Source organism: Paenibacillus tyrphae, assembly GCF_000722545.1.
Taxonomy (GTDB): Bacteria; Bacillota; Bacilli; order Paenibacillales; family NBRC-103111; genus Paenibacillus_G; species Paenibacillus_G tyrfis.
This window is the reverse complement of sequence record NZ_JNVM01000059.1, coordinates 1-47,005: the sequence shown is the minus strand read 5'-3', so window position 1 is coordinate 47,005 and position 47,005 is coordinate 1. Positions and strand designations below refer to the sequence as shown.

The following is a 47,005-nucleotide window of genomic DNA, read 5'->3' as shown; positions in this document are numbered from 1 at the left end:
CTCAAGGTTATGCGCGCTGGACAATACGTCTGTTGACTCGCCGGGTGATCGAACTGAATATTCTGGATTCCGTCGAGAGACGATTCGCACGACGTTAAAAAAACGAAACTTAAGCCTCATCTAAAGAAACAATGGTGTATTCCGGCCAAATCCAGCAGTGAATTTGTCGCGCGGATGGAGGACATTCTGGAGACCTATGCGCTCCCCTACGATCCTGAAATTCCGCTCATCTGCAGAAGCCGAAATTTGTAAATCGTATTTGAAACAAATCCCTGTATTTGTTGAGTTTCATTCAGCAAAGTCAACTACAGGCTCAACAATGGGGGTTGATGATATCACAGTGTCTGAAACTGAAACAAAGACGCCTGCTGAGATACTAGAATATAGCTATGAAACCATTCGTAGAGAATAGTGAGATTTTTTCTAGGTTAAAAGCTGGATCGCCTCAGTTTTTTGAAAAAATAGTAGTTGAATTGCTCGTCAAGATGGGATATGGCGGTTCTCGTTCGGATGCAGGGCAAGTAGTTGGTCAGAGCGGAGACGAGGGCATTGATGGAATTATCAAGGAAGACCGCCTCGGATTAGATGTTATATACATTCAGGCGAAGCGTTGGGAAGGTGTAGTAGGAAGGCCTAAAATCCAGAAATTTGTTGGAGCGCTACAGGGTCAAAAGGCAAGAAAAGGAGTATTCATAACGACATCGACATTCTCTAAGGAACGAAGGATTACGTCACTTTAATTGATAATAAAGTTGTATTAATAGATGGAGTGCAGCTATCAGAGTTAATGATCGATTACAATCTTGGTGTTTCCACTAGTGCAGTGTACGAATTGAAAAAGATTGATACAGATTATTTTGATGTGGAATAAATTTTGAAATATACAAGTTAGATTTATCAGGTGTAATCATTGGAGGAACTAATATGAGAGATAGCTTAAGCTTCTTAGTTGTAGGAGATTCAGAATCCGGGAAATCTTCGTTTATTCGCACATTCTGCGAGGAAAGTGCTGCGAATTTATTGAATATTAGCGGAGAAGGCCAGACTACAAGATGCAATGGATTTTATAACTTTACTTATAAAGAGAACGATGAGAATAAGGTTACTGTTAGCTTTTATAACAAGGAAGAGTTTACTGAGAAACAATGCTCAAAAATAATGAAGAAATATGGTTTGTCCCCTAGATCGGCTGATTTAGGTATTACGAATGATTATATTATAAAACAAAATGTGAAATTAGTCTCAAGTGAAAAAGATAGTATGTGGAAATCAGAAAAATATGATATTTTAAGAAAAATATGCAATAAAGATTTAATAAATGATGAGTTTATTAATCTTACTGAATTTGGATTGCCAGAAAATATGGGTAACTTAATAGCTCAGGATGATATTGAAAACATAGTAGATTTTGAGCAATTTCTCCTGCTAATTACGAAAAAAGTTGAGGATATATATGAGGAAATCACCAGAAAAACAAATTTGTTTATCGAGTTATTCAAATTATCCGAAACGGACACATATGAAAATAATTCAAAAGAAGAAATTTCTCAACTAAAATTTAACTTGAATGACAACACAAGTTTGCTTCTTACATACTGCATAAAAAAAGCAACCATGTGTGAATTTTTAGAAGGTACAGATATTATTTCATTATCAGGGATAGTGAAAAGTATTGCCGTGGAACTGAGATTGAATAAAGATTATGCTCAAATCTGTAGTAGTGTAGGCATAAAGAAGATAAAACTCGTGGACACGTATGGATTAGACCATGCTGGAGATTTAATGGGAAATATTATAGTAGAAAATATTAAAGAACGTTTAGCTGGGATACTTAATGATGAATTCCGAGACATAGATTCCGTTATTTTTATAACCCCAATGGTTGGAAAAGCCCCTAGTACGAACGAACGCTTTAAAGCTTTAATCGAAGCGAAACGGAGTATCATTCCGCAAATTGTTTATACAAAATATGACCTTTACGCAAAAAGTCAAGTCAGAAGAAAATTATGCCTGCTAGATAATGAGGAGTTAAAAAGTGTAAAAAGGAACTTTATTAAAAATAACTCAAATAAAATAAAAGATGATTTTTACGATATTCTTAAAGACTATTATAGCGCAGATGTTGCTGGATATAGAAAAGAATGTATTTTTAATAATATTTCTTACTTCATGGGTACATACGAAATTGAAGATAGTGAAAATAGAAGAGTTGCTCAAGGAAATAATATAAAATATTTCAAAAATATCCTTGTTTCAATTCTTAAGAATGATAACTACGGTGTAGCATCTGACAACATAGACAGAGAAGAATTGTCACAACAGCTTACACAATGTTTTATTTTAAACAAAAATAGGATTCAAGATAAGTTAAATACAATGATTCTTAAAGCTCAAGAGAATTTAAATAGAAACTTTAGTATTTCACATGGTAGGACTCAAGAGGCATTTTGGAGAAGAGTAGGCTCTAATATGTTTGGCTTTTCTGGGAGTCTTAATCTTAGGAATTTACTAGTTACGTCATATACTGAGTATTTAGCAAAAGATTCAGGAGATGATCATAAGGAAGATAATTTGGGTAATCTTGTGGTAAATGAATATTTTAAAGCTAGAAAGCTAAATGTCTTTTTGAGAGAGTGTATAAATAAGTTCGGTTATTATTATTTTTGTACAGGTTGTCTACCCTGTGACGCTTTAGAACCCAATAAATGCGATATGTCCAGATCATGTAATACTACTGGTAGAGAAATGAGATTAAGACGAAAACACAGTTGTTGGCAATTTAATGAAGGTAGTTATACGGGAAGTCGGCATCAAAGTAAATACTGTACAAATAGTGGGATTTATGGAATTGGATTGATTGATATGGAATATGGAAAAGCGAATAAATGTTGGGGAAGTTGTTATTGGATGAAGTTTTTTAAGAACTTTAATGATACAAGAATAGTTGAATTTAATTGCGGTGACATTTATGAGGATTTTGTAAATATATTCATTGAATTTTGTGTAAAGCAATACACTAAGTCTATTCAATCTGTACACAACTTTAATTATTTAATGAACTACAATGCTACTGTATTTGATGAGTCTAAAGAAGAAGAGCTTAAAACAAAGTTCAAAGAAGTCACAGAGAGCAAGAAAGATTTTATCGTGTTGACAGAAGGAGAAACCGATAGAATTCATATTGAAACGGCTTGGAAAAAATTATTGAAAACGGATCTTCCATTTGATATGTATCCGATAAACGGAGCTAATAATTTCAAACAGTTCTTAATATCATACCCTGTAGATATGCTTCGTGATAAAATAATAATATGTATTCTTGACCACGATGAAAAAGGAATAAAAGTAGCGAAAGAATTTAAAAAATCAATGCAAGAAATCGATGGGGTCTATTTAAGAATGTATCATAATGACCATGATAAAAATAGACAATATTATATTCTCTTATTACCGCATATTAATAAAAAGTTTGAAGAGTATGAAAATGGAGAAATCGAGTTTTTATACAGCAGAGAATTACTTGAAGAATATAAAATTTTAAGAAAGATGAGTATAGGTAGAATTAATACTCTCGAGTATGTAGTAAATAACAAAAAGTACATTAATGAAGAAGACTATGATACTCTAAATGATTTGTTTTACTTTGAAGTAATAAGTGAATCCTCGTGTAAGACTATGTTTGCACGTAGTATTGAGGAGAGAGAGGACTTAGATGAAGAAACGTTTATAGGCTTCAAACCACTGTTCGATTTAATTAATAGTATTATTAAGTGTCATGCGACTTAAAAGTGTCTAATACAACATAAACTTTGTTAACAGTCACCATATTTTCCTAAATCTCCTGTCTGTTTTTAGTAGACATGCTGTAGACTAAAGCTTTAAAGCAGGGTATTCAACTATAAATTGAACTAACACAAATTAACAAATAAAAAGCCGCGAAACCTTACAGGATAAGTTTTTTGAAATTTGTTAAAATGTTAGGGGACAAGATAAAATATCGAGGACAACAGTTCGACTCCCCTCGTCTCCATAAGATAAACCCGCTTAAAATGAGGTGTCCCTGAGAGTTAAATCAAAGCGTTGCCGCCGCGGCAAGCATATGCTTTAATAAACTCGCGGCAAACATTTGCTTTAATTAGCAAAACCATTCTTTAAACTCGGGGCCGTTTAGGATTCGACGGGGATAGTTCGAGCATGAGTAGCGAGTAGTGGGGATGCGACCACTTCATCAACGCTAAAGCCAATTAAATGGCAAACAACAACAACCTGCTCTTTTAGCAGCCTAAGAAACTGCTGGAGCGCTCCTACCTTCCATCGCCCATGTGGCGGGATAGGGGCTCCAAACAGGCATAGATAAGCTCTGTTTGTAGGTCCTGTTGTATGCGGTGTATTGACATCAAAAACATCCTCAACAGTCAACGAGTCCAGTTCTGGACCATGCTTGTACGGTTTGCAGAATGTGGGATTGCATAATATCAAATGTTTCGATGCATTTACGTAGTTGATTTTCTTCGGACACAAACTGTTCGTATACTTTCAATATTTCGCTCTTTTTGATCACCTCCCGAGGACAAAACGGCTTTCTTGTCTCTCAGGTGTCCATTGGATAGGCGAATTAAAGGGACTTGTATGGGACAAGAGTCGCTTTTCCAGCCGCAGAGACAATGGTTGTCAATAGACCCCTTAACTTTCAATGGATGCTACAACGACATGAAAGGTATAGAAACCCTGAAAGTTCTAATAGCGTATTGCTTATTAGTACCAGGAATATTGTAGAAATTAATGGAGGGCTTAATGATGATAATGAAATGTGATGGGTGTGGAAAAGCGATTAAAGATGATTTTACCTAGTGTCCATATTGCTCTAAGCCTTTGGATGATAAGGACTTCAGTTCAAGTCCGGTTCTGAGAGAGCCTGAGGGTGTGATTCCCTCGGGCTACTCACCCTTGTATCGAATCGTTCCACAGCGTTCTGAAGAAAGAGCTCGTATATTTAGAGAAGTTCAAGACCCGCAAAGAAGCCAGAGAGCGGATTTTTGAATATATTGCTTGCTTCTATAATGGAAAACGAATCCATTCCTCCATCGGGTATTTTACACCCAATCAATACGAACGCATGTACCTGCCTGCTGCGTAATTCTCTCGATTCTATATGTCCAATCTATTGACAGTGGTCCAAAGTTTGAAATCTCAGTAGTGATTTCTGTTGTATGGGGCATCATTACCATACAACAATACTTTACGAGTTCACCAGTGATGGCGCTATTCTTTATGTTAACAGTAGGAGTGGCCTATTATAGCTATAGTTCCTTTGAGAACTAGAAGTTTACGTGATAAAGGAATGGTTGCTAAGGAAAGTTCGGTAGTTTTAGGAGAGATTGATGGAGAAGTTTATACAATAAAGAAATATGCAATTTGTCCAATTTGCAGGGGAAAAGTATATATCGATAAGTTCCCAGACTCGAAGACCAAAAGACATTTCGGAAGATGCCAAAATAATCAAGATCACCTCTATACGTATGATCATACTATCGATAAGGGAGAACTCATTAAAATGAATTATCATGATTAAGGCGGGCTTGGAGGCTACTTTAGAAGTAGTCTCTTTTGCATGCGTTGCCGAAGCCTCCGCCGCGACGCAAAGTTAGAGCGAGCGGAGCAAAAGTATAATAAGCTCGCTGTATGTGAATTAGGTGGGTTTCAGGAAAAAGGATTTGATGATGTCAAGATGGTAAGCCCTTTTGAGAATAACAAAACAAAGGCAACTAACTTATTAAGTAAAGAATTCTTATAACATGTAGTGGGTGATGAAATAGCATAAAGAGAGAATACTCTGAAACATTTCATTGTTTGGTATAGCTCGTGAACAGGAAGTGATATCCAGAGCCATAACACAAGTCAATGAAGGATTTTGTATAATGGCTCTTATTTTAAAGATGTTCTATAACACATATTATTTGGAATTTTAAGTTTAAGACCTTGATCTTGTTAGCATGAAGGGCCTAGCCTCAAATACTCGCCCCTCAAACCATATCTTCGTTCGAAAGTGATTTTCATATTGCGATATCACTGTACTATATTCAATCACACCAATAAATGTAAGAATACTACTGTAATTTCTATTAAAGTTCACAGACTCAAGTTTAGTAATGAAATATTAAAGCTTTGACAACATAAAATCAAGTGTACTTAACTCAAATGCAGCTAGATCATCTATTAACAAAAAGATTTTTTTGGTATAATCTGTTTCTTTGGATAAATTGTGTTTTATTACCAAATTGCGAAGAGTTAGTGCCTTTCTTTCAATTAGTGAATACATTTCATATAATTTAAGTGAATCTTTAATGTATTCATTCTGTTCCATGTAATTTATCCTACTTACCATGATTTTCTTATGATCATACAATACATGAAATGGTCTAATATCAATATTTTTAATGAGAGCCCGGTATTCAACAAATTCCTTAAGGGCTGTATAGATATTTAAACCATAAGAACCATTAAGAATGTTGCGGTTCATATAAAATTTTTCGGAGGTATTTCGTGAAAGGTAATAATCCCCAATAATGTCTTTGACACAATTAATATCAAAATAAAATTTGCCTTTAGGATTAAATTGATACATGAAGATATACTCCATATAATCGAAAACAGAAAAACTTTCTATTAATTTGGGACTAAATAGGGCTTGTATTAATTCAGAGTTAAGAACTTTAATAGTCTTAAAACCCTCTGAATCAAAAAAACCTGCCGCGTTAAAAATCCCTTCGGATTTATCATAACCGAATAATAGAATAGAGTGGAGGTGAGTTTGCTTTTGAAAAGCCCAAGCTTTTGAGATATAGAACTTATCTACAAAAAGCCATACATAAAAGCCCCTATCTATCATTGAACAAATAAATTCTAAACAATCATGCCTATTAAAACCAACAGTCTCTCTTAATAATCTTTGTGTTCTTATTAATGGGGTGATGAAGTATGCTTGATGAGAGGTATAGAAATCAAGCCAACCACCTACAAAATCGTTTATATTCTCACCACTTAGATCTGAATGAGCATATAACTGAATATAATTACTATATAACCAAGCTTCAATTTCTTTATTCATTGTTAATCCTGCTAAGAACTGAGCGTGTTTTGGATAAGACGTGATAATGGGTGTTTCAATTGGCAATCTCTTCACTAAGCTCATTTTGCTTTTAGCATTCCTTCCTCGATAAAAATGAAAGAATAATTCTGTTGCAGATATGTACCTGTATGAACTGAACGTTGAATCCTAGCAATTTTTTTAAGTGTGAAGCTGGGACTTTATAGGGTTAAAACCTTGTCGTAGACGATCTTATAGAAAGAGCGATCCAATTTGAATTGCGAAGATGTTTTTTAGGGATTTTTTATGATAGTGTGGTAGATTTTACATTAAAGGCGCTCCTCTCTTTTTGGGAAATGTTGTTTTCATAAATACCATTCTACCAAAGATTTGGATAACTTATTTATTTTTTTGATTAAAATACTTTTGATAAAAGTAGTTCATTTATAAATTAAATTTATTATTTATGCGACATATATTTACAGTATAATAAGAGAGATTAAAGTCCAAAATGTGGAAGGGCAATTATGACTGTGGAAAAATGTCGAATTAAGTGTGTATTCCCTATTAGTGTGTTGAAAGCAAGCGATTGGATGTTGAGGCATAAAGCATCCTTTGGTGCAAAAAAATTGTCATTTTCGATATTGTCTCAATTTTGTACGACTCTTATAAATTAGTTTCAAAATAAAAAGACTTCTTATAAAAATTTCGATTGGTGTGATTCGGTGGGAGGCAAAATTACTGTAATTAAGCAACAAGAGTTGATAATGCCTTATGAAGATATATCATGGAATTGTGATGATCAAAGTTGTATCTATCTAGAAACAATGAACCCTGTTGAGGTGAAGTGTCTAAAGTTTCGTCATAGATTAATTAACAACTATGTTTTAATTGGTAAGAAATTCAGTCTGTACAACTATTCGGCTAGTATTGTATATGTTCGAGGTTTTATTATCAGAATGGAAAACAGTATAAAGCGATCTCTTATTATAAGAGAGAGTCTGGATGATAGTTATATTTCAGAACTTATATCAGAATTATTTCGTCCACAGTCGATTATGAATGATATTGTATCAAAGCTAGAGGTGAATTTTCCTAAGTATTATAGAAAACTATGCAAAGAAGAAAGCAGTGCAAGTGGTAAAAAAGCTCATCAAGAAACTCTTGCTGGAAATATTGATTCAAGATTACTTATTATTAATCGGTATATAAGGAGTAACTATGAAAAGCCTCTTACCTTGCAACAGTTATCAGAGATTATTCAATGTAATCCAATTTATTTGAGTAACACTTACTCAAGGGTGTTCAAAATTTCGCCTATGAAATATTGTTTGGATCTAAAGATGAAAAAAGCTAAAGAACTGGTTTTACAAACCTCTTCTAACATTAATGTTATAGCAAAAAATTTAGGTTACGTATCAAGTTCTCAGTTTGCGAATTTATTCAAGAAGTACTATAACGTTACACCCACAGAGATGCGGGCAAAAATAATAAAATTTGAGGGGATTTAACATAATACACTGTAAGAACGCAAATAAAATAGCTGATCTGGTCGTTAGGTTGTTAGAATTAGATGGAGTTCAACTGGATTTTGAACAATCTCTTTTCGCGTTAGGTCTAAATTCATTAAAGACAATTATTTTATTAGTCGAATTGGAAGAGGCTTTTGATATTACTTACGATGATGGAGAACTAATATATGAAAACTTCTCAAGTTTACGTAAGATTACGACTACAATAAATGAAAAGCTAAAGTATAGAGAAATCTCAAATGGCGAAGTGAAGCAATATGCAAAATAAGCGGGCGTTATGTGCTATGAAATTACCAGAAGAAGTCACACACTCTCAATATGTCAAATTACTTAAAAAAATCAATGCTAAAAAAGAAAGAATCACCTAATTCAAGATGATCGAAGATTAATAGAGATCCGTATTCGCTGATATCTTATCTATATAAGTTGAACTAAAGACTCCCGTTGTTTCTGGAAGCGATTTCAAGATCTTTGACGTCGAATAAGTAAGAATAAGAATCACTATTCGGGCGGTGAAAAGTATCATGGAATCCAACAGGGAAGCATTACAGGAAGTAGAACAGCGTCTAAAGCACGAAAAAAGTCGTCAAATGATTGAGCGGTATCAAACCATTCGACTTTACTTACTCGGTCAAGACTACAGCCAAATTGCAACCTCAATTGGAAGATCAGAAATCAGAATATACCGTCAAAGAATATGCTCGCACCTATTGAAAACACGGACTTGATGGTTTAATCATGAAGTTTTCGACCGGAGCGAACGTTTAACGAAGGAACAACAATCTCAATTGAAGCAAACGATTATCGACTCATTACCTCAGTGAAGTCGGCTTCCCCACTAAGTTTAACTGGACACTGGAGATCATCGCATTGTACACCTATCGCGAGTTTGGACGAGATTAATCTATTCATGGCGTTTCTAAGATGATGTATCGGCTGGGGCTTAGCTATACCAAGCCGACCTATACGCTGGCGGCGGTTGAAAAAGAAAAGTAAAAAGAGTTTGTCGAAACCACATTTCCAGAGTAAAAAAATTACGAAGACGGCGAAATTGATCACAGTTTGTTTGAAGATGAAAGCATGATTCGAGATTAAAAAGCCCTTCAATACACGTGGTTGGCAAAAGGAAAGCAGCGAATCATTAAGACTACAGGCAAGCATAGAGGCGTGAAACTGCTCGCAACGCTAGACTATGTGACGGGTCATATCGTAGGCAGGAAGATGAGAAGTACACAACTGAAACCTTCCTCGCCTTTCTACGGAAAGTTGTCGATGTTTATCCTACAGGAAAAATCGCTTTGATACTGGATAATTTCCGTATTTCATCATGCAAAATTACTGAAGCGGTTTCTGAACGAAATGAAAGGAAGACTTAAACTAGTTTTTTCTGCCGCCCTACAGCCCTGAACTCAATCTCGTCGAAGGGCTTAGGAAATGGCTGAAGCCGATGTCAATAACAATTTCTTTTACCGTACGGTGGCGGAGATTCGTCAAATCGTCCATATCTTCATGGAACACATCATAATAAATCCAATGACTATTATTGATCGGCTTTGCATTAGATTTTAGTTGCCATCAATAGTTCAATTTATATAGAACAATGATTTGTAGATATGGACAAATGAGTAATTCTCAACTTTCCATAACCAGCAATGCATTTAAAAAACCGTATCTAACTAATATGTTACATTTACAAATTAACACTTCTCACTCTGGAATCTGATTGTTTAAGCGGTATCCTCCGTGCCAGTGGGAGTAGATATTGAATAGCTAGAGAAATCGATTATAGAACGCTTGGAAGTTGCTTTTTACGAAAAAGAATATTGTGACATCATGAATCAACCTAATGATTATTTTTACGATCTGTGGATGTTAAAGGAAAGCTTTACTAAGACCATTGGATACGGATTTTCATATCAATTATCTAATTTTTATATTTCTAAGAACAATAGCAAGCACGAAGTTATTACATCTAATACTTAAAGTTTTAAACAATTCTAAATTGATGCTAAATATAAATGTTCAATTTGTGTATAGGGCGGAAAAGAATTACTTCCACTGGATGTAGAGTTAATTGATTTCTAGGAACTTATCGATGAGTTTCAGAGTTTTATTTAAGGTTACAATCTAACATTAAAAAGTGCCGATCTTGCATATATTATCTAGATTTACAGAATTTATTGCTTGTTGATGGTAGTAGAGATAAAATTGACATTAGTAAATCATATATTACACTTGCCGTTTCATGTATAGTACTGCGGGCTTAGGACTTAGTATACGAGGATGATATTTGTGAATTGGTACGCATTATTTGTACAAACCGGAAAGGAAGAAATAGTAAAGACCGAAATAAATAAACGATTCAATAGCAAGAGTATCATGTGCATTATACCAAAAAGGAAAGTCCCTGAGAAAAAAGGAGGGGTTTATTATGATAAAGTCAAGCTTTTATTCCCTGGGTATGTATTTGTTGAGACGTTAATGAATTTTGAAATCTACTACAAGATCAAGGAAATACAAAATATTATCAGATTATTAGACTATTTAAACCCTAAAGATAAATTTGCATCCCTCTCTTCTAACAGTGAGCAAATTGCTATTAATGATGAGACAGATTATTTTAAAAGAATTGATGACAAAGAAATGAATAAACTACTCAATATTGTTAACGAGGAAGGGATCATTGAGTATTCTCAAATAAGTTTTTTGAATAATAATATGTATGTAGTAAATTCAGGCCCATTAAAAGGACTTGAGGATAATATTAAAAAGGTAGATAAACATAAAAATCGAGTGAGAATTGTATTTGAATTTATGGAAATAAAGAAGACGTTTGATGTTGGTTTTGTCCCCTCTTTCTGTCGATTGGAAGAAGATTCGGAGAAATAAGTCTTCTTGAAATTATAAAAAGAACCGAGAATTTATTAATCGATGTTTCGGCACGTTAATTAAATCGAGGGGTAATGGAAATTAATTGTAAAGAATGCAGACGATGTCTGGATGACATGGCGAAGCTATGTCTTTTTGAAGAGCAATGCAAAAAAACCAATAATTTAACTATGGTATCCATATCTTCTACCCACTGTAGAATGATGTGGATTTTTGTTTATGAACAATTCTTTGAATATACAATAATACGGAAGGTATGAGAGTAATGGACTTTTATAAGGACGCTAATTATTCACTATCAGAGCCACAAAAAAGAATATGGTATGTTGAAAAGGTTTATCCGGATACCTCAATTAATAATATAGGTGGTTTCGTCAAGATAAAAGGTGAGATTAATTTCGAGCTTCTACAAGAGGCTATTCAAAAATTCATCCGACAAAACGAAGGTATTAGGTTAGAGTTGTATGAAAGTGATGGGGAGATAAGGCAGTACGTAAAAGAATATCTTCCCTTCAAAATACCGTTTTATGATTTTACTGCTTATGAAAATCCTAGTGAGGCAGCTTACTCTTGGTTACAGTCACAATTTCGAAAAGCATTTAAATTGCTGAAGACTGCATTATTCGAATTTATGCTAATAAAAATAAATGAAAATGAAAATGGATTCTTTGTGAAATTACATCATATCACTTCCGATGGTTGGACGATTCAACTTATGACCCAACAGATAACTTCAACTTACATGCAATTGAAATTAGGGACAGAGGGTGAAGTTGATGCAGGATACTCTTATATTGATTATTTGCAACAAGAACAAGAGTATTTAAAATCTCCTCGATTCGAAAAGGATAAAGCTTTTTGGAAAGAACGTTTTAGTAATCTACCTGAAATGTTTTTGCAAAAAAGTTCTGATAGTCTCCAAGGTGCAAGAAAGACTTTTATGCTGCATAAATCCCAGACTGACTTGATCAGAGACTTTGCTGAAAAGAATAACATATCTTTAAATACTTTATTTGTTTGTTTCATCATGATTTATTTGCATAAATCAATGCAGCAAAATGATATTATTATTGGAAATCCTGTTTTAAACCGTTCTACCAATAAACAGAAGAAAATAGCTGGAATGTTCACAAGTACTATGCCATTTCGTATGAATATTGACGAAAAATCCTGTTTATTGGATTTCATTCAAGAAGTTAATTCTGAGATTAGAAAGTACCTTTTCCATCAAAAATATCCTTATAATTTTATTATTGGTGATATTGATTTGTACGAAATGGGAAAGAGAAATTTGTTTCAAATTGTTTTGAATTATTATAATACAAGACTCGTGACGGAATTAGATGGCTTGGTAATTGAAAATGAGGAGTTTTATAATGGATACCAAACTTACTCTTTACAAATTGTTGTTAAAGACTGGTCTTCATCGGGTGAATTAGAGCTTCAGTTTGATTACAAGATTGATGATTATACAGAAGTTGAAATTGAACGCTTATTTCAGCAACTTGTGAATCTAATAAATAATTTACTGAATCATCAAACTAGTTATTTAGATGAAATACAATTAGTTTCGGACAATGAAATTGATAAATTGGTGTTTAAAAATAATAATACGGTAACTGAATATCCTAAGGATCAAACGATAGTGGAATTAATCGAAGCACAAGTTGAGAAGACACCCGATGCAATTGCAGTAAGCTTCAAGGATGATAAACTTAGTTATGATGAACTTAATAAGAGGTCAAATCAACTCGCAAGAATGCTAGTTAATAGGGGCTTAAAGAGTAACGATTTTGTGGGTATCATGGTGGAACACTCTCTAGAAATGATTCTTAGTATTCTGGCCGTATTGAAAGTAGGGGCAGTTTATGTTCCAATTGATCCGGATTATCCTGTCCATCGTATTAATTATATTATCAAGGATAGTAATACTAAATTTATTTTAACTAACTTTGATCTAATGGAAGGTTTACAATTTGATGGCGAGTTCATTCATTTAAATAGTCCACTTATTTATTCTGGTAATAATACTAACTTAGCTGTAGATGTATCCCGGAATGATCCCGTTTACATAATTTATACGTCGGGTTCTACGGGTAATCCTAAAGGAACAATTATTCACCAGCAGGGTCTTGTTAATTATATTTGGTGGGCAAAAGACATCTATCTAAAGAATACTAACGATGTGTTTGCACTATATTCATCAATCTCATTTGATTTAACAGTTACTTCCATTTTCGCCCCCTTGATAACTGGAAACGAAATTAAGATTTATAAAGAGAATGAAGATGAATTTGTTCTTCACCAAGTACTCCGGGAGAATGAAGTAACAGTAATTAAACTTACACCAGCTCATCTTTCTCTTATAAAAAACATGGACAACAGCCAATCCTCAGTGAAGAGATTCATTGTGGGTGGGGAAGATTTAAAATCCAATTTAGCGTTTGAAGTTTATCAAAGCTTTCATGGCGATATTGAAATTTATAACGAGTACGGTCCAACAGAAACTGTAGTAGGCTGTATGATTTATAAGTTTCATCCTAAGAAGGATGTACGTGCATCTGTTCCTATTGGCAAACCTATTCACAATGTACAAATTTATGTTTTGGATAAAAACTTAATGCCTGTGCCTGTTGGGGTTCAAGGGGAAATATATATTTCTGGAGATGGGGTAGCTATAGGCTATTTAAATAAGCCGGAATTGACTAGCAATCATTTTATAGATAATCCATTTATTAAAGGTAATAAAATGTATAAAACAGGTGATCTTGCTGTATATTTGGATGATTATAACTTGGAATATATCGGGAGAACTGACACACAGGTTAAAATTAAAGGATATCGAATTGAATTGAATGAGATCGAAAATCAACTTTTACAAATTCAAGGTGTAATTGATGCTGTTGTTATTGATCAATTGGGTATGAGTGGGGAGAAATATCTTTCGGCATACTTGGTGATGAAAGATGATGTTTCAATTCTAAATATAAAAGCGGTATTAACTGAAAGAATGCCTAGTTACATGATTCCGGTTTATTTTAAGCAGATTGATAAAATTCCTTTATCCGTAAATGGAAAAGTAGATCGGAAAGCATTACCTGATCCAACTTTAAGCGTTTCCGGTAGTGGAGTTCAAAATGGTAATGAAGTTGTGGAGGAAATACTCCTACAAGTTGTGAAAGAAATATTTACTAACGATGGAATAACGCTAGAGGATAACTTTTATCATTTGGGAGGTGACTCAATTAAAGCAATTCAAATTGTTTCTAAGCTTAACAATAATGATTTTAGGCTGAAAGTTAAGGATATCTTGAATTATCCTATATTCAAAGAATTATCTTATGTAATTTCAACAAAAGACGAGAAGCATGCACGGCAAGCTCAAGCTCAAGGCTCAGTAATACCTACACCAATAATAGAATGGTTTTTTATGCAACAGTTTTCCAATCCCAACCATTGGAATCAATCAGTATTATTAGATCTACATTATGATATTCCTACCGAAAATCTCAATACTGCACTGGCTAAGATCATTGCTCATCATGATTCCTTACGATTGCGATATGAAGTTGAAAACCATATGTTATACTATGCAAATAATAATGACATGGATTTTAAAATAGAAGTATATGATTTAAGTCCATATTCTGATGCGGAACAAGTAATGAGAATCAATGATATTGGCTTTCTAAGCAAATCCACAATGAATATCAAAAACTCATTATTGTTTAAAGCAGGCTTATTTAACCTGGGGAATCAAAGAAAAAAGCTTTTATTAACAGCTCATCATCTTGTAGTTGATGCAGTTTCTTGGCGTATTATTTTAGATGATCTAAAAGATTTACTAATGCAATTAGACCGGTCAATGGGGGCATTGAAACTTCCTTCCAAGACAGATTCATTTAAAGCATGGAGTGAAGCTTTGCAACATTATTCTAAAACTGCTTCATTTGACGATGACTTGGCCTATTGGGATCATAGAAAAGTTACAGAACCAATGGTGCAAAATTATTTTGTTAATGATGTGGAAGCAGCAATAGTTGATAATTATAATATGAAGTCTATGCATTTTGAATTAAGCACTGAAGAAACTCAGCAGCTACTTACTAAAGCAAATATGGCTTATACAACCCAAACCATGGACTTACTTGTAGCAGCTCTCTCAAAATCACTATATGAATTTACCAAAGTTAGCGAAGTGACAGTAGAACTGGAAGGCCATGGACGGGAGCAGATTCTTGATGATATTGATATCTTAAGAACTGTTGGTTGGTTTACTACGTTATATCCAATTACCCTAATGATTGAAGATTCATCTATTTCTGCTGGGATAAAATCAATAAAAGAACAATTAAGGAAGATTCCCAAAAAGGGAATCGGGTATGGTATAGTTACTTATTTAAATGGAAGAATAATGAAAAGAAACGAAAAATTAATCCGTTTTAATTATTTGGGTGAATTTGATAGTGGTAGTGGATCACCATACTTTACTATTTCTGAAATGGAGTCTGGATCTGAACAAAGTCTTGATAATCATCCAACATCTCTTTTTGACATTATGATACTCAAAGTTCATCAGAATATGCGGATTACCGTTTCTTATTCTTCCACACGTATTCATCAAGAGAAACTACAGGACTTTATGAATAGCTTTATGCATCAATTGAGACAAGTTATTGCTCATTGCTGTAACAAAGAGGGTTCGGAAGTTACGCCAGCTGACTTCGAAACTATATCGTTAAGTCAAGATGAACTTGATTTTTTGCTTTCATAGTAGACAAGAAAGATCTGACATAATCGTGAGGAGAATAATGAAAAAGAAAATCAAACTGTTTTGTCTACCGTATGCTGGAGCATCGGCATTCATTTATAATAAGTGGGTGAATAAGCTAAATGATGAGATACAACTGGTTCCCTATGAGCTTTCTGGACATGGCTTACGCTATCATGAACCCCATTATACCAGCTTCAGCGAAATAATCACTGAACTTGAGAGTTACATTAAACAGAATGTACATTATGGGGATTACTATGCACTCTTTGGTCATAGTATGGGCGGGACTATTGTTTATGAACTTACTCATCATTTACTTTCACAAGGGTTTTACAAACCTGAAATTGTATATATTTCGGGAAAAGGTCCGCCAGGAAAAAAACGTAGAGAGAGACTGTTACATTTGTTACCTGATGAGGAATTCAAAGAAGAAATTTTCAAGTTGGGAAACACACCAAGGGAAATACTTGACGATAATGTGTTTGAAAAGTATTATCTACCAACGTTAAGGAATGATTTTCGTTTGTTAGAAACTTACTTATTTGAAAAGAAAAAAGATATTCTAGATTGCCCGATTGCTATTTTATATGGAAACACAGATGAAAGAACAGCTGATAACATTCTTGATTGGTCTAAATATACCAAACAAGAGTGTTATTTTTTTGAATTTGATGGTGGACATTTTTTCATTCATGAACATTTTGAAAGCATAATAAAGATTTTAAATAGATCACTATACAGGGGAGGATAAATTTCTTATGAATACCAATGAAAAAATTAATAAAAATGAAGTAGAAGATATATTACATTTGACACCACTCCAAGAGGGAATGCTCTTTCATTATTTACATGAACCCGAAAGCGACCAATATTTCGAACAGCTTAGTTTACGATTAGTAGGAGTAATCAAAACGGATATTTTCGAGAAAGCATGGGCTATCGTTATCGGACAGAACGAGATGCTCAGAACTGTGTTTAGATGGAATAAGATTTCACATCCTGTTCAAATTATTTTGAAACATAAGAGCATATCTATTGATCACAAAGATCTAAGCCAATTAGACAGCACAGAGAAATTAACTCAATTAGAGAGTATCAAGAAAGGAGATAAAGCGAAAAAAATTGATCTGAGCACAGAACCATTTAGAATCATGTTGGTAAAACTAGCGGATAATGAAAACGAAATGATCATAAGCAATCATCATATTATTTACGATGGCTGGAGTAACGGCATTTTATTAAAGGAGTTTATGCTAAATTATTTTGCACTATATAACAATACGCAGATTCAAGTGTCTGAGAAGAGGAAGTTTAAGGATTTTGTGAAATGGATACATGGTAAAAATAAAGAATATCAAGCCGATTACTGGAAATCCTATTTATCAGATTTTGATATGAAATCCTCACTGCCGGTCGATTATGCTAAACCAAAGAATGAAGGCAGGCAAATTAGCAATTTAAGTTATACATTTAATACAAGTTTAGTTGAGAAGATGAACAAGTTAAGACAAACATATGAGCTTACCTTTTCGACACTTGTTTATACAGCTTGGGGGCTACTACTGCAAAAATATAATGATTCAGATGATGTCATTTTTGGAACTGCTGTCTCTGGAAGAACTCCAGATATCACAGGAATTGAAGAAATCGTTGGGTTGATGATTAATACATTACCACTAAGGGTAAAAAGCGAAGCTAATCAAAAAGTTTATCAATTATTGAAGAAGATTAACTCAGATTTACGTAGTAGGGTAGAGCATGAGGGTACTCCACTTTCTGATATAATTTCATACAGCAGCCTTCCTAAAGAAGCTGGTCTTTTTGATTCTATTATGGTTGTAGAAAATTATCCTATCGACGAGGACTTTATAAAAAATGGGGAACTTTTACGGGTTCAGTCTTTTGACATATTTGAAATGACTAATTTCGATCTGTCCCTTCAAGTTTTATTTTTTAACAATCGAATCGAATTAATCATTCAGTATAACATGCAAACAATGAATCAACAGACCATTGAGAACCTTGCTTGTCATTTTTTCAATATTCTTGAGGAGATGGCAAACGATCCTGAAAAAGAATTAACTAACATTAGTTTCTTATCGGAAAAAGAGTATCAATCGCTGTTGTCGAATTTTAATAATCAATTCATGGATACTAACGGACTAATAATGCCTCCGGATTCTAATACAATTCAATATCATTTGTTAAAAAGTATGAGCAGCAATAAAAATAAAATAGCTTTAGAATATGTAAATACGACAGTAAGCTATGGTGAGTTGGATACCAAATCAAATATGATTGCAAACAAGCTCTTATCGAATGGTTTGGAAAAAGGAACCTTCGTGGGGATTCTAACTGATGATAAGATTGAACTAATTACCAGCATTATTGGGATCTTGAAGGCAGGGGGCGTTTTTGTTCCCTTGGATACGAAATATCCGATAGAACGTTTAAAAACGATGATATCAACAACGGATACACGATACGTACTGGTCGATACCGAGTATGAGCATGTTTTAGTTGATGATAAAACAACCAACAACACTACAATAGCAAAAATCAACATAGACGAATTGTTTACTCAAAGAAGTGCATCGGAACTTCAGAGACCGGAGATTACTTATCATGAAGATGATGCCCTATATGTTTTCTTTACCTCGGGTTCTTCAGGAACCCCAAAGGCCGTTATTGGGAGAAATGGCAGTTTAATGCATTTTATCCACTGGGAGATCAAAAATTTCTCTCTGGATGACACGGTACGGGTTAGTCAATTTACATCTCCATGTCATAATCCACTACTAAGGGACATCTTTGTACCTCTGTGTGCTGGTGGAACGATTTGTATACCGGAAAGTAAAGAGAAGATGCTCGACTCTAATTATTTAATCCGTTGGGTAGAGGAATCTAATGTAAACCTAATCCATTGTACACCAAGTTTATTCAAATTATTAAGTTCAACGCTTATCAATAGTACGATGTTTCCGGCATTAAAATATATTTTACTCGCTGGGGAAAGGGCTACACCTAAAGACTTAGCAGCGTGGTATGAGGTGATAGGAGAAAGAATTCAGTTAGTCAGTTTGTATGGACAGACAGAAACAACGTTGGCCAAAATGTGTTATCTTATTCAGCCGAGTGATGTAAAGAAGGTTAATATTCCTATTGGCAAACCAATAAATGGAGCCCAAGTAGCCATTTTAGATAAAGATATGAATTTCTGCGCAATAGGATTCAAAGGTGAAATATACATCCGGACTCCTTACAGAAGCCTTGGATATTACAATAATACGGAATTAAATCAACGGAATTTTCTTGTAAACCCGTTTAGTAATGATCCACATGACATTATTTATAAGACAGGTGATGTTGGAAAAATATTACCGGATGGAAATATCGAATTTCTAGGCAGAGCAGACCGACAAATTAAAATTAGAGGGTTTCGGATTGAGTTGAATGAAGTGGAAAATACGTTACTGCTGCATCGATTGGTCAAAGAGGCAGCAGTAGTAGTAAAGGAAAATACCCAGAGTAATAACTACTTGTGTGCTTATATAGTCTTTAATACAGATCTGAAAAGTATAACCCAAAATAATGATATTAATGAAATTCGTACGTTTATTTCGCAAAAACTACCAGATTACATGATTCCACAATATTTTATCCCACTTGATCATTTGCCTATGAATTTAAATGGTAAGCTCGACTATAAGGCATTGCCAGAACCTGAGCAACAAGAATACATAGCACCCGTTGGAGAAATTGAAATCAAATTGGCAGCCTTATGGTGTGAAATTTTAGGCATAGAACGGGTTAGTCGCAGTGATAAGTTTTTAGAAAGTGGTGGGCATTCACTTAATATTATGTCTTTAATTTTCAAGGTACAGCAACAATTCAGTATTGAACTTCCACTCACTGAAGTATTTAAGAATATTACTATTAAGGAACTGGCTGATTTCATTACAAATTCCCAACCAGTAGTTAGCTATGATGAAATAAAACCATTACAAGAGCGGGATTACTATACCTTATCACCTACACAAAATGGAATGTTTGTATCAAACCAATTACATAGGAATCATACCTTTTATAACATTCCATACGTTGCCGAGATAGATGGGGAAGTTAACATTAAACGTTTAGAAGAGGCATTTAAATCCCTTATCTTAAGACATGAATCCTTAAGAACATCATTTCATTATGTAAACGGTCGACCGGTTCAAAAGATCGAATCGAAAGTTGAATTTCATATCGAAGTAGTCGAAACTGTAAATATCGATGTAGACAAATCGATCAAGGAGTTTGTTCGTCCTTTTGATCTGACGGTTGCACCTTTATTTAGAATAAAATTAATACTTACTCATGATAAACACTACTTGTTATTTGATATGCATCATATTATTTCTGATGGTGTATCGATGACAATCATAGTCAAGGACCTTATAAGTTTATATGGAGGGAACAAGCTTCCAGACTTAAAAGTTCAGTACAAAGATTATGTTGAATGGCTCCATCATGTAACAGGCTCCAATCTTGAGCAAGAGCAATATTGGCTAGAAGTATTTCGCAGTCCTGTACCAAAGTTAATGCTACAAACGGATTATCCGAGACCTTCCAATGTAACCTATGATGGGCGGGTAGTAAAATTTGTTCTAAATAATGAATTAAAGGATAGGCTGAGTAATCTTGCGGGGCAGTTGGGCTGCACAAGCTTTATGATTTTTCTAACTGCATACATTCTTTTGCTTCATAAATATACAAAACAAGAAGATATTGTGGTCGGCGTGCCCATTGCCGGAAGGACGAACCCCGAAACTGAAAACATTGTAGGCACCTTTATAAATCTACTGGCATTGAGAAATCATTTCTCACCTGAAGATAGCATTCTGGACTTACTGTTACGAGTGAAAGACCACTCTTTACAAGCATTTATGTATCAAAATTTCCCTTTTGAACAATTGGTTAATAAGCTGGCTATGCCATCTGATTTAAGCAGACACCCCATATTTGACACCATGTTTGTTATGCAAAATATGGAACCATTGGTGATGGAATTTGAAGAAATTACATTTAAAACCTATGAAATTGAACGAAATACAACAAAATATGACTTAAGCCTTCTTATTCTCGAGCAAAATCATAATTGGATTTTGGAGTTTGAATATTCTACAAAATTATTTAAAGATAAAACGATCCAACGACTAGGTGAACATTATCTAGAAATTTTAGAACAAATGGAAGCACCACAAGCAAAAATAAGTGATATCAAATTATTGGAGCATGAGCCTTTGCAAGTGACGAATCAATTTAAAACGGATACTTTTGCTTTTTAAAGAAGAAATGTGAATAGGAAGATGATATAAAGCATGAATTGAAGGAGCAACCCTACCCCAATTATAAATTTGAGAGAGGAACATAAAAAATGAATGAAGCCTTTTTAAATGGAAAATCATTTTGGCAAACGAAATTCCAGAATATTGATGCCTTTCATTTAAATAATACCGTTGTTCATACCGAGGATGTGGTACGTTCGACATATTCTACATCAATTACAAATAAAAACTTTACAAAGCTTCTTGAAATCTGTAAAAATTCAGATTCGTTATTATATACATATTTATTAGCAGTGATAAACGTCTCATTCGCAAAATACACCAATGATTCAATAGTGGTTGTCGGTTCCCCTGCAGTAAATGATACGGAAAATAATTTAATTATCCCAATATGCTCTTCATATTCTGCGTTGGATACATTTAAGGAGTACTTATTGAGCATAAAGGCAGACTTGGCAGATTCGAATACGTATCATACTTTACCGTTGGATGCATTTATCAGTGAACTGAAATTAAATACAATCCAACAAGCTTCTGATTTGTATGATTCTATTGTTTTGTTGGATAGTCTCCATGGCACAGCATGTATCGAGACTTCAGAAAAACCACTGATCATTTTACTTAATAAAAAGCAGAATGAGATTCAATTGACCTATATCTATAATGAAACATGGATAGGATTGATGCAAATAGAGGTTTTATCTAAGCTATTTCATTCGATTCTCACTACAGTTTTATTTAACATGGATATCAAGTTATGTGAGATTCATGCTGCCGATATGAATGAAGCTAACAAGATAATAACTTTGTTTAATGATACGGACTCTCCCTATCCCTCAAACAAAACATTACATGCTTTGTTTGAGGAACAAGTCAAGAAAACACCCGATCACATTGCTGCCACATTTCAAAATAATAGTTTAACCTATCACCAATTGAATGGATACGCAAACCGATTCGCAAGAAAGTTACAAGAAGCTGGTGTAGGTACTGGTACGATTGTACCCATTATGGCAGAGCGTTCCATAGAAATGCTCATAGGAATTCTGGGGATATTAAAAGCGGGTGGTGCTTATTTACCGATTGATTTAGCCATCCCTATAGGTCGATTCCAGTATATATTGGAAGATTGCGGAGCATCCATAGGAGTTGCATTTCATAATAAAGAAGCAACTGATACCATGATTACATGGATCTCCTTAGATGATGAGGAATGGTATACAAGAGATGATTCGAATCTGAATCATGTCAATCTTCCATCTGATTTGGCTTATGTCATTTATACCTCAGGTACAACGGGTAAACCTAAGGGGGTCATGATCGAGCATCGGAGCGTCCTGAATCGATTAAACTGGATGCAAAAAACGTTTCCATTATCGCAAGATGATGTCATACTTCAAAAGACACCATATACGTTTGATGTCTCGGTTTGGGAAATTTTCTGGTGGCAAATGGCAGGAGCCAGTGTTGTTTTACTTCCCCCACTAGGAGAAAGGGACTCCGGGTCCATCATTAAAGCAATAAAAGAAAACAATGTGTCAGTTATGCACTTTGTCCCATCTATGTTAAGTGCATTTTTACATTATGTTGGTAATGTGGAAAAAGAAATCTCATTTGAACAGATCAAGTATTTGTTTACAAGTGGGGAAGCATTGAACATTAAGCAAGTGGAACAAACAAGAAAAGTAATGGGAACAAACATCTTAAATTTATATGGACCTACTGAGGCGACAGTTGATGTCACTTATTATAAGTGTGATGATCTAGATGCTGATCATGTTCCAATTGGCAAACCTATTGATAACACAAAGATTTATATTGTTGACAAACATCACAATTTAATGCCCGTTGGAATCATCGGAGAAATCTGTATAGCCGGGGAAGGATTAGCAAGGGGATATTTAAATCAACCTGAGCTTACAGCAGAAAAGTTTGTGCCAAACCCTTATATTACTGGGAGTTTAATGTACAAAACTGGAGATTATGGAAGATGGTTACCTGACGGGAATGTTGAATATTTAGGCCGTATCGATGGCCAGGAAAAGATTAGAGGGTATAGGATTGAAGTAAGAGAAATCGAAATGACTCTTGAGCAATATCCGGGAATTCATAAAGCCGTTGTCCTTGTAAAGGGAGATACATCAAACGATAAGTATCTCGTAGCATTTGTGAGTAAAATTGATGACAATATTGAAGAAATCAAAAATTTTTTACGTCAATCATTACCAGAGTATATGATTCCGGCCTATATTGTAAACGTAGAAAGCATGCCAGTAACCTTAAATGGAAAACTGGACCGTCATGCACTGCTTACCAGGGACGATTATAAACAAAGCCATGTTACCCTAACAGAGTCGTCCAATGAAATTGAAGAGCAATTAAAGGCAATGTGGAAAGATATTCTAGGAACATGGCCAATAAGCAATAGTGATAATTTTTTTGAATTGGGCGGACATTCTTTAAAGGCTATGAATTTGCAGCTTCAAATTCATGATAAGTGGAGTGTCTTGATTCCATTACAAGATGTATTCAACTACCCGACGATCCATGGCTTAGCACAAAGGGTCAAATTAGCCAATCCTTCTATAAACAATGCCATCCAACCGGCCAAGGAGAACTCGTCATATCCTGTTTCTTCTGCCCAGAAAAGGTTACTCATTCTAAATCAGCTTGACCGTGGCGGTATTAGTTACCAAATGCCTTGCATTATTAATCTACAAGGAAACGCAGATCCTCACCGAATTGAGACGACGATTCAGTCTCTGATCACTAGGCACGAGCCTTTGCGTACTTCATTTGAAATACAGAATGATCAGATGGTCCAAATCGTCAATTCGAATGTCCGGTTTAAGCTTTCAACTAGTAATGCAAAAGAAAGTGAAATCGAGAGTTGTATAGAGCAATTCATTAGACCCTTTGATTTAAGACAAGCCCCTTTAATTCGAGCACAGCTAGTTGAAATTGAGGAAGAGCGTCATATATTAATGTTGGATATGCATCATATTATTTCGGACGGTGTGTCAATGACTATGCTGGTTCGAGAATTCACGGAACTTTATCGCGGGGTTGAACTTCCACCACTACTAGTACAGTATAAGGATTATTCAATATGGCAACTGCAGCAACTAGAATTCGATGCACTTAGAAAGCAGGAAAGCTACTGGCTGAATGTATTTGAGCATAGGGCTCCAGTCATGGAGTTACCGACTGATTTCCCAAGAGCTACTGTTCAAAGCTTTGAAGGGGATCGGATTCCATTTTCACTGTGTACAACTTTGACACAAAAACTAAAAGGGCTTGCTGAACAAACTGATAGTTCGTTGTACATGATTTTGCTCACTGCATACCATATCCTCCTACATAAATATACGGGACAAACAGATATAGTTGTAGGATCACCCATTGCTGGGAGGACACATTCTGATATTCAGAATATGCTTGGCATGTTTGTAAACACGCTCGCAATGCGAAGTACACCAGAGGGGAGTAAGCCATTTCTTACTTTTCTTAAAGAGGTTAGGGATTTTGCACTTGCTTCATATGAAAATCAAGATTACCCCTTTGAAGAACTCATTGATAAGTTGAAAGTGAGAAGAGATGTCAGCCGAAACCCTTTATTCGATACTATGTTTATTTTTCAAAATACGGATATATCCAAGTTGGACTTTGACGATTTGGTAGCCAGTCCATATCCCTATCACATGAAGATAGCAAAGTTTGATATCACGTTAGAAGCAGTGGAGATCGAAGAAGGGCTGTCATTTCATTTTGAGTACAGTACCAGTTTATTTAGACCCGAAACGATACAAAGGATGAGTGGACATTATCTTAACATACTTGAGGAGATAACGAGTCATCCAGAAAAAACAATATCTGAAATTGAAATCATAACGGAAGAAGAACTACAACAAATTGAAGAAGTTTTTAACAACACTTCAGTTGACTTTGCCGAGGATAAAACGATACATCAGCTTTTTGAGGAGCAAGTTCGCCACAATCCAAATAAAATAGCTATAACTTATGAATCATGCCAATTAACTTATCGTGAACTTAACGAACGCTCAAATCAAATGTCAAATTATTTACAGGCTACTAGACATGTCCAACCCGGAGAACTAATCGGAATTATGATGGAACGAACAGAGCGTATGCTCGTCGTTCTGCTCGGTATTCTTAAGGCTGGAGGGGCGTATGTTCCAATTGATCCTAGTTATCCTATAGAGAGAATTAACTATATTTTAAACGACAGCCAAATGAAAAGCATCATTCTCGAGGAGAAGTATGCTGAGCAGATCTATCATGCTAAGGATGTCATTGATTTTATAGTCTTGGAGAATGAACAAAATCACATTGAACAGTTTTCCATTGATAGCCCTGTGACTAGCAGTGGTGCTACCGACCTGGCTTATATTATCTACACTTCAGGGTCAACTGGTAATCCCAAAGGGGTGATGGTAAATCATTACAATGTGATTAACTTTTTTACGGGGATGGATCAACGTATTACATGCAGCAGTCACGATGTGTTCTTCTCCGTGACCACAATATCATTTGATATCTCCATTCTAGAGTTATTTTGGACTTTGAGTAGGGGAATGTCTATTGTTTTAAGAGCAAGTGATGAATATCAGATGAACTACGATAAGTATCTTATAGAGCAAAATATAGATGTTGATTTTAGCTTGTTCTTTTTCTCTAGCTATAATCCTAAGGATGATCATGATAAGTACAAATTACTATTTGAAAGTGCAAAATTTGCAGATGAACATGGTTTTGCCGCTATTTGGACGCCGGAACGACATTTTCACGAATTTGGGGGATTATACCCGAACCCTTCTGTTACGTCATCCGCTCTAGCAATGATTACCGAGAATATCCAGCTTCGTTCAGGGAGTATTGTTTCACCGCTACACGATTCCATTCGCATTGTCGAAGAATGGTCAGTCGTTGATAACATATCAAAGGGGCGTGTAGGGTTATCTTTTGCATCTGGATGGCATTCAGATGATTTTGTACTACAGCCTGAGCATTTTCAAAACCGGGTAGGATTCATGTTTCAACAAATACAAGAAGTACAAGACCTTTGGCACGGAAGACCCATATCCAAAATTAATGGTTTAGGTAAAGAAGTCGAAGTTCACACCTACCCTAGGCCGTTGCAGCAAGAACTACCGGTATGGGTAACAACTGCTGGAAGCAAGGAAACCTTTATTCAAGCCGGAAAAATTGGGGCCAACGTATTAACTCATATGCTCGGTCAAGATTTGTCTCGACTTCAAGAAAATATAATTGCCTATCGTAATGCATTAAGAGAAAATGGATACCCGGTCGACAAGGGCAAAGTTTCACTGATGCTTCACACTTTCATTGGCGAAGATTTAGAAGAGGTCAAAGTTAAGGTAAAGAAACCTTTTTGCGACTATTTGCGCTCCAGCATCAGCCTAGTGAGGAACTTGGCGGAGGACCTTCAAATAAATTCACATGATATTGACAATTCCGAAGAGATGGTCGATTCATTGATTGATATTGCTTTTGATAGATACTGGCAGAGTTCATCACTAATGGGTACAACGACAAGTTGTTTGGACATGGTCAAGAAGCTTAGCTTTATAGGCGTTAATGAAATTGCATGTCTGGTGGATTTTGGTCTTCCTGATTCGGATGTGATGAACAGTTTGCAACACTTGGCAGGGTTCAAAGACTCACTTTCGAAAGCTAATGTTCCATCAGAGAAGCCAGTTACGATGATGCAAACCACGCCCTCTAGATTGAATACCTTGCTGAAAGATGCACAATCCAAACGATTTATCGCATCTTTGCGCACCTTATTAATAGGTGGAGAACCATTGCCTGACGACTTAATTGAAAAAATTAGAGAAACGACTACTGCTGAAATCTACAATATGTATGGACCAACCGAAACGACCATTTGGTCTTCTGTACTTCAGGTCAAAGGAAGATCAAATCATAATAATATTGGATCTCCCATTGCAAATACCCAAATGTATATTCTTAATCAAGACCTTAATGTATTACCTGTTGGTGTCCTGGGTGAGATATACATTGGGGGAGAGGGGATAGTCCGCGGGTATTTACATAGAGAAGAATTGACTGCGGAAAGGTTTATAGAACGTCCACCTATGCTCAATATGACCGATGGAAAAATTTACAAAACTGGTGATTTGGGAAAACGCTTGCCTGATGGAACGATACAATTCCATGGAAGGAATGACTCCCAAGTCAAAATACGGGGACATCGAATTGAATTAGGTGAAATTGAAGCTGCCCTTCTGGCACATCCGGCTTTGGAAGAAGTTGCTGTGATCGACGAAGGCAGTGGGAATTCAAAGCGTTTAGTGGCTTTTTACGTTTCACATAAAGGATTTGAAATGAATGAACTGCGACAGTATTTAAGCAGTAAGCTCCCATTTTATATGGTGCCTTCGTTATTCATTCCATTATCCAAGATGCCACTAACACCGAATGGAAAAATTGATCGAGTTTCATTAAAGACATTTAAATATGAATTATCCATTGATACTGACATTCCCGAAGGACCAACAACCAAAAATGAAGAAGTTTTAGTCTCCGTTTGGCAAAGTGTACTTGGAGTACAAAAGATAAGCATCCATGATGATTTCTTTCAGCTCGGTGGTGACTCCATTAAAGCCATTCAAGTTTCATCACGGCTCCGACATTTCGAAATGGAGCTTGATATTCGAGATTTATTCAAGCATTCAACGATAGCAGTTCTTAGTCCATACATTAAAGAAACTAAAAGAGTTATCTCACAAGATCTTGTCGAAGGTAAAGTAATGTTGAGTCCGATCCAAAGCTGGTTTTTTAAGAATTATAGATCTGACTCAGAGAAGCATCACTATAATCATTCTGTGATGCTATTTAATAAGAACGGCTTCAATCAACATCATATTGAGGCCGTATTCGAAAAAATAGTGAAGCATCATGATGCACTTAGAATGTCATTCAAGCAAGAGAACTTTGAAGTGCTTCAATATAACAGAGCACTGGAAGGTGCTTTGTTTGGGTTGAAAGTATACGATTTTACCAAGGATACAAATCAGCTTCATTTACTGCAAACGGAAATGAATGACTTACAGAGCAAATTGAATCTTCAAGAGGGTCCGTTAGTACAGCTCGGATTATTTAGAATGGTCGAAGGGGATCACTTGTTGATCATTATTCATCATCTCGTTGTCGACGGCATATCGTGGAGGGTTCTGCTAGAAGATTTCAACACGGGGTATATACAAGCTTCTCGTGGGGAGCGGATTGAATTCCCACTGAAGACAAGCTCATTCCAAGACTGGTCAGCCTTCTTAAACAGTACTTTCTTCCATGATGAGCTGGACTATTGGCAGCAAATCGAACAGCAGCCATTCAGTACATTGCCGGTAGACTATCAGGTCTCCGTTAGTAAAATGAGAGACACGCATCGTTTAACTAAACGTCTAAGCAGTGAAAGTACCGAAAAGCTGATTAAGCAAGCGAATATAGCCTATGGCACCGATATTAATGATTTACTTTTAACCGCACTTGGCTTTGCATTAAAAGAATGGACGAATGAGTCGAGGTTTAAGATTGATCTGGAAAGCCATGGGAGGCTATCACATCAAATGGAAGTCTCCAGAACGGTGGGCTGGTTCACTTCCTTGTACCCATTCATGCTGGATATGTCGGGTGATGGAGATTTTTCCTATCACATTAAAAAAATTAAGGAAATGAGTAGAAGTATTCCTAATCTAGGGATAGGCTTTGGCATAATGAAGCATCTTTTAGTTGAAAATGAGAAGAGTGATAATGCAGATGTATTATTCAATTATTTAGGGCAGTTTGATCAGGATATCCAATCAGAGATTTTCGAAATATCTGCTGTTGAAACGAATAATAACATCAGCGGGCAGTTGAGCCGGGTCCATAAGCTGGAAATCAACGGCATGGTCAGTCATGGAAGGCTTACTTTTTCTGTGGATTACAATCGTTGCGAATTTAAAGAGGAGAATATTCAACGCTTTATTTCCAGCTTTATGAAGCATTTGGATGATATTGTAGGTCACTGTACAACCAAGAAGAGCGTAGAGTTAACATACAGCGATCTGTCGACTAAAGATGTTTCGAGGGAAGAAGTAGCACATTTACTTGGCGACGACAATATACAAGATATCTATGAGCTATCCCCTATGCAGAAGGGCATCCTGTTCCACGCTTCATTAAATGAGGAAACAGGCTCTTATTTTCAACAATTTATCTTGGATGTGTCCGGTAATATTCAAATGGAATACTTCGAAGAGAGTCTGCAGCAGTTGATAGCGCGGCATGATATTTTAAGAACGAAATTTGAATATCGCAGAAATAAGCGTCCATTACAAATCGTAATGAGGCACCGTTCCTCTAAAGTTTATTTTCAAGATATCTCACGGTACACCGAAAGTGAGAAAAAAAAGTATATTCATTCTTTTTTAACATCGGATAGAACCCGAGGTTTTGATGTTGAGAAGGATGAGCTAATAAGAGTGGCAGTACTTCAAACATCTGCTACAGTCTATCAGCTTGTCTTTAGCTATCATCATATTATTATGGATGGTTGGTGCATGGCGGTTATTTTCAGCGAATTATTTAAGATTTATAATTCATTGCTGACTAATGAAACCTTGGAATTACAAGCAGTCTATCCTTACAGTAGCTATATATCATGGTTGTATGAGCAAAATAGTGAGCAAGCCTCCTTGTATTGGAAAAAATACTTGAAAGGTTTTGAAAAGAAGAATCTGCAAAAGGAGATTTTACTGAATAAAAAAGGATATAGCGTTGCCGAGGAGTTCATTACATTGGGTGCAGACGGCACGGGTGCACTGAAGCAGATTGCTATTCAAAATAAGTCTACGATGCATACAGTTATTGCAGCGGTTTGGGGCTTATTGCTACAAAAAGTTAATGATACACAAGATGTTTTATTTGGAACCGTTGTATCTGGAAGGCCAGCAGAATTAGAAGGAATCGAACAAACTATAGGATTATTTATTAATACGATTCCAATCCGAGTTTCGAGTGAAAAAGAAATGCTCCTATCAGAATTACTAAAAAGGATTCAATTAGAGTCATTAGCATCTGAAAAATTCAGCTATTATCCACTGTATGAGATTCAACGAGATTACGCGCAGTTGGACCATATCTTATTATTCGAAAATTATCCTATCCAGGACGAGTTGCAAAATTTGGGCAGAGGTTTGCAGTGCGGGATTACTATCAATCATGTAGAAGTATTTGAACAAACCAATTATGATTTTAATTTACTCGTCGAAGCCAAGGACTCTGTTGTATTCCGGGCTAGATATAATGCCAAAGTATTTGAACGTCAGTATGTGCAAGACATGCTGAATTACTTCTTAATTTTATTAAATACAATTATCAGTGACCCAGCGCAGACAGTTAGCCAGATCCATACCGTACATTCGGAATTCCAAGGCAACATGATTGCCGGAAGGCTTGGTCAAGTGTCCAGCACATCTAGCGGAGGTGAGACGACTTCTTTATCAGATTCTATCCAAGTCGATTACATTGAACCGGAAGGTGCCATAGAAAAGCAGTTGGCACATATTTGGGAGGAGATATTTGGTATTAAAAACTTAAGTAGAACGACTAGCTTTTTTGACTTGGGTGGCCATTCCTTAAATATTATGGAACTGATCTCGAAAGTATACGCGGCATTTACGGTACAAATTTCATTGGCGGACGTCTTTAAACATAATAGCATCCAAGCCCTATCGGAACTCATTTGGAACAAACAGTCTGGCGACAAGTTTGTTCCGATTCTGCCTGCGGAAGAGAAACCATATTATACGCTGTCTTCGGCACAGTTCAGTCGATACATTACACATGCTTATAGCGGTGGGAATATTATTAATAATATTCCTAAGATCATCAAAATTGATGGTCCATTCAGCATCGAACATTGCAATGAAATACTAAAAACGTTAATCGACAGACATGAATCTTTAAGGACCTCATTTAAGTTAGTCAATGGAGAACCGGTACAGGTGATCCATCCAATGGTGGAATTTCAGATTACACAGCTCGAAAAGGTCCATGCTTCAATCGAGGCATGGTCGCAAACCTTTATCCAACCTTTTGATCTTTCGGTTGCCCCTCTGATCAGAGTAGGATTTACAAGAGTCAGTGATCTAGAGCATTACCTCATCTTTGACATGCATCATATTATTATTGATGGATTTTCTTTAAGTATCTTTATTAATGAGTTTATTGCTCTTTATGACGGAAAACCACTAAAGCCTATTACTTTCCAATATAGAGACTACAGTGAATGGCATAAACATCATTACTTACAATCAGCGGAATTCAAGAAGCATGAACAATATTGGCTGGATATGTATGCTGAGGAATGCGTTCCTTTGCAAATGCCTACGGATTATCCGCGGCTTTCGGATCAAAAATATCAAGGAAAAGAAATTCATTTCTCTATCAATAGCCTTGTCACAGCGAAGCTGAAAGAAAGGTTAACCGAAACATCGACTTCGCTTTATATGTTTTTAATGGCTGTTTATAATTTGTTCCTTCATAAATATACTGGGCAAGAAGATTTTACGGTAGGGACAGCAATTGCCGGAAGACATCATCCTGATGTTAGAAATATAATGGGTATTTTTGTGAATACACTGGCGATTAGAACGAGCCCGAGGCCTCATCTGGCGTTCTCTGAGTTCCTGCTAGGGGTGAAAGAGACTGTGCTGGATGCATACGAACATCAGGATTATCCGTTTGAGAAGCTGGTTGAAGCCCTCCTAATCACACGGAACGCGGGAAGGCATCCGTTGTTTGACACCATGTTTGTTATGCAAAATATTGAGTATCCTGAATTTTATGTTGATGACGTTAGATTTTCTTCCATTCATCTTCATACCAATACCTCTAACTTTGATTTTAAACTAGAGGCGTTTGAAATTGACAATGAAATTTCATTTACTCTGGAGTATAATACGGAGTTATTTAAACCAGTAACGATTGAGAAATGGGTGAAGCACTATCTTATGGTCGTTGAAGCGGTGGTAAACGATATAAACATGAAGTTGTCCGATGTTCAAATAATATCTTCGGAAGAAAAACGGGAAATTGAGTTGGATTTTAACGCTATTTTATAATGTTAAAGGATGTGGTATAGGCTATGTGTGGAATTTCGGGTATTTTTGATATGCGGGATGTAGGCCGGATCAACAAAAACATCATCACAGATATGATTGGAAAGCTAAACCATCGAGGACCCGATGGAGCCGATTTTTATCAAGACGAACAAGTTTCACTAGGTTTCGCCAGGTTAAGCATTATAGATTTGGAAACAGGCATGCAGCCAATTTATAACGAAGACAAATCGAAGGTATTAATTTGTAACGGGGAAATTTTCAATTATCTGGAACTACGGCAAGGCTTGATCCGCCGAGGACATGTATTTAGCACAAATTCTGATGTTGAAGTTATCATTCATTTGTATGAAGAGTACGGTAAAGACTTCATTCATCAGTTAAATGGACAGTTTGCTTTTGTTATCTATGATAAGAATAAGAAATCATTGTTTTGTGCCAGAGACCATTTGGGCATTGCACCCTTCTTCTACACGGTAGAAGAAGGATTTTTTATTTTCGCATCTGAAATTAAAGCCATTTTGGAACATCCTATCGTTAAACGTAAGATTGATTTGGTTGGATTGGATCAAATACTCACGTTTCCTGGAGTTATTGCACCACGCACCTTTTTCGAAAATATTTGGAGTCTGGAAAATGGGCATTTCATTGAAATTAAAGACAGTCGATTGAGAAAGGTAGAGTATTGGGATCTGATTTATCCTAAAATCGGTGAAATCGAATATATCCAGAGCGAAGACTACTACATCGGAAAACTGGATGATTTGCTGACAAAATCAGTGGAATATCGCTTAATGTCGGATGTCCCTCTAGCTTTCTATGTTAGTGGAGGCTTGGATTCATCCATTATAGCGTCTAAAATTAATACAATTAATCCTGCTATTAAGCATTCATTCTCCATTGCGTTTACGGATAAGAGCATTTCAGAGTCCAATTATCAACAGATGATGGCAAAACATATTCAATCTAAACACACGGAAGCATTATTTTCGCCAACAGATATTTCAACCAGACTGTTTCAAGCTATTCGGCACTCCGAAAGCGCATTAAAGGAAACCTACAATACAGCATCACTTGTCCTGTCCGAAGCCGTTAAAAAAAACCGCATAAAAGTAGTGTTAAGCGGCGAAGGGGCTGACGAGTTATTTGCCGGCTATGTTGGATATCGCTTTGACCGAATGAGAAATCAAAGTAACACCACCTCGGATAGCCATGAGGAGAACAGGCTTAGAAGTTGTCTTTGGGGGGATGAGAGCTTCATCTATGAAAAACAATATCATAAATTTGAGGCGATTAAGCGAGAATTATATTCCCAAGAAATTAATGAGATGTATGATGAGATCAATTGTTTGAATCACCCTGTAATTAATAAGGAACGGATTCGCAACGTCGATTTGGTCCATAAGCGTTCATATGTGGATTACAAACTGCGTTTGCCCGAGCATTTATTAGCAGATCACGGAGATAGAATGTGCTTTGCAAATTCCGTTGAAGGAAGATACCCTTTCCTGGATAAAAATATTGTTGATTTTGTTAGATTCATTCCTCCCAATTTGAAACTAAAGATGTTTGAAGAAAAGTATATCCTAAAACAAATAGCCAAAAAGGGGGTTCCCAACGAGATAATCAAGCGCCCAAAATACACCTTTGTTGCGCCGGGTAGTCCGGATCTACTGAGGCAAGATGTAGCGTTTATTCATGACTTGTTATCCTACGACACCATAAAAAAACAAGGCATTTTTAATCCGGACACGATCGAAAAACTAAAAAAACAATACCTGCAGCCAGACTTTAAGTTAAACCTACCTTATGATATCGATATGCTTATTGTACCTTTAACACTAGGAGTGTTTTTGGAAGAGTTTAAAATGGCCGGACTACATTAAAGGGGGTGAAATCGATTGAAAGTACTCAAAGTTAAGCCATACAACGACCTTTGGTTTGATTGCATAAACAATAATATTATTGGGATATTAGCTGCGTACGAACCAAGTTTCACTAGACTGCCAACCTTCTACAATGGAACATACTCCATTAACGTAAAAGCCGAAGACGTCCAGGCAGACACCAATGACCTCAGTCCGCATATTGACGTTCTTTTCGAGTGGCCAGATTTAACTCGCATATTCGAAGAGAAACAAGTTGAAGTTTCCGCAGATCATAGTATCGTAGAGGTCGTACGCAGATTTATCGATGATAATTATTATGTGTTTATGTATATTGACCGGTACTACTTTCCTGATACTCCAAACTATAATAAAGAATCGTTTATTCACCCTACATTAATCTATGGGTATACTAATAATAACTTCAAATTGCTAGAAGACTGTGTCAAAGTTGGAAACATGGACTACTATGAGATCGAAAATTCGATGTTTACGCAAGCCTTCTTATCATCGTTAAGGAAAGCAGGTACTACGATTGTTCACTGTATCCGTTTGAAAGAGGAATGGCCTACATGGGACATGAACATAAGCAGGGATCTGGCTATCACATTGTTACAAAATGTACTGCATACCCAAGAAATGTCCGAGTCCAGCGGCACGACTATTCAAGGGATTGGCGCATTAGCAAAGTATGCGGAACTGTTCGAACGAGAAAGCAAACATATTGCAGTCCACCCGGACAAGTTTATGTGGTTTTATCAACAATTAAGAAGAGGCATCGTTCTTCAAAAACGAAATATATTAATTCTTCAAAATCTTCACGAACAAGGAATACTAAACGCTGATTCGTACCATATACTTTCGAAAATGTATCAAGAACATCAAGATTGTTGGACCTTTGTTACGAATAAAATTGGGTTTATTATGTACAAAAATATTGAAAAGAAATCTAACGGCAAATTACAAGAATTGAAAGAGCTTGTGCTGGATTTATATAAAAGAGAGCATAAATTACTTACCGTTTTCATTAATCACATTCATGGATAATATGGAGGCTACCAAGTTGACAATGGAAATAGCAAGCACTATTCAAAAAATATTGAAAGAGCAGTTTAATTTAGTGATTGATATGGAAGATAGGTTAATGGACATTGGCATTAATTCTATGGATTACATCAAGCTAATTATTGCGTTGGAAGTCGAGTTTGGCTTTGAATTTGATGACGATGTATTGGTTACTGAACAATTAAACACTGGAAGTGATTTTGCAACGATGATCTCCAGCATGATCGAGAAAGGGAAAATACATGAAATTTGATTTTGACCTATATTGCAATGTTTCCAATTTCAATGTCGGAAATTCTTCAGAATACATTAAAGAGCTGCTTGACGTTATTTCCACTGCCGAACAATACCGGTATAAGGGAGCATTGTTCCATTTTAATCATCTAATGCTTGACCCGTTTATTGTAGCGTCACTTGTCTTGCAAAATACAACTAACTTCCAACCGATTATCGCGGCGCTGCCCAATTATATGAATCCCGTTGCCGCTGTTAAGAAAATGCAAAGTATTTATGCTATCTATGGAAAAACAGTTAACTTCAATATGATTACCGGGGCTGCCAAAAACGAGTTGGAGCAGTTGTCAGACCATATTGGTCATAGCGAACGTTACAGGCGTTTGGAAGAGTATATTGAAGTGGTGAAGCTATTACTGAGATCGGAAGAGCCGGTCAATTTCAGCGGGTCATATTACAACTATAATCGGCTTAACTTGGGTCCGGCACTACCGAAGCGTTATTGGCCTGAAATCTATATTGCAGGCTCATCGGAAGCTTCCATTAATGTGGGTCAAAAGTTAGCAGATGTACTTATAACCCATCCGGGGCCTGTACAGTACTATAAGGAACATTATGTAGATAAAATAAGCAATCCTGTAATTAAGAAAGGAATTGAAATTGGCATTATCACCAGAGAGACAAGCGTAGAAGCATGGGATGTCGCTAACTGCTTATATCCCCAAAATTTCATCGGAGTACTGCATACGAAGATGAAGCTGATGTCCCAGTCAAGTTGGTTAAGACAGATGGCCGAATTAGGAGTAGCTTCCGAAACGCATGATGGTGTTTTCTGGCTGGGAGCATTCATAAGTGGGTTGGCGCATAATCCTATTTTAGTCGGTAGTTATGATGAGGTAGCGGCTTATATGAGGGAATACCTAAAGCTTGGCGTCAACGTAATTATACTTACTGATTTAAGGTCACCCTTTGAATTCGAGCATGTTGACCAGGTGTTAAAGCAAGTTAGGTAATCGGTTATGCAGCTTTATTACACAGGAGGTAACTATGACCAATGAAGGAAATGACAAGCGCCCCAAACCCCCATATCCTACGTTTGTTCAGGTAAAAACGGAAGCGGACAATAAACTCTTTGAAGATATTTATTCCGTAGTTAAGGCAGCTTACGGCTCAACATTTGTTTCCGAAGTATCAAAAAACCGGATCCGGTTTTTGATGAAAGATGACAGAAATGTAGGGATAGGAACATTCGAAATGCTGCCTTATCAACCTGAAGTGGAAACAAATATTGAATTATATTACCCATTCTCAACGCATCCAGCTGTGTTAGCGATCAGAGAAAACGCTCATGTGTTTGAAATTGGAAAACTAGCATTTGTTGAAGATAAACGCAATATTGGGCTAATTTCCAGTTTTGTTGATTTTATTTTCAAGATTGCAAAACAGCACCATATTGACTATTTTATATGTGCTATGAACATAGAGATTTATCGTTTTCTAGTGTTCAAGCATAAAATCGTCATGAAAAAGCTAGATAAGAAACTTGATTTTGGGGAGTTCGGTACTTATCCTGTTATTATTGACATCCAAGAATCGTTGAAAAGAGCTGCGGATACCGTGTAATAGCCAATGGCATCCCTTCCGTAAAACAGTTATTACGTAGAATAAGGGCTGGTGAAGTTATTATGTCTTTTTTATATAAGCTCCGTTGGTTTTTCAAACAGCGGTGGATGCAGTATTTGATTGGCACCTCTTTACTTAGTATTGCTAATCTTCTTTTTCTTATTCCTCCAAAATTTATCGGAGATATGATAGATGAGATTAGAAGCGGAACATTCACTGCAGAAACCCTTTATCAAAAAGTAAGTTTTTTATCAACACTTTCCATAGGTCTTTATTTCATGATCTTTTGCTATTTTTCTTTGCTGCTCGGAAGTGCCATTGTATTGGAGAAACAGTTAAAAACACGTTTGTTTACTCATTTGACTAAAATGACACCAAATTTCTATCAGCGCAATCGTATCGGGGATTTAATGGCCATTTCCACTAATGATGTCTCTGCAATTTCAAGCACTGCAGGAAGCGGGATCATCTCTATGATTTTCACCTTCGTAGGGACTTCGATCGTGCTGGTAGCTATGATTGTATTGATTGATTACAGACTGGTGCTTGTAACATTAATCCCTTTGCCCTTCCTCACTTCTATTGTTGGCCGTTTAGGAGAAACCTTGAGGGCTCGGATTTTGATCGCTCAACAATCTTTCGGCAATATGAATAATCATGCTTTCGAATCGATTTCAGGTTTACGGGTTATACGATCGTTCGTCCAAGAGAAAAAGGACATTCAAGCGTTTGATCTTATCACTGCCGATGTTATGAAAAAAAATAGTAGGGTTGCGTTTACAAGGGCGCTAATTCAACCTGTCACGTCAACGATTATCGGTTTTTGTTATGCAATTGCCATTGGCTATGGCTCCTACCTAGTCTTTCATAATCAGATCAGTCTGGGCCAGTTAGTAACGTTCAACATCTATCTGGGTTTAATTATTTGGCCACTAGTGAACTTCGGTGAGTTTATCAATATGATTAAACGCGGAAGTGCCTCCGTAGAGCGAGTAGATTCAATTCTTGAACAATTGCCTGAAGTGATGGATGCAGCTAACTTGGTATCTATAGAACTGCCGACTAGCATCGAAATGAAGAACCTCAACTTTCGTTATCCCGGGGCGATGAACGAAAGTTTGCGGCAAATCTCTTTTCATCTCGAAAGAGGACAAACGTTAGGAATAGTCGGTCGGACAGGCAGCGGCAAAAGCACTCTGCTCAAGCAGTTATTGAGGCAATACCCGATCGAATCGGATAAACTTTTTATTGCGGGCACTCCTATTGAAAAAATCGCTCTGGAAGAGATGAGTGCTTGGATAGGATACGTGCCGCAGGATTATATGCTCATATCCAAAAGCATAAAAAACAATATTATTTTAGGCAAACCCGATGCAAAGACCGAAGAAATACAGCGGGTCATTGACTTGACTTGCTTAAAAGAAGATATTGATCAAATGAAGGACGGATGGGATACAATCATCGGCGAAGGAGGCATCATGCTTTCTGGTGGTCAGAAGCAGAGAACCGCAATTGCAAGAGCACTCTTAGTCAATCCGGAAATTCTGATTCTAGATGATGTGTTGTCCGCAGTCGATGCGAAAACGGAAAACCATATCTTGCACAATATTAGAAAAGAGCGGCGGGAAAAGACTACCTTAATTGCAACGCATCGATTATCGGCCGTTAATCATGCTGACTGGATCCTTGTTTTGGACAACGGGGAGATTATTGAAGAGGGGACCCATGAACAGTTATTGTATCGCAACGGTTGGTATAAACAACAGTACGATCGACAGAAATTAGAGGTCGAAACATTACATGATGGGAAGGAATCAATTTAATGAGCAAGAGGCCCTCAGTGGTTAAAAGGCTATTCGGTTATGTTCTACTTTTCCGGAAAAAAGTTGCTTTGGCCGTTATTATATTGCTGCTTTCAATTGTTACTCAACTAATCGGCCCCTATATTATAAAAGTAATCATAGACCAACATATTAACGCGAGTACGCAATTGCATTGGTACCAGACAGAATTAAATGGGGTTCCCGATGGAACTTCTGCGACGAGCTTTCAGAATAAGGCATACATCAGGGCGGATTGGGTTAACCCCGGACAAATACGGCCCGAATGGCCTAAATATTATATCAAAACGGTGAATGATCATGTTTATCTCACTTCACCTGATTCGAAGGACGTGGAGCTTTCGTCAAGTGATGTCTTTTTCTTTTATGAGCATGATGCCCTACCTGTAGTATTGCTTATTGGTCTGTATATTATAGTGCTTATTATGTCCGGGTATTTAGCTTTTCTTAAGGACTACCTCATGCAGTCTGCCGCGTTAGAAATTATACGGAAAATGCGTATGGATTTAATAAAGCAGGTTCATCGGTTGCCGGTGAGTTATTTTGATTCCACACCAATCGGTCAAATCGTGACAAGAATTTCAAATGATATTGAATCCATAAAAGAGTTTTTCTTAAGTTTTATGTCCAATTTCGTGGTTAATGGTGTTAATTTAATTGGTATTTATGTGCTTTTATTTATTTTGGATGTTAAACTTGCTGCTGTTTGCCTGCTTTTGATTCCTTTATTCTTTTTTCTTATGAGTCTGCATCTTAAATATTCCAAGGGTTACTTTCAAGTCATGAGGGCGCGATTAAGCGATATGAATGCCATGCTAAGTGAAACGATGCAGGTTATGCCCATCTTCAAAGCGTTTCGACGCGAGCAAGCGGTGATCGAGGAATTTGAGGAGTTGAACCGGGAACGGTTTGATAATCAAATCAAGCAATTGCGCGTATCCAATATATTATCTCAAAACATATCTAATTTTGTAGGCGCATTATGCGTCGTTGCCGTGATGTGGTATTTCGGTGATATGTCTCTGCGTTCGGCAATCTCCTTCGGTGTGCTTTATGCTTTTATTGACTACCTTGGCAGGCTTTTTGCACCAATCAACGGCATTTTCCAACAGTTGTCACAAGTTCAACCGGCGTTCATAGCGGCGGAGGGAGTATTTTCTTTACTCGATATAGAGGGTACGGATATTGCGGCTGTCAACGAAGTCAATAGACCCGAAGGTCATGTAAAATTCAGTAACGTTACTTTTGCCTATAAGAAAGACGAATATGTTTTGAAAAACATCTCATTCGAAGCAAAAAAGGGAGAAACGATTGCCATTGTAGGCCATACGGGCTCAGGAAAAAGCTCAATTATGAGCTTACTCATGGGTTTTTACGAGCCTACATCAGGATTAATTACAATTGATGGTCAAGATATTACAACAATATCCAAACAAGCTTTACGAAAATATATGGGCATCGTGCAACAAGACCCAGTTCTATTTGCTGGCGATATTAAATTTAATGTGAGTTTATATAATGAAGAGATTGATCTTGAAAAGGTAAAGTACGCTATTCGGGAGGTTGGTGCAGAAGAGTTAGTACTTCGGCTGCCAAATGGTTACGATGAAGAAGTCATTGAACGAGGCACTACCTTATCGTCCGGGCAAAGACAGTTAATTTCCTTTGCCAGAGCTTTAGCTTTCAACCCTGCTATCATGATTTTAGATGAAGCAACGTCTAGCATTGATACTGAGACCGAAATGCTAGTTCAAAAAGCATTGAAAGTACTGGTTAAAGATAGAACAACTTTCATTATTGCTCATCGGCTCTCTACCATCCGCCAAGCCGATCATATCTTGGTATTACATCAAGGTGAGATTGTTGAAAGTGGCAATCACGATGAGTTAATGAGTATGAAAGGCAAGTATTATACGATGGTACAGCTTCAAAACGAGCGTGCAGTTGAAGAAGCAATGACGTAACTGTCTACGTAACAGTCTCTGTATAGAAGAGGAGTTGTAAGCAGGAAAAGTAATTAAACCTAGGGAGATGAGTCTTGTGTTATTGAATACCATTCAAGCCCGATTGCAAGCATCCTTTGTCGAACATAGTACTAGATGTGCTATCGAGTACAAAAACAGTAAGATTACTTACAAAGAACTGGAAGAAAAGGCTGAAGCAATAGCGTATACTTTATTATCTCATGGTGTACAAAAAGAAGAATTCGTTGGGATTTATACGAAAGATAAGGTGCAGCACATCATATCGATAATAGCCACATTGAAGGCAGGCTGTGTCTTTGTTCCATTAGATCCGACGTATCCTGTCGAAAGAACCAAAGCAATGATTGCGGCAACAGAAACGAAATATGTATTGACTGATGATGGAACACTTGATCTATTCGAGGAAGAGATCGTAAAAGAGATTCAAGCCATAGTTATAAATCCTAAAATAAACGAGCAGGTTGATGCCAATGGTAAATCGGATATATTGTTCGATCCCAATGACAAAATTTATATATTCTTCACATCGGGTACTACCGGAACGCCGAAAGCCATTATTGGCAGGAATGAAAGCCTAGTACACTTTATTGATTGGGAAATCGCTGAGTTTCAAATTAACCGGGATTGCAGGGTTAGCCAATTCACGGGAGTTTGCCATGACCCCGTGCTGAGAGATATTTTTGTACCGTTATTTGCCGGGGGAACGATCTGCATTCCTGAAAATAAAGAAATTATGTTAGAAAGCAACAGCTTAATGGAATGGATCGAAGTTTCTCAAATCACATTAATTCATTGCACCCCAAGTTTATTCAGATTAATAAATGGCAAAACGCTGTCAAGCGATAGTTTTTCGAGTCTACAATACGTTATGCTAGCTGGCGAACGAATACTGCCTAAGACGCTTATTAGCTGGTATGAAGTTATGGGTGAACGTGTTCAATTAGTCAGTTTATATGGGCCTACGGAAACTACTTTGGCAAAAGTATTTTATCGAATTGCGGCCAGGGACGTCCATCGAATGAATATTCCATTAGGCAAAGCGATTCCGGGTTCAAAAGTGGCTATTTTAGACGATAACCTGCAGTTTAGCGTTCAAGGGGTAACGGGCCAGATTTATATTCGGACGCCCTACAGGACCCTGGGTTATTTTAACAATGAAGAATTGCAGAATGAAAAGTTTATACCCAATCCGTTTAACAATCAGCCTGATGATTTAATGTACTGCACCGGGGATCTTGGACGGATGCTAGAGGATGGAAGTATTGAGTTTATGGGTAGAAAGGATCGTCAAATCAAGCTGAGAGGATTTCGAGTCGAGCTTAATGAGCTGGAAAACGTTCTTTTGCTTCATGAAAAGGTAAAAGAGTCAGCTGTTATTGCAAAAAGCAACGATCAAGACAGTCTGCATCTTTGCGCTTACATTGTTATCGATTCCTATAGTCATATTTCCGAATCAAACGAGCAGACATCCCGAGAAATTCGGCAGTTTCTCTCCCTTCGGCTACCAGATTACATGGTGCCTCAATACATTATGCTAATTGATAAGCTGCCTATGAACGCGAATGGCAAGGTTGATTATAAGGCTCTCCCGGACCCGGAACAGCAGCAGTATATCGCGCCGATCGATGACATTGAGCGGAAGTTAGCTGAAATATGGATTGAAATTTTGGGTATCAAACAAGTAGGCCGAAAGGATCGTTTTTTAGAAAGCGGTGGCCACTCTTTAAATGTGATTTCATTAGTATATAGAGTGCATGAAGAATATAACGTTGAATTGCCGCTGGCTGAAGTATTCCGAAATATTACGTTAGAAGAGCTGGCAAATTACGTTAGAGACGCAAGTTGATTTAAATTGAGAAAAAATAAAAGATCGTGGAGAGGAGAATTGTTCTTGATCCGTACCTATTGGCAAATTCCGCATGATACGGTTGAAGATAAAAATGCAATCCAGCAATCTAACACGTTTTTGAGTACGCTTGAGGCAAATCATGTCAAGGGTTCCTTGGTATATTTCCACCATACCTCATTGGATCCTTGGGTTATCGCCACAGCTATAATACAACATACGAAACATCATATTCCTTTGATCGCTGTGCAGCCCTATACGATGCTGCCTTCTACTGTAGCTACGATGATACATTCGATTTATCATATTTATCACCGAAAAGTAAATCTTAATTTTATTACCGGCAACTCCCTACAAGACTTGCAAGAGGTAGGGAATAAATTGGACAAGAATGAGCGGTATGAACGGCTGGCGGAATTTGCACAGATAGTACGTTTATTGCTTAGTTCAAATGAACCACTTACTTTTAAAGGCAAGTATTACGAATACGCAGAGTTCAGGCACTTAAATGCAGTGCCCAGTGAGATGATTCCTGAATTTTTTGTCCCTACGCAATCAGGCTCCGTCGAAGCTATCAAAGTGATCGCTCAAGTTGCGGATGTGGCGGTTACTATCCCAAGGTGCTTATCCCAATTGAAAGCAAATTTTATAGATAGGCTGAAGCCTCATTCGCTTAGGCTGTGTGTAAAACTTCAAATTGTAACAAGGCCTACCTATGAGGAGGCGGTTGCTGCTGCCAAATCTCACGAACGATATAATTTCAGAATGTCCCAGATCGCCAAAGCCCAAGAAAAAAAATCTTGGCAATTTGCGATTGAGGAAAATGACGTTTATTTCCCTTCTGTTGGTCCGTTTGGTCCAACGATACTAGGGAGCTATGATCAAGTTAGATCTTATTTATCAAAATATTTTGAGATGGGCGTAAGTAACTTCATAATATCGAATATGAATGACGAAGAGCTCCCTCACATAAACGAGGTATTTCATAAACTGAAATAATTTCTATCCTTTTCATCAGTTTAAGGACTTGCACAGGTAATCCTGGATCTATTGTGGGACATTCTCACCATTTGTCTTAATACGTTGTTTTTGTGAAAAGCATTCTATTTACTTTATCTTTTGGTTCAAATTCACCCGATAACTTTACCCTTCGAATTGCCGTAACCAAAGTAGAAGCCCTATCCTTTTAGGAGGAGGACTGACCGATTTTTATATAAACCAAGGATTTCTGGGCATAAAAAATTGACTTCACCCCAGCTATAAAACCCAAAGGAGTGAAGTCAATTTGTATATTCTACAAGAATGTCTGTTTTCCAGTGGTTAACTATGGAAATGCAATCTTTATTCGTGTCTTTATACAAAGGAATAAATAATACCATTTTCAAATGAATATATCTTGTAAATTCTAGTTCAATCCCCATTAACGTGATCTGACAAAAAATCGCTGAATATACAATTCTCTATATCAGCATCTGAATCTTTTAGACTTTCAACATTGAAATCTAAAGAATAAGTAGAAAACAGGTGAAAACAATACTTAATAGTGGGAGAGAATTTAATATATGTCAGAGAAAGTATTACCTATTTGCATTCCACCTATCAAAGGATACCAATTTTTTGCATATCCATTATCCGTTATTTGTACATCCGAAGATTATTCACCTTGGTTATATAGTCATTTTATTCAATTATTTTGTAACCCTAATGACATTTTAGTGTCATTCTACGAACCTTATGCGTGGTATACAACAAATCCATGGTTTGAATTTGATAAAATAAATCATAAATCTATTACTTCTTTTGGGATAGATTTGAATGAAATAATAATTGACTATATTGATCAGGGATATTATGTTCTCGCCATAGTTGATGAATTCTATGTACCAAAAAGGGAAGCATTTCAGACCTTTCATTTAGAACATGATATCTTAATATTTGGCTATAATCGTTCAAATAAGACATATAATACGATTGGTTATGACAATAAGGGGGTTTTTGGTCAGTCTCTTACCAGTTTTAATGATTTTGAAAAAGCATTTTTTAATATTAAGAACAACTTTATTTTGCCTTATACTTTAAAAAATAACTTTCATTATGATTTTTCTGTAGCTACTATTAAAGAAGCATTTATTGACTATTTGTATTCTAAAAACACTTCATCTAGATTACTGCAATTGGACGAAAGACATTATTTTTCTGATCACGTGTTTGGATTAGATACATATGATCATCTAATTAGATATTTTAAATTACTGTTAGAAAAACGAGTTAAGTACGATATCCGCTCAATACATTTTCTAAGTGAGCACAAAAATTGCATGTTATCTCGCATTGAATATCTAGGAAGACATGGATATCTAAAAGATAGTCATAAGTTTTTTGAAGAATTTAATATTATTAATAACAATATAAAAATTTCAAAAAATTTGCAAATGAAGTATCTATTCACAAAAAAAGAAAGTGCTATTCAGAGGATTACCAATATACTCCAAGAAACAGCTATGATTGAAAGGTCATTATTTGAAGAAATGATAACTAAATTAAGCTAATATCCAAGGGCAACATTTTTAACGATTTTGATTTATAGTAGACTCTCGGAAGTCTGAGGGGGGATGGTTAGAGGAGAATTAACCGGAGAGATTTCGCTCGTTCCCTGCGTTGTTTTCGAGTTCCAGACTACCGTCCTTCATAAAGGGCATCAGCTTCTCCTACTGGCCCAAGCTGTAGTGGATGGCTTGAGCCAAGAGGCTTTTCGGCATCGTCTGGAACCTCTGCTGACGCAACAGGGCATAGTAGCCATCCAAACCAGTTGGCTTGCTCCTTACGCGCATCCAGTCGTTCCTCAGGCTTGGTTTCTTTTAGCTTTTACTCGATCGCAAACAGATGGTTGCACCACGCCAATCCTTGCGTCGCTACGCTGTGCGGATTGTTCCTAGTACATTGACCGAATCAAATTACAGGATACAAATGTTTTAATTTTCCTCTGGCCTGCTCGGTGGTGAAATGCCAGTGCACTGATTTTTGAGCTTGATTGCGATCCGCTTCCCAAGCCGTTGCTTCTCGCTGTAATTGTTCTATGGAGTTGATTCGGCGGTGCAGGCATTGCACCGTCAAGGCGCTCAGTTCGATTTCAGCGATGTTCAGCCAACTCACATGCTTAGGGGTGTAGTGGATCTCAAGACGTTTGGCCAAGGACAGCGCTAAATCGGGAGTGAACGTTTCATACAACGACGAATCGTATGGGTGTTCAAATTATCCATGACGAGCCTAACGCGCTTCGCCTTGGGATAATGAACCTCAAGAATCTCGCGAACTTGTTCCGCCCAATCGGATTTGGTCCGTCGTTCACTCACTCGGACATGGCGCCACCCGGCTAACGGTTCGGTAAACAAGAACAGACTGCAACTACCTTTTCGCAACATACTCATAATCTTCCCGGCATACCTTCCCGGGCTTCATCGGTTCTGGCGGACGCGAATGATCCAACAATTGGACGGGCTGCTCATCCATGCAGTTGAGCGGATTTTCAGGATCGTAGGGGAGCGCATAGGTCTCCAGAATGTCCTCCATCCGCGCGACAAATCACTGCTGGATTTGGCCGGAATACACCATTGTTTCTTTAGATGAGGCTTAAGTTTCGTTTTTTAACGTCGTGCGAATCGTCTCTCGACGGAATCCAGAATATTCAGTTCGATCACCCGGCGAGTCAACAGACGTATGGTCCAGCGCGCATAACCTTGAG

The 47,005-nt window shown here is 36.7% G+C and carries 23 protein-coding genes, 1 other RNA gene and 2 pseudogenes; 23 read left to right on the top strand and 3 right to left on the bottom strand.

Features of this window, described 5'->3' with window-relative positions; genetic code table 11:
- Nucleotides 1–389: 389 nt before the first annotated feature.
- From ET33_RS40145 to ET33_RS38205, 4 genes and pseudogenes are all read left to right on the top strand, one after another.
- Complete coding sequence (locus ET33_RS40145) at nucleotides 390–740, top strand: restriction endonuclease (RefSeq protein ID WP_051776062.1); 351 nt, start codon at nucleotides 390–392, stop codon at nucleotides 738–740.
- Between the two features lie 184 nt (nucleotides 741–924).
- The gene (locus ET33_RS34540) at nucleotides 925–3,786 is read left to right on the top strand and encodes a P-loop NTPase family protein (protein ID WP_036693435.1); all 2,862 of its coding nucleotides are present in this window, start codon (nucleotides 925–927) and stop codon (nucleotides 3,784–3,786) included.
- A gap of 373 nt (nucleotides 3,787–4,159) precedes the next feature.
- Nucleotides 4,160–4,521, top strand: a transfer-messenger RNA (tmRNA) gene (gene ssrA, locus ET33_RS40850).
- Nucleotides 4,522–4,948: 427 nt separating this feature from the next.
- Nucleotides 4,949–5,137 (top strand): annotated as a pseudogene (locus ET33_RS38205) (IS3 family transposase); the annotation flags it as partial.
- Nucleotides 5,138–6,157: 1,020 nt separating this feature from the next.
- Here ET33_RS38205 and ET33_RS34530 read toward each other — a convergent pair.
- Nucleotides 6,158–7,108, bottom strand: coding sequence for a hypothetical protein (locus tag ET33_RS34530; protein ID WP_036693426.1), 951 nt, complete (start codon nucleotides 7,106–7,108; stop codon nucleotides 6,158–6,160).
- A gap of 704 nt (nucleotides 7,109–7,812) precedes the next feature.
- Between ET33_RS34530 and ET33_RS34525 the strand changes: the two genes are divergently transcribed.
- The 19 genes and pseudogenes from ET33_RS34525 to ET33_RS34440 all read left to right on the top strand — a co-directional run bounded on the left by ET33_RS34525 (nucleotide 7,813) and on the right by ET33_RS34440 (nucleotide 45,812).
- Nucleotides 7,813–8,598 carry a helix-turn-helix transcriptional regulator gene (locus ET33_RS34525; RefSeq protein WP_152570755.1) on the top strand — a complete coding sequence of 262 codons (786 nt, stop codon included), beginning with the start codon at nucleotides 7,813–7,815 and terminating at the stop codon, nucleotides 8,596–8,598.
- Nucleotides 8,585–8,887 (top strand): acyl carrier protein, encoded by a 303-nt coding sequence (locus ET33_RS34520; protein ID WP_036693420.1) that lies wholly within the window; start codon nucleotides 8,585–8,587, stop codon nucleotides 8,885–8,887. Before ET33_RS34525 ends, ET33_RS34520 begins: the two co-directional genes overlap by 14 nt.
- Before the next feature lie 253 nt (nucleotides 8,888–9,140).
- Nucleotides 9,141–10,188 (top strand): annotated as a pseudogene (locus ET33_RS39435) (IS630 family transposase).
- Nucleotides 10,189–10,413: 225 nt separating this feature from the next.
- Nucleotides 10,414–10,602 (top strand): 4'-phosphopantetheinyl transferase superfamily protein, encoded by a 189-nt coding sequence (locus tag ET33_RS40790; protein ID WP_407668137.1) that lies wholly within the window; start codon nucleotides 10,414–10,416, stop codon nucleotides 10,600–10,602.
- Between the two features lie 309 nt (nucleotides 10,603–10,911).
- Complete coding sequence (loaP, locus tag ET33_RS34510) at nucleotides 10,912–11,508, top strand: antiterminator LoaP (protein WP_036693418.1); 597 nt, start codon at nucleotides 10,912–10,914, stop codon at nucleotides 11,506–11,508.
- 265 nt (nucleotides 11,509–11,773) lie between these two features.
- On the top strand, nucleotides 11,774–16,282 hold the full coding sequence (locus ET33_RS34505) for a non-ribosomal peptide synthetase (RefSeq protein WP_051776061.1): 4,509 nt from the start codon (nucleotides 11,774–11,776) through the stop codon (nucleotides 16,280–16,282).
- Between the two features lie 37 nt (nucleotides 16,283–16,319).
- Nucleotides 16,320–17,033, top strand: a complete 714-nt coding sequence (locus tag ET33_RS34500) for a thioesterase II family protein (RefSeq protein WP_036693412.1) — start codon at nucleotides 16,320–16,322, stop codon at nucleotides 17,031–17,033.
- Between the two features lie 7 nt (nucleotides 17,034–17,040).
- Nucleotides 17,041–21,612, top strand: coding sequence for a non-ribosomal peptide synthetase (locus tag ET33_RS34495; RefSeq protein WP_036693411.1), 4,572 nt, complete (start codon nucleotides 17,041–17,043; stop codon nucleotides 21,610–21,612).
- Between the two features lie 89 nt (nucleotides 21,613–21,701).
- The gene (locus tag ET33_RS36890; protein ID WP_051776054.1) at nucleotides 21,702–32,786 is read left to right on the top strand and encodes a non-ribosomal peptide synthetase; all 11,085 of its coding nucleotides are present in this window, start codon (nucleotides 21,702–21,704) and stop codon (nucleotides 32,784–32,786) included.
- Nucleotides 32,787–32,809: 23 nt separating this feature from the next.
- Nucleotides 32,810–34,669, top strand: coding sequence for an asparagine synthase (glutamine-hydrolyzing) (asnB, locus tag ET33_RS34485; protein WP_036693407.1), 1,860 nt, complete (start codon nucleotides 32,810–32,812; stop codon nucleotides 34,667–34,669).
- A gap of 15 nt (nucleotides 34,670–34,684) precedes the next feature.
- Entirely contained in the window at nucleotides 34,685–35,716 is a 1,032-nt protein-coding gene (locus tag ET33_RS34480; RefSeq protein WP_036693404.1) for a hypothetical protein, read from the top strand.
- Nucleotides 35,717–35,738: 22 nt separating this feature from the next.
- The gene (locus ET33_RS34475; protein ID WP_235206898.1) at nucleotides 35,739–35,987 is read left to right on the top strand and encodes an acyl carrier protein; all 249 of its coding nucleotides are present in this window, start codon (nucleotides 35,739–35,741) and stop codon (nucleotides 35,985–35,987) included.
- Nucleotides 35,977–36,981, top strand: a complete 1,005-nt coding sequence (locus tag ET33_RS34470) for an LLM class flavin-dependent oxidoreductase (protein WP_051776051.1) — start codon at nucleotides 35,977–35,979, stop codon at nucleotides 36,979–36,981. Before ET33_RS34475 ends, ET33_RS34470 begins: the two co-directional genes overlap by 11 nt.
- Nucleotides 36,982–37,015: 34 nt before the next feature.
- Nucleotides 37,016–37,591, top strand: coding sequence for a hypothetical protein (locus ET33_RS34465; protein WP_036693398.1), 576 nt, complete (start codon nucleotides 37,016–37,018; stop codon nucleotides 37,589–37,591).
- A 62-nt stretch (nucleotides 37,592–37,653) separates the two neighbouring features.
- Nucleotides 37,654–39,414, top strand: coding sequence for an ABC transporter ATP-binding protein (locus ET33_RS34460; RefSeq protein WP_036693395.1), 1,761 nt, complete (start codon nucleotides 37,654–37,656; stop codon nucleotides 39,412–39,414).
- A gap of 17 nt (nucleotides 39,415–39,431) precedes the next feature.
- The gene (locus ET33_RS34455) at nucleotides 39,432–41,396 is read left to right on the top strand and encodes an ABC transporter ATP-binding protein (RefSeq protein ID WP_235206897.1); all 1,965 of its coding nucleotides are present in this window, start codon (nucleotides 39,432–39,434) and stop codon (nucleotides 41,394–41,396) included.
- Between the two features lie 76 nt (nucleotides 41,397–41,472).
- Complete coding sequence (locus ET33_RS34450; protein ID WP_161783594.1) at nucleotides 41,473–43,263, top strand: non-ribosomal peptide synthetase; 1,791 nt, start codon at nucleotides 41,473–41,475, stop codon at nucleotides 43,261–43,263.
- Nucleotides 43,264–43,308: 45 nt separating this feature from the next.
- On the top strand, nucleotides 43,309–44,262 hold the full coding sequence (locus ET33_RS34445; RefSeq protein WP_036693386.1) for an LLM class flavin-dependent oxidoreductase: 954 nt from the start codon (nucleotides 43,309–43,311) through the stop codon (nucleotides 44,260–44,262).
- 563 nt (nucleotides 44,263–44,825) lie between these two features.
- A complete protein-coding gene (locus tag ET33_RS34440; RefSeq protein ID WP_036693384.1) occupies nucleotides 44,826–45,812 on the top strand; it encodes a hypothetical protein in 987 nt (328 codons plus the stop codon).
- Nucleotides 45,813–46,212: 400 nt separating this feature from the next.
- Here ET33_RS34440 and ET33_RS40360 read toward each other — a convergent pair whose 3' ends face one another.
- The gene (locus tag ET33_RS40360; RefSeq protein WP_152570753.1) at nucleotides 46,213–46,491 is read right to left on the bottom strand and encodes a transposase; all 279 of its coding nucleotides are present in this window, start codon (nucleotides 46,489–46,491) and stop codon (nucleotides 46,213–46,215) included.
- Nucleotides 46,464–46,685: a transposase gene (locus ET33_RS40785; protein ID WP_161783593.1), complete on the bottom strand. Its 222-nt coding sequence runs from the start codon at nucleotides 46,683–46,685 to the stop codon at nucleotides 46,464–46,466. The genes ET33_RS40360 and ET33_RS40785 overlap by 28 nt, the downstream gene beginning before the upstream one ends.
- Between the last annotated feature and the right edge of the window lie 320 nt (nucleotides 46,686–47,005).

Excerpts from the sequence above, each read along its gene's own strand:
- asnB (WP_036693407.1), top strand. The coding sequence starts at position 32,810 with ATGTGTGGAATTTCGGGTATTTTTGATATGCGGGATGTAGGCCGGATC.
- ET33_RS34440 (WP_036693384.1), top strand. The coding sequence starts at position 44,826 with ATGTCAGAGAAAGTATTACCTATTTGCATTCCACCTATCAAAGGATAC.
- ET33_RS34460 (WP_036693395.1), top strand. The coding sequence starts at position 37,654 with ATGTCTTTTTTATATAAGCTCCGTTGGTTTTTCAAACAGCGGTGGATG.
- ET33_RS34475 (WP_235206898.1), top strand. The coding sequence starts at position 35,739 with ATGGAAATAGCAAGCACTATTCAAAAAATATTGAAAGAGCAGTTTAAT.
- ET33_RS34530 (WP_036693426.1), bottom strand. The coding sequence starts at position 7,108 with ATGAATAAAGAAATTGAAGCTTGGTTATATAGTAATTATATTCAGTTA.
- ET33_RS40145 (WP_051776062.1), top strand. The coding sequence starts at position 390 with ATGAAACCATTCGTAGAGAATAGTGAGATTTTTTCTAGGTTAAAAGCT.
- ET33_RS36890 (WP_051776054.1), top strand. The coding sequence starts at position 21,702 with ATGAATGAAGCCTTTTTAAATGGAAAATCATTTTGGCAAACGAAATTC.
- ET33_RS34465 (WP_036693398.1), top strand. The coding sequence starts at position 37,016 with ATGACCAATGAAGGAAATGACAAGCGCCCCAAACCCCCATATCCTACG.
- ET33_RS34495 (WP_036693411.1), top strand. The coding sequence starts at position 17,041 with ATGAATACCAATGAAAAAATTAATAAAAATGAAGTAGAAGATATATTA.
- ET33_RS34500 (WP_036693412.1), top strand. The coding sequence starts at position 16,320 with ATGAAAAAGAAAATCAAACTGTTTTGTCTACCGTATGCTGGAGCATCG.
- ET33_RS34470 (WP_051776051.1), top strand. The coding sequence starts at position 35,977 with ATGAAATTTGATTTTGACCTATATTGCAATGTTTCCAATTTCAATGTC.
- ET33_RS34505 (WP_051776061.1), top strand. The coding sequence starts at position 11,774 with ATGGACTTTTATAAGGACGCTAATTATTCACTATCAGAGCCACAAAAA.
- ET33_RS34540 (WP_036693435.1), top strand. The coding sequence starts at position 925 with ATGAGAGATAGCTTAAGCTTCTTAGTTGTAGGAGATTCAGAATCCGGG.
- ET33_RS40785 (WP_161783593.1), bottom strand. The coding sequence starts at position 46,685 with ATGTTGCGAAAAGGTAGTTGCAGTCTGTTCTTGTTTACCGAACCGTTA.